Genomic DNA, 57671 nt, shown 5'->3' on the forward strand with positions numbered 1-57671 from the left:
CAATCAGTTGAAGAACTTTCGTAGGATTGCAACGCGTTATGATAAGCTCGCTCATGTTTATCTGGCTACGGTTTACATTGCCTCAATTTGCATCTTACTTAAGTAGTTTTCAGACGGACCCTAAATGACTTGCCTTAAAGCCACTCGAAGGGACTAGACTAGTTACTAGTGAGCGAGTACGCCTCACCAATTCTAGTAACTTCAACGGATAAAAGGAGTCGACAACACACTTGACTACAGAAATTAATCAACAAACTTTAACTGGCGAACGGGCCTTGTTTCAAGGTCACGATCTCCACATTACCAATAGCACCTTCGTCGATGGTGAATCCCCATTAAAGCACGCGCGTAATGTCGCCATTGATCACACTATCTTCAAATGGAAGTACCCATTATGGTACGCCCATCGCGCTAATCTAACGCACACGACGTGGCAGCCAGACGCTCACGCTGGTATTTGGTACACAGACGATCTCACCATGCAGCACAGCTTGATTCGGGCCACTAAAACCTTTCGGCATGCTAGTCATCTCCAGCTGGACGATGTAACTTTTGCGGACGCTGGTGAAACCCTTTGGTGGTGCCAAGACGTTGATTTGCGTAACGTGACGGCAACGGGTGATTACTTCGGCATGAATAGTGAAAATGTCTATGCTGATCACCTAAAAATCACCGGGAACTATGCCTTTGACGGTAGTAAAAATGTCGAGGTTCATCATTCTACGTTAATTACCCATGACGCCTTCTGGAATTGTGACAACGTCACTGTTTATGATTCCACCATTATCGGCGAGTATTTAGCGTGGAACACCAAGAACATTACCTTCGTCAACTGTTGGCTTGAAAGCGATCAAGGCCTGTGTTACGTGGATCATCTCACGCTCAAAAACTGTTCGCTTATCAATACCGACTTGGCCTTCGAGTACTGCACGGATATCGACGCCACCATCAATACGGCAATTGATAGCGTGAAAAATCCGGTTAACGGCCAAATCACCGCACCCGCAATTGGTCAGGTAATCTTCGATGATCCCGCCATTGACGAACACCGTACCACCATTACAACTACCAAGGAGGCATTACCGTAATGCAGTATGATTTTTCAGAAATGATCGACCGGCGCCATACTGACTCAGTTAAGTGGGACGTCCAAGACAACGAGCTCCCCATGTGGGTAGCAGATATGGACTTCCGGACCGCCCCCGGCATCATCAGCGCTATCAAACAAAAGGCGGACGGCGGCATCTTTGGTTACGAAGAGGTTCCCGCAGCTTACTTTGAAGCCGTACAACACTGGTACGCCACGGAACATAACTGGGCCCCTAATACGGATTGGATGCGTTTTGTGACTGGTGTTGTGCCTGCACTCTCTTCAGCTGTCCGCCGTTTGAGTCACGTCGGCGATAACGTCTTGGTGCAAGCGCCCGTCTACAATATCTTCTATAATTCGATCGTCAATAACGGTCGGCACGTCTTATCTAGTGACCTGCAATTTCACGCGGGCGCCTATACTATTGACTGGGACGATCTCGCGGCAAAGATGGCAGAACCCCTCACGACCATGATGATCCTCTGTAACCCCCACAATCCAGTCGGTAAGGTCTGGACATCGGCGGATCTGCAACATATCGCGGAACTGGCGGCCACCCATCACGTCACCGTCTTTAGTGATGAGATTCACGGTGACATCACGGATGACGGTCATGGCTATACGCCATTTGCCGCTGTAAGTGACTTGGCGGCTAATCTTAGTGTGACGGCGGTATCTCCTAGCAAGACCTTTAATGTCGCTGCCTTACACGCTGCGACTCTGATCATTCCCAACGAGAACTTACGCAACCAAGTCGACCGGGGGATCAATACCGACGAACTGGCGGAACCCAACGCTTTTGCCATCCCTGGCTCGATTGCGGCCTATACAACTGGCTCACAGTGGGTTCATGAATTAAACGCAACAATTACGGCTAATAAGCAGACTCTCACGACGTTCGTACGGCAACAACTACCAGAGCTACACGTGATTGCTGGTCACGCCACCTATCTGGTCTGGATTGACTGTCGCGATGTCACCCATGATACTCAGGCCCTGTGCTCGGCAATTCGGCAAACAACCGGCTTGTTCATCTCTGCCGGTGCGGTCTACGGCGGTGACGGTCACGACTTCGTCCGTATCAATGTGGCTTGTCCCCCAGCTCGCTTACAAGACGGCTTGAATCGTCTGGCGGCGGGCATCCATCAGTTTGAACAGGCTTAAATCTTTGAGCTTAAGCTATAGCTTAGGCTCTTTTTATGTATCATTATTTCGTAACCATTATCACTCGATAACTTATTCACCGTCTAACGCTGAGATCATGCTATACTAAAATCGATTATTAGAATTAGGGGGATGTTCTTATGTCAATCAATCCAGCTGACGCGCAAGATGTCTACCGTGACGCCGGCGATAATATCATGTTTACCACGTATCTAATTAACCGTGATGACCTATCAGGCGACCGTGAAGCATTGGCCGAATTTGCCGACCGTTTGGCCGCAATTGAGCGTAGTATGGCAATTCGCTATCCAGATGCTGATTTAAAAGTTGCTTTCGGTATTGGCGCAACGGCTTGGCGGCTTCTTTTTCCTACAGCCAACCGACCGAAAGAACTCGTTGATTTCACCGGCGTAACCGGACCTAAATACAGCGCACCGGCAACTCCGGCTGACCTATTCCTACACGTCCGGGCCAAAACGATGGCCGTCGTCTACGAAGTGCTCGATCAAGCCCGTGAGTTCTTACGTGATTGGACCACCGTTGTCGATGAAACACCGGGGTTCCGGTATTTTGAGGGCCGAGCAATCATCGGCTTCATCGATGGAACCGAAAATCCCGCTGGTCAGGATGCCACGCAGTACGCATTGATCGGCGATGAGGATCCTGAATTTATTAATGGTTCTTACGCCTTTGCTCAGAAGTACACCCACAATATGGACGCGTGGAATGGCCTGCACACCGAGGATCAAGAAAAGGCGATTGGTCGCCACAAATTCAGTGATCGGGAACTAGACGATGACGAAAAGCTACCGAATGCCCATAACATTGCCTCGCAAGACAACGATGGTGATATTGAACACAAGATTGTCCGCATGAATGTGCCCTACGCTGAACCGGGTAAAGGGATCGTTGGAACTTACTTTATTGGCTACGCACGGCACTTTACCGTGACGCAACGCATGTTAACCAACATGTTTAGCCAAAGCGATCGCCTACTGGACTTCAGCACCCCTATTACTGGGGCGGCCTTCTTCATCCCATCGCGGCGACTCTTAGAAAAGATTGCCGATGGTGCGTATTTCCCACAAGACTAGTCTCTAATGAGTGGCATGAACGACCATTAGTTGATCCACATTGAATTAATCACTATTTGGAAACCCGAAACGTCTAGGACTCTGGCCCTAGGCGTTTTTTATTTTCAACCGTAACCTAAACTTAATTTCATTGAGTGGTAGCCCCTTATTTAAACCATTGCGAGCGCATACAAATGAGTCGTTAACGTTGACCTTCCGCGGCTATGGGCGTATCTTAGTAAAGTTACCATTACGGATAAGACACAATTGGTTCGCGTTACCTAGGGTAACCTGATCAATTAATTCAAGTTATAGGAGTTGACATATTTTGGACGAAGCCGAAAGAGAGCGCGGGCCTTGGCGGCGTAATCTGCGGGTTCTCTGGTTCTGTACGTTCGTTGCCGGCATGGCATTTAGTGAGATCATGCCATTTTTATCGTTATATATTAGTAGTCTTGGCGATTACACCAAGTCACAAGTCACCATGTATAGTGGCCTCGTGTACGCTGCTGACTTCTTTGTCAGTGCCATTGCTTCCCCCCTTTGGGGAATGGTTGCCGATCGCAATGGTCGTAAGCTCATGTTAATGCGCGCTTCATTAGGTACGGCCGTAGCCATGGCCTTAATGGGCTTTGCCACCAGCGTTTGGCAGTTAGTGGCCTTACGGGCATTACAGGGTGTCTTTGCCGGATTCATTTCTAATGCCCAGGCGTTAGTCGCCTCGCAAACACCCCGTAAACACAGTGGGGCTTCCCTCAGCACATTAATGACCGGTGTCACGAGTGGCATGCTACTAGGTCCGGTCATCGGTGGGGTTTTGGCCCAGGTCTTCTCCATTCGATTGACCTTTTTTATCACAGCCTTATTGCTCTTCTCAACGTTTATTTTAAGTTGGGTCTTCGTTGAAGAACAGTTCAAGCCCGTCGTCAAGCAACCTGGGGCGGCTAAAAGTCATAATCCACTGGCAGCCTTCCCTAATCCCAAATTAATTCTGGTCTTGTTATCCTCAACGCTCATTGTTCAATTTGGGAATATCTCCATCTCCCCCATTATTAGCTTGTACGTCAAGGAACTCATGCATAACATCGGTCCCATTACGGTAGTTGCTGGGATAATTGCCGCATTACCGGGGATTTCAAACATTTTTGCCTCACCCCGATTAGGTCGTTACGGCGATCAACACGGCTCGGGAAAAGTCTTGATCTTCGGCTACGTCTTTGCCTTTCTCATGTATTTACCGCAGGGCTTTGTCACCAGCGTCTGGATGTTAGGGATTCTGCGCTTCATGATTGGCATCTCTGACGGGGCATTGTTCCCAGAAATCCAAACCCTACTGACCAAAAACTCGCCAGTCGAACTGACGTCGACGGTCTTCAGTTGGAATCAGTCCTTTCAGTCAATCGGTAATATGCTGGGGTCACTGCTGGGTGGTTGGATTGCCGGTGTCTTTAATTACAACGCCGTCTTTATCTCAACCGCTCTGCTCATGCTGATTAACCTGTTACTGGTTTGGTGGCTAGTTCCTGAAATTCGCCGCTCTAAAACCCAAGCCGCATAAAAAAACGCGTTGTCCTGATGGGCAACGCGTTTTCTTTAACTCATCATTTGTTCAATGGGAAAAGACGTTTCGGGGTCAAAAACCGCCGTTGGTGCTGGATTAACCGCCAGCAACGTGCTTACGCCAGCAAGTCCATCAACCAAGTCGAAGTTTAAATGCGCCGTCATTAATCGGCGCCGGGCATCGCGGATTTGTCCCGGCAATTCAACAATGTCATCGGTCCGACTCACAATCACCTGTGACGTTCCGGTAGCCTGAGCGGCCGTAATTAATGTCGTCACAGTATTAGCTAACTTAATGGTTGGGATCAAAGCCACCACGATGTCTTGATCCATCATAGCAGCCGTCAAACCACCTTCGTCGAGTGTTTCCTCAGTTAATGCGGTTACCGTTTGGGGGAGGGTCACTGCACTAGGGGTGTACACCGTCAGCTGAAGCTGATCATTTTCACTTAGTTGTCGGACAAAGGTTTGGCTGGTCGCATCCATTGCGCCAGCAAGCAGGATTCGTTTCAAGATCGTAACTCCCTTTCGGTTTTGTTGATGTTATGGAGTATACAGGGTTCGAGCAGGTCGAAGGCAACCCTTTTTTGGGTAAAAAATCCACTCCTCTTAATAAGAATTTTCTTATCAAAAAACAGATTTTGACTATCGCCACCCAAGCCGATAGGTACAGCGTTTTGACCGGGTTGTTCAGTCATTTACATGACATGATTATCAACACCAGGAATTGTATCCGTTTGGAAATTACTGGTAAATCGTGTACAATAGGTTTAATCGTAAGCCGAAAAATCAAATACGACCGGTCCCCAGGTTGCTCCCGCTCTGACGTGTGCTCCCGGCACACCGATCGTCTTTTTATTTCCGGCACTTTGCCGGTTCAGTAACATCATTACTCAGGAGGTTAATCTATGCTACTTTCAATGGAACATCTACGTAAAGAATATCCCAACGGTAAAGTTGCCGTTGACGACTTCAACCTTGAAGTCGACCGCGGTGAATTTATTGCTTTTATTGGGACCTCTGGTTCCGGGAAGACCACGACCATGCGGATGATTAACCGTATGCTCAACCAAACTTCTGGTACCATTAAGATCAACGACAAGGACATCTCGAAGATGGACCCCGTCAAGCTCCGTCGTTCAATCGGTTATGTCATTCAAAATATCGGGTTAATGCCCCACATGACGATTCAAGAAAATATTGAAATCGTCCCTAAATTGCTGGGCTGGTCTAAAGAAAAACGGGCTAAACAAGCCCATAAAATGATTGAACTGGCTCAACTCCCCGATGAGATGCTGCAACGCTACCCTGGTGAATTATCCGGTGGGCAACAACAACGGATTGGGGTCGTACGTGCCTTGGCCGCTGACCAAGAAATCATTCTAATGGATGAACCCTTTGGTGCCTTGGACCCAATCACGCGGGAATCATTACAGGATTTAGTCAAACATTTACAAGAGGACTTGGGTAAAACCTTTATCTTTGTGACGCATGATATGGATGAAGCCCTCCACCTAGCAACCAAGGTGGTCATTATGAGTCAAGGTAAGCAGGTTCAAGTGGATACGCCCGAAAACATCTTGCGTCACCCGGCCAACGAATTCGTTACGAACTTGATTGGTGAAGAACGCTTGATTCGCGCCCAACCAAATATCCTGTCCGTTAGTCAAATCATGTTAAAGAACCCTGTTGCTATTACGCCGGATAAGACGTTAGACGATGCCATTGACGTCATGCATGATCGTCGAGTGGATACCTTGCTGGTTACAGATGCCAATGGGGTCTTACAAGGCTACATTGACTTAGACGATATTAACCGGACGACTGATCCACATACGCCAATCAGTGAGCTGACGAACGAAAAGGTCTTTTATGTCAAAGCTGACTCGCTAATCGGTGATACCGTTGATCGGATTCTCAAACAGGGGGTTAAAAACGTTCCAGTCGTTGATAAACAAAAACGGCTCGTCGGGATCGTCACACGGACCGCATTGGTTGATATCGTGTATGACGCTTTGCGTGGAGCACCAGAAGCTGATGAAACTCCCGCTTCCCCAATCAATGCTGATATTCACGCAGCAGCCACTCATGAAGGGGGCGACACCGAGAAATGATACATTTTCTAGCGACTTATGGGACACAGCTGATCAGTAAGACCGGCCAACATCTCTACATTTCGGCAGCGGCACTCGCTCTGGGCGTTATCGTAGCCGTTCCGCTGGGAATTTTACTGACGCGAATGAAACACGGCGCGAATTTTGTGATTACGTTAGCTGGTGTCCTTCAAACGATTCCTGCCATGGCATTATTAGCCATGATGATTCCCATCTTTGGGATTGGATCGACACCAGCCATCGTCGCCCTATTCATCTACTCACTACTTCCCATCTTGCGGAACACCTATTTGGGGATGCAAGGGGTCTCACCAACCGTTCGTGATGCCGCTAAAGGCATGGGCATGACTTGGTGGCAAATGATGCTGCGAGCCGAAATTCCCTTAGCAGCTCCCGTGATTATGGCCGGTATTCGGCTCTCAGCAACCTATGTGATTGCTTGGGCAACGTTGGCATCTTATATCGGTGCTGGTGGCCTAGGTGACTTCATTTTCAATGGTTTGAACCTCTACCGTTCCGACTTAATCTTGGGCGGGTCAATTCCGGTTATCCTGTTGGCACTAATCGTCGATTACTTATTGGGTAAACTGGAAACAGCCGTGACACCACGGCAATTACGATAGGAGGCTCGTTATGCGCAAACACTTACGAAAATGGCTCGCTGGACTTTTGGCCGCTGTCATCCTCTTACCACTGGGTGGCTGTTCCTTACCAGGTCTAGCTGGTTCAGGTAATGATACAATACGAATTGCCTCGCAAAATACGACTGAGCAACAAATCATGGCCTATATGATTGCGGGCATGATTGAACATGACACAAACTTAAAAACATCGATCATCAATAACCTCGGGTCCGGAAATGTTAGTTTTAACGCGTTAAAGAATGGCAACGCCGATATTTCCGCCATTCGTTTCTATGGGACCGACCTTACCACGATTCTTAACGAGAAATTCGAACGAGACCCGGCCAAAGTTAAGGCAACGGTGACGAAAGGGTTTCAAGATCGGTATCACATGACCTACTTTAAGACGTATGGCTTCGCGGATACTTACGCGTGGATGGTCACCCAAAAGTATGCCAAGCAGCATCACTTAAAGACCGTCAGTGATATGAAAAAATTAGCGCCTAAGATGAAGGTCGGCATCGACCAAATTTGGCAAAACCGCCAAGGCGACGGGTATCCATCGTTCCAAAAAATGTATGGTTATAGCTTTGGCACCGTTTATCCGATGCAGACTGGACTGCTCTATGATGCCTTATCGGCTAATAAAATGGATGCCATTCTTGGCTACTCCACTGATGGTCGGGTTGCCAGTTATCATCTGAAGTTACTGAAGGATGATAAGCATTTCTTCCCACCATACGATGCCAGTCCAGTGGCCACTAACGCCATTTTGAAAAAGCATCCGGAACTGAAACCCGTCTTAGAAAAACTCGAGGGTAAGATCTCGTTGAAGACCATGCAGGAACTGAACTACAAGGTTGACGACGAACTTGAAGAACCGCAGACAGTTGCCATGAATTATTTGAAACAACACCACTACTTCGAAGGAGGGAACAACTAACATGAAAGACATGGGTCTGTTTAGCCAGTTGGTCTATTACTTTAGCCACAACGGGATGTACGTGCTCAGTCAATTTAACCAAACGTTCCTCGTTTCGATTTATGGGGTGCTGTTGGGTGCAATTGTCGGGATTCCATTAGGCATTTGGATCTCCCAATATCGGCGGTTATCCCCCGTCATTATCGGGATTGCCAATGTGATTCAAACTATCCCCTCGTTAGCCATGCTATCGATCTTGATGCTAGGACTGGGATTGGGCCAAACGACGGTTATCGTCACGGTCTTTCTTTACTCACTCCTCCCGATTATTAAAAATACCTACACCGGGATGTTGAGCGTTGACCGCGACGTCTTAGATGCCGGAAAGGGGATGGGGATGACCGGCTTTCAAATCATGAAAACCATTCGGCTCCCCCTTTCCTTATCCGTCATTATCGCCGGGATTCGTAACGCCTTAGTTATCGGTATCGGGATTACCGTTATCGGTTCCTTCATCGGTTCTGGTGGTCTTGGTGACATCATTGTCCGGGGAACTAACGCAACTGATGGTGGAGCTATTATCTTAGCGGGGGCGTTACCAACCGCCTTGATGGCCATCATTACCGATTTGGTGTTATCCTTTATTGAAAAGCGATTAACGCCTAAGACCTCTTCGGAACGTTAATTCATTCGTTATTACTGGTAAATAAGCCATGTTGTCAAAACTTCAAGTTCTGGCGACATGGCTTATTTAGGTGACCTTATGACCCTACATTAAGCATCCCATCCAGGGAATTTGCTATACTAGGACTAAATAATTTTGAGGAGCTGATGACGGTGGCCCGTTTCCGGCAAACCGGTATTGATTTTTCTATTGGTACACTAAACTTTCTAGCTAACGTGGGGATCATGTTGCCCTACATTTTAATTTTGTTGCGCTATCAGCAAACCCAAAGTACCACGTTTCTGATTGCTCTAGTCGCCTTTTATATTTCACGAGCAGCCAGCATCTTTTACACCAAGCGGTTAAATCTTAATTCGACGACGTATCTACTGGTCACCCTGATTTTAGGTGCACTGGGGAGCTTGCTATTTGCCCTCAGTTCTAGTGTCGGTTGGCTCATCATCGGGAGCCTCTTATGGGGATACAGCGCTGCTACGATCTGGCCCTACTTTTTGACGATCAAGCTTCACCTGACCCATACCACCAGCTTCAAAATGAAACGTCTCTACTGGTTGGTCTTTGCCTTATTAGGCATCATGCTGGCAATCGATTTGTCCTTAGGCCTCAGTTATACCCTGACTTTCAGTGTTCTGGCCTTACTTTATCTCGGCGCCATCCCCGGTGGTGTCTTACTGGGGAACTTCGTCAACGATTTCTACCAACATCGTTCGCACAAGATTCATCGACTACATCACATCTGGCGCTGGTTACTGTCCTTGATTGGCTTTGCCGGCATCGCCGTATTAACCACTTTACGCAAAGCACATTTAAATCTCCCAAGTTGGGTAACGTTAACCATTATTGCCATCGCTTTGATCGTCTTCTCAATAGAGTTGTATAGCGATCGCCATGTACTCCCCGATTACAAGATGCGCCTGTTAAATCGGGGCTTCTTAATTAGTTTTGTTCTACTGTTCAACAGCTTTTTTGCCTATTTTTATTGGGGAAGCATCGGCATGTACCTCGTCTTCGGGTTGTATTTACTGGGTTTTGAAGCCGGCTATGCCGTTTTCCAAGTACTCGCCAAACACCAAACGGCTTTGGCCCAGCGTCTCAGTCAGGGCAGTCTCATCGTGGGACACCTCTTATTGCTCATTCCTTGGCGGCTAAGCTACCTCGTGGCCCTCTTACTGATTACGCTTTATATCGGCTACGATAACCCCACCATCAATACGACCCTTTATGAAGCCACGGATATTGATCACGATCTTGCTATCGTTCATAAATACCGCTTCTCAACTTATGGTGGCTTATTAGGTCAACTGACCATGTTCGGCCTGTTAGTCGCCGTAAGTGCCATTATGGCCCAGCCATTGCTGGCATTCTTTAGCCCCACAAATGCCGACCATTTCTGGTTGTACAATGTCGCCTTGAACTGGCCGCTTATTCTGATATCGCTGGGAATTTCATTGGGAAATATCCGTCATGAACCTCAGCATATTTAACTAAAAATGAGACCATCCTGATGGATGATCTCATTTTTTGATTACCTACTGGCTAATACACATAACCATCAGTCATCCACAGTTTCTTTCAACAACTCCGTTACCAGCTTAGCCGTTGCCTTGGCCCGACCGGCCCGTTGATCCGCTTTAACTAAGTAATAACGATGTAAGGCCGACAGCGTCACCGCTTCTGTAGCGGTTGGCAAGGCGTACAGCCGATGATACTGCGCGACAACTGTCGCAAAGTCTGCTTGTGACGTTATCAATTGCCGAAGTTGGCTGGGCGTCACGTGATTTTTCTTGGCCGGTACCCAACCAGTGGCAGGTTGTTCGGCCAACCGCACTTGAAAAGCTTGTCTCAGCTTTTCGGGCCACGTTGCCGGAATAACTGGAGACTGCTGCCAAGATTCCCGTAACCTCAATAGCGTCGCATAACAGGCATCGGATAATTGCCGGCCCTCCCAGCAATCCCGCAGCTGCGTCAATCGTTGTCGCCGCTGGTCAGCTGTCAGTTCAAACCCTAGTGCTGCATTAAAGACGTCATCATCCCAATCCCGCTGGCGCTGCGCGGCCAACTGCCGGCTGAACCGATTCAGATCAGCGACTAGGTAACGGGGCACAATTTGAAGCCGCGTATCCGTGATTTGGCCCGCCCGTGCAAATTCAGTTGCCATCACGCCGAGTTGATAAGAATTTACCAATTGGCCGAGTGCTGGTGGCATGGTGATTCCACGCAAACGCTGTTTAAATTGAGGCAAGGGTAAATGTTGCACCATTAAGGCGGCTACTGCCTGTAAATAGGTCTGATAGCTAGTTGACGCACGCAACTGTTGTTCTGCCGTGAGCTGCGCTTGATCGGCCGCCTGCCAGGCAGCTGCCGCTTCTTTTTCAGCCAGTTGGGCCTGCTGTTGAACGGCGTGTTGTTGTTGGACTTGTTGCCGTTCAGCCATTTGGCGATCAACCGCCTGCAATTGCGTATATTCTGCCAAATAAGGCGATAATTGGGTTTCTGGCAATGTCTGTTGGCGGTGCTTTAAATAACCGGTGACCGTTGTCTTCGTCCCATTCTTCACCCAATGCTGACGTCGGCGATGCTGTTGTGGTAAGTGGGGCAAGGCCTGTTGATCCCATAGTATTTCAGGAACCTGGGGATACTGTGCCGTCAGGTCATCATACTGGGCCACTGCGTGAAAGTTATCCTCCGTTGTAATGGTCATCAAGTATTGCATCTCATCACTCATGAACTTCTTGACGCACTCCGACCCCACCAAAATCTCATGTCCATCCGTTCGCAACACCACATGGTACTCGTAGCGCACCGGCTTATGGCACAACGCACAATGGTGCCAGTCTGCGCGTCGATCACTCGCATTAATGGCATACGGTAACCGCGCTAACAACTTCCAAACATCACTGCCTTGAACCAACCAGTTCACTCGTTGATCCAGTAAGAGTTGCCGAGTAGACCGCGACAGAAAATCACTACTGTCTTTAATGGTTGGGTGATCACGCAAAAGTGGCATAACCCGCGTCAGCTCCGTTAATTGTAGTGCTGGCTGACTCAGCTGTAAGAAACGATTCTCAGCTGGCGTTAAAATTGTGGTTGCCATTAAGCCATTTCCTCCATCCTCAAAAATCATGTTCTTTCAGTCTACCATAATTCGACAAAAATGGGGAACGTACGTTTAATTAGCAGCAAAAAAAGACGACCAACCGGCCGCCTCTTTTATCATAATTTACCATTCAAAAACTGTGCTTCCCCGTTGCCGAAACTCCAATCGGCCTTAGTATTGGTGACCAGATTAATCATAATATCACTGGGGGCCACATCTGTGTGCGTACTTAGCTCCTGAACCAATCGCGCATAGAACCGTTCTTTATCAGCCTCCGCACGCGGGCTAGAAGTTAAGCTGAACAATAAAAACTTGGTCGATCGTGGGAGTCCCAATCCGACGTCTTCAATCACCATTTCTTCTGGCTCATGTTGTGTGACGACCTGATAACGGTCACGGGGCAACAAATGAAATTCCTCAGAGGCTACCTGATAAGCAATATCCAAAATCTGACGAATCTCCGCTTTACTACGGCCACGAATCATATCAACTCGCATTAATGGCATAACCCATCATCCTTTCGTATCCTGTTGCCACTGTTTCAAAGCAACACCTGTTTTCGAATCAGCAACTGTCACGGACTGTCGTGGCGTTCCACTGTACTGAATGCGACCACCATAACGACCCGCATCAGGACCTACGTCGATTAACCAGTCAGCCTGACTGATCACGGCCAAGTTATGCTCAATAATGATTAATGAGTTGCCAGCTTCTACCAATTCATTAAACAATTTCAATAACCGTGCCGTATCCTGCAAATGCAACCCAGCGGTGGGTTCATCTAAAAGATACACCGTCCCTTGCTTACCCAATTCAACCGCCAGCTTTAAACGTTGTAGCTCACCACCCGATAAAGTAGTCAACGGTTGTGCCAACGTCAAGTACCCCAGACCGACCCGATCCAAGTTGGCTAACTTCTTGGCAATCGCTGGTGTATCCGCAAAAAATGTGGCCGCAGCTGTCACGGACATTTGGAGAACCTCCGCAATGTTTTTATCTTGATAGTGGTACTGTAACGCTGTGTCACTATAACGTTTCCCGTGGCACAGCTCACACGTTTGGACAACCGGGTCCATGAAGGCCATGTTAGTAATGGTGACCCCTTTACCCTTACACCGGGGACAAGCGCCTTTACCATTATAACTAAAGAGGCTCGTACCTACCCGACCGTTAGCTTGGCTAAAGAGCTTACGAATATCATCCAAAATCCCTAGATAAGTTGCTGGCGTCGAACGAATGTTAATCCCTACCGGTGCTTGCGCCAAATCAATATAGTCATCCTGCAGATGCGCCTTAATGGCCGTCACCAGGGAGGACTTACCCGAACCGGCGACACCAGAAATGACCGTCATCACGCCCAGTGGCACATCGATATTCACATCTTGTAAATTATTTTGGGTGATCTTTCTGAGCGCTAATTGTCCCGTGGGTTGCCGTTCGGGTCCCCAGTGATGGGGTTCACGCAGCCACTTCCCCGTTAACGTATCTGACGCCAGTAGGTCTGCGTAACTACCAGTAAACGTTACGGTACCACCACCTTGACCAGCTTGTGGTCCCATTTCAACAACATAATCGGCAAACGCAATCATAGCCGGATTGTGCTCAACCACTAGCACGGTATTCCCCTTATCCTTCAGCTTCGTTAGGGCCTGCTTAATCAGCTGAATATCATGCGGGTGCAACCCCACGCTGGGTTCATCTAAAATATAGACCATATCAACCAAGGAACTGGTCAGATACTTCGCAATTTTTATCCGTTGGGCCTCACCACCAGATAGCGAACTCGTCCCCCGATCCAAGGTTAGATATCCCAGACCAATCGCCACTAATGACTGAATCTTCGTCGTTAATTCACGCACGACGTCGGCCGCCAGTGGGACTGTAATTTGTTGTAAGAACGCTAACACGTGGCGTAAATCCATTGCACTGACCTGCGCAATATTTTGCCCGTTAATTCGGTTTTTCAACACTTCTGGTTTTAGGCGCGTTCCCTGACACGTGGGACAGGGTTTGCGCGTCACAATCGCCGCAATTGCTTCTCTATGATGTGCCGCCTCTTTTTTACCAATAATCGATCGGCGAATCCGCGGAACGACACCTTCATATAATGCTGTCCGCGGAAAACCAGCTCCTGGATGCGCTAATCGCTGCTGGGGCGCATGCATCAAGAGTTCATATTCGGCCGGCGTATAGTCTTTCAACGGCTTATCGTTATCAAATAGCCCGCTCGTCCCATATCGTCGCCAGCGCCAGGTGCCCGGATCAAAGCTGACGAAGGTAATGGCACCTTCATTTAACGACTTCTCCGGGTCAATCAGCTTACTTTCATCAATGTCATCAACGTAGCCCAATCCCTGACACGTGGGACACATCCCCTGTGGTAAGTTAAACGAAAAGCTATCAGAGTAGCCAATAAATGGCTGCCCAATTCGCGAAAATAGTAGCCGTAGCAACGAGTAAATCCCCGTATATGTTGCCAACGTTGACCGCGCATTTTTTCCCAATCGCTGTTGTTCAATCACAATCGCCACGGGTAAATGTGCAATTTGTCCCACGTGGGGTTGACCAAACTTCGGCAGATATTGCTGGGTAAAACTCGGGAAAGTTTCATTCAATTCGCGACGCGAGGCGGCCGCAATGGTATCGAAAACTAATGATGATTTTCCCGAGCCGGATAGGCCCACAAAGACCGTTGTTTGGTACTTAGGTACTCGTAAATTAACGTGCTTCAAATTATTTTGGGTGGCGTCTTGAATCTCAATATAACCTTGCTCAAACATGTTTGCCATGCCGCGCTCCTCTCTCACTCAATTGACAGTAACAATTCCTTCATGACTCTCTTATCAGCTTAACATATCTAAAACCATCCAGATGGCCTCACGCTTCAAGCAAATTTCCCCCTAAATTCTGGTAAGACCGGTATACTCAATAGTGTACTTACTTAAAGGAGGTAGTCATCGTGACCTTATTTGATCATCGTCATTTAAATTTACCCGCAGCGATCATTGCGGGCGGCGCGGCTGGTATCATTTCTGGCTTCGTTAAGCTCGGTTGGGAGAATGTGTTGCCCCCCCGAACCGCAAAACGAGACGCCGTCAATCCACCAGAAACCTTAATGAAACAGGTTGGCATTCCAGATAGCATCTTAAACGCTAGCTATCACTACTCCGGACACGAGATTCCTTGGGCTGGCTTTGTCATCCACTTTGGCTTTTCAACCACTTTCGCGGTGCTATACCAAATTCTCGGTGAAAAGGTACCCGCCATCAAAAAGGATGCCGGTACTTGGTTTGGACTAGCCATCTGGGTAGCCTTCCATCTCGGCATCATGCCCGCCATGGGCACCGTTCCCACCGCTAAAGAACAGCCAAAAGACGAACACATTTCCGAGGCCCTCGGCCATATCGTCTGGATGGTTACCAACGATCTGGTTGGTACCGACGTTTATCGGCGGTTAACGCAACAAAGTCATCGCCATTAGTGGCACGGAGGTAACCCGTTGAACTCTCCTTGGCAAACAAAGTGGCCTGAACGTATTAGCTATGGCCTGAGTGATGCAGCCGATAACTTGGTCTTTCAAATGATGACCACGTATCTCCTGTTCTTTTATACTGATATTTATGGCCTGTCAGCTAGTGCCGCCGCTATTTTATTTATCGTTGCGCGGCTGGCTGATGTGGTTGAAAGCCTGCTCATCGGTGTGATGATTGATCACACGCATTCTAAATGGGGCAAGAGTCGCCCCTTTTTCCTCTGGTACGCCTTGCCGTACGTATTGTTTGCCGTGCTGACCTTCGTCACCCCGCCATTCGGTGCCCAAGGAAAACTTATTTGGGCATACGTGACTTACCTGGGCCTGGGTTTCTTTTACACCGCGGTTAACCTACCCATTACTTCAATCCTACCGACCATGACCCAAAACGAATCTGAACTAACGCTCCTAGGGGTCATCCGTCAATTCGGTGGTAGCTCGGTGCAAATTATCGTGGCCGTCTTCACATTGCCACTGGTTGCTTGGTTCGGCCACGGCAATCAGCAACGTGGATTTTTACTCACAATCATTTTGTTTGGCGCCATCTCACTGGCATTAATCTGGAATACCTTTTTCCACGTTCGTGAGCGCTTTACCAATCCAGAACATGCTCACCAATCGTGGCGAGCTGTCGGTCGGATGCTACGACGTAACCAACCGTGGTTAATCATCTCTGTGGTCATCTTGTTATATTGGCTAACCACAGCCATTAAGAACCAAACGACGATTTACTACTTCAAATATATCCAACATAGTGAGGCACTGGTTCCGTGGGCCAACAGCTTTACTTTTGCCGCACTAATTGGTGTCTTGCTGATTGTTCGTGCGGCTCACGTTTGGGGTAAAAAACAAACAATGTTGGGTGGGATCGCCTTGGCCGCCGGTGGTCAACTGATCTTAACGCTAGGGGTCTTGTTCAATCAATTAGTTCCCTTATTCGCGGGTATTCTAATCAATTCAGTTGGTAACGGTTTGATTATCGGTCTAGTTTCCATTATGATTGCCGATACCATTCGTTATGGGATGGCTTTGGGGATTCAAGCCGAGGGCATCTTGGCGTCAACTGATGACTTTGGGGTTAATGTCGGTTTAGGCCTTGGTGGTTTAGTAACGGCCGGATTGTTTCACTTGTCCGGATACGTGGCTAATCACCCGCAAAATACTGCAACACAACACATGATTATTTTAAATTATGCTTGGTTGCCACTACTGTTATACATCGTCATGTTTGTTACCTTGTTGTTCTACAATGAACGTCGCTTAAAGCTCACCCTTGATCAGCAAAGTGACCGTGATTAAAAGAAGCCGAGTTCTCAGAAGATCTTTCGTCCTGAGAACTCGGCTTCTTTTATTAAACGCGTCTGAATCCGTGTTAATTGCCACGTGTATCATCCATTCGCTTTAACCCAAAAGTAGCCCGAAACCTCCGTTCCGCGCTACTTCCTCGTTAAGATCAATCTTAAGCTATTCAGCCGTACGGCCATGACTGTTCCGGCTACGGTTGGAATTCCGGCGCTTATCATGTAAGCTATCGAATCCAACGAAGCCCGCCGCAATAGCCCGTTCGTTGGCTTTGTGTAAGACCTTGATAAACCGTTCAGCTTCTTCTTTACCACCAAAGAATTCTAGCCAACGGTGGAACCGTTCATCCGTTGCCTGGGATAAGTTCCGTTGAACCCGGCTACCAGCCGCCGTTAACGTAATATATTTGACACGGCGGTCGTTAGGGTCAACCTTTTGCATCACATAATTTTCCTTTAACAGAACGTTTACTTGGCGCGCAATTGCACTCTTCGAAACGCCCTCCAATTTAGCTAATTCCACCAACGTTTGACCATTCTTGCTCCGTGCCACGTTATCCATGACCATGAATGCTTCGAAAGTCAAATTGTACTTTTGCGTCGGAATGGAAACGAAGTCCCCAATGTACTTAAAAATATGCATGTAGAGATCATCGAATTCCTTTTTTAATTGTGCTTCCGTTACTTCTTCACTAGCTGTCTCTGTCATTATTCGTCCATTACTCCTTTGTTCAGCGTATCCGCTGCCTTTTTTCACCCAACTTTGCGTACGGCTACGGGACCGCATGCATACCCTCTAGGTCTATCATCTGACAACAAGCTTATCAGGTGAATAACCCTGCGTACATTTTACCATGAAATTAAGTTATCCGATAATGTTTCGCAAACTGGTTTCAAAAGTCGAACGTTTGTTCTATAATAATGTACGAAGTGCTTACCACAAAGGATGTGCCCATCATGTACCCGAACAGTCCACAAATTAGGCATCTACTCCAAAATGCCTACCAAAATAACCAAGTTACAACGCTCACCCTCAAAGCGGCCACATACACGGGAACCATCGATTTTATCAGCGATTCCACTGTCTATCTTGGCTTAACTGCTGGTCGTTCCTTAAAAATTCCACTGGCAGATATTACGCATGTTCAACTACACCAATTACAATCTTGGTGGCATCTTTACGAACACTCTAGCTAGTTCCCTTTATTAGTATCGCCTCTCTTCCCCAAAAAATAAAGGGTCTTTAGCAGATCGTTAATGCTTCCAAGGTAATTCTCTGCAAGCGTTGTCTAAAACATGCTTAGCGGGATTCTCACGAAACACCTAACAAAAACACGCATTTAAATTAGTCCTAGTCTAGTTAAATTATACCGCGCCTAGCCCTGAAAAAGTGACCCCAATTTGCAACGACTGGTAACAATCGAAAAGTTACATAGAATGATTGGTTAATTGGATAAGAGCCTACTCCCATGCAGGGTTTGATTGCCAGTTAAAATATCCTACCAACCATTCATAGGGGGATATAAACGATTGGTAGCCTATCATAGATGCTGATTTTCCTTTGTTAAGCCAACCAGTTTACCTCGCTTTATCAGTTCTGGGCTAAAAAATAGCACCTCCAGAAATCAGGATCTGGACGTGCTAATAATCTTATTTAAGATAAACCTACGCTATCTAGTTCAAATCAGTAAAGGCGCCAGGCAAAATTGCGGCTACCGTGGTCGCCGTAAAAGCCCCTTTCTGGTTAGTTAAGTAGATTGGCGCGTCGGCATCAAAGAATTCAGCAATGACCTGGCGACAGATGCCACAAGGGGCAATGGGGCCGTCCGTGTTGCCAGTTACCAATAACGCCGTAAAGTGTGTCTCCCCGGCAGCAATTCCCGAGAAGATAGCCGTTCGTTCGGCACAGTTAGTGGCACCAAACGAGGCGTTTTCAATGTTGCATCCACCATAAATCTTACCACTGGCACCCACAGCCGCCGCACCCACGTGAAAATGAGAATACGGGGTATAAGCCTTATCGAGCATTGCCGTTGCAACCGTTAGTAATTCTTGTTGTTCTGCCATGTTACGGCCTCCTTTTAGGTCAATCAGTTTACACCCTTTATTGTGACACAGTTTAACCGAAAGCGCTACCACTAGATCGTTATTTCTAGTCATTTGGTTAATTTTTCACCAAACAGGCAAACGTTAGGATAAGCTATGCTAGAATGACACCAATCAAGTCTAGTAAACAAGGGAGATCGTCTGACTTATGAAAGTCCTCCGTAACATTCTTAGTTGGGTGGTGCCGATCGTGGTCGCGGTCGTCATTGTCCTACTTGTTCGTACTTATCTATTTGAAGTCGTTAAGGTTTCTGGTGGCTCTATGGAACCCAATCTAACCAACAACGAACGCATGGTTGTCATCAAGCCATTAAAGTTAAAACGACTCAGTGTCATTGTCTTTGACGCCTATGGTGAAGACCCGGCTGCCGCCCCCAACACTAACTACGTCAAACGGGTGATTGGTCTGCCCGGTGACAAGGTGGTCAGCAAGAACGGCTATATTTACGTTAACAACCAAAAAATCAATCAGCCTTTCATCAGTCAGGCCGAACGTACGGGTGGGACCGGCAACTGGACCCTCGCCAGTCTTGCTAAGAAGAACCATTGGACTTACCGCGGCAACACCGTTCCTCAGGGACACTACTTCGTCTTAGGTGACCATCGCAGTATTTCCGAGGATAGTCGCGCTTGGGGTTACGTTGATGCTAACAAAGTGATGGGCGTCGTCAAGGTGCCATTTTGGACCGGAACTCGTCAACATCGAACTAACATTAACACCATGGCTAGTTAATTCCTGGGTCAAAAAAATAGGGCTTCCCCAGAATCAGACAGATTCTAGGGAGGTCCTATTTTTTTTGACCGCAACTCGCTAGTCTAGCGTTTAGCTAAACATCCGGCGCGTGGCCTTCAACAACGTCTTCGGATCTTTATCATAACGCGGCGTCTTGACCAAATGATCCATGGAAATACCCGCAAAGTGATAGGCAGCAATTTCACCTGAACGAACCGCACTTTGCTCCGTGAAAATCATCTGATACGGTTGTTCTGCAAACTCACCCGTAAAGGCAAGATTGGTCGAGTGTGCTGGAATCACTTCCGGCCGATCGGTCTTAGCCCGATTATTAAATAAGGCCGAGGCATATGGCATGTGCACTGGAATATTATTAATAATACTGTCTAAAATTTCTGCTTCCTTGTGCTTAATATTATCAGGTCCTGGGTCAACTTTAGACAATTGACCAATCAACTCTTGTGCCATTTCTTTCCCAGTCATCTTAATGTACTGTTTGTGGACAAACTCTCCAGTCCGTCGTGGGTAAAGGAAGTATCCCCAAATAACTGTTTCATTAGGCTTTTGCGTCGTGAAATGTGGTTGATGGTGCACCACAATCGACATATTAACATCCTTTTGCCCCAGCTTAGTGATTGGCGTCGTAGACAGGAAGGAATTCAGGGCATTCCCAGGCATCTGTGTGGTGATCCGTGTAATTTCGTTTAACAACAAGTGATTCTTAGTGGTCAGCGTAAAGCTGGTCCATTCGGAATTCTTCCGGTCGTTAAAGAACTTATCTGGCGTGCCTAGATTATAGAAACGTTCCGTGGCTTTCTTCCACAGTGCGGCACTAATCCCGTATTCCATATTTTCCACAGCCGGAGTGTTGTAATCCCCCATGCTAGTGGAATCCGTAATGGACCCGTTTGTGAAGATAACGGCGGTGTCATCGTCAATTAGTACCAATTCTTCGGTGTCATCCGTGGTATTCTTCACGTGAATCCCGGTAACTGTAATCTCATCTTGCATCGGACTATCGGCAAATTCCCAATCAGTGACAATCCGGTTACCAATAAAGGTGACACCTTGACCTTTCAGGTAATTAATCAGTGGTAGCATCATGCTTTCGAACTGATTGTACCGCGTCCGGTTAACTCCGACTAAATGTTCAATTTGCGTAAATTCATAAATCATTTGGTGCATGTAACGGCGCAGTTCCTGCGCTGAACTTTCTACCCGAAAGGCGAAAGTCGTTTCCCACATATACCAAAAGTTAGTCTGGAACATGTGCGGGTCGTCCTTAAAGTATTCGGCGATCGTGACATTATCCAACTTTGTTTCTTCGTCATCTGGCATCAAAACCAGCTTGGATAACAGCACCCGATCCTTATTGTTCAGACCCAGCTTGCCACCATCAATGATCCCCTTACCCCCTTGGAGTAAACGGGCTTTATCGAACGTCCGGTGATGTGCATCAAAGTCACGCGTATCTTCGGCCGCTGTCATTCCTGGCTCCGTGGTTGACGGGATCCGGTCCAGTAAGTCCATTAAATCAACGTAGGTCCGGTAGTTTAACATCCGACCACCCCGAGCCACATACCCGGTCTGGTTATCTAATGGATGATTCTTATTCCAGTATTCATCCGTGAAGTCGTGTGCTTCCCCACCATCATTGGACCCGTGCATATCGATGCCATAAAAAGTAATCTGATCGCCACGCCAATGGCCTTCTTGAATCAGATAAACTGCTGCGGCCATGTTTGCTAAACCCGCACCAATCATTACTGCTTTTGTCTTTACCATCAAAAAACACCTCCGTAGATTCTTGACTGCATTTTACACACCCATTATGCGTGCTTTGTCAAAGATTGTAAAGCGGTTACTTCGGACACCACAAAACATTAAGAATCCTTAATCTGGCGGGGATTACAACAGGTCATGTTGTAACTATTTGCACTGCTTAATTGCCCCCTCCTCCACGCAAAAAACGGCCACCACTTGGCAGCCGTTTTCAAATAACTCACATTTTAATTTAGTCTGCAGGTACGAACTTGCCGGCCGTTAATTGTGAAGCCACAACCCAACCTTTGCTAGAAACGTACAGGTAGTTCACGTTCTTCTTGTTTTCTTTAACCGTGATCTTCTTAGTTGCGTAGTAAGTCTTGCCACCAGCTAAAGTCCCCTTCTTCGTCAAGGTTACCTTAGCCTTGTCTGCAGCAAACTTGCCGGTAAAGAAAGCCACGCTACCGTTACCCTTGTAGTGGAAAGCTGATTTCTTAAGACTTGTTGCGCTAACCAATGTGTAGGTCTTGCCAGCAACCTTATCTGCAGCTTTCTTGGTAACTTTCTTACCGTCAGCTGCCTTAAAGATTCCCTTGGTCAACTTAGACAAAGCAACCCAGCCCTTGGTCTTGCCATTGGATGTCTTCACGTAAACATACGTTACATTCTTAGCCTTGGCTGTCTTAGCTGCCTTGGTCTTAACCACAATCTTCTTCGTTGCGTAGTACGTCTTTTGCCCAGTCAATGAGCCTTTCTTCGCCATAGTTACTTTAGCTTTATCTGCAGCGAATGCGGCACTATACAGTGCTGGACTGCCACTCTTAACGTGGAAAGCCGCTTTTTTCATACTCTTTGAGCTAACCAACGTTAATGTGGTTTTCTTAGCCGCGGTCTTTGTCGCTGCTAAAGCTGTTGCGCTCCCGTTAGTTGGTGCAATCGCCCCTACACCTAATGGTAATACCATGGCTGCCGCTGCAGCAATCATTGCAACTTTCTTCATCATAACAATTACCCCCCGTAGATTATATGTCCGAACCCATCTCTGAATTCACAGATATCATAGCACATCTCTCCTCGGACAACCGACTTGACTACTCGAAAGTCGTCCTGAATGTGCAAAAACACTGATCCACTAGTAAATTCAGGCAACAAACCTTGACTTCCCCAAATGAGTGCGCCCACTAAAAAAGCGTAGATGCTAAATATCTTAGCACTTACGCTTTTAATCTCACGCTTTCGTTTCCTTAGCAATCGCTTTGGCAATTAGTGATGTAAAGTAACGATTACCCTGATTATTCGGGTGAACATGATCACTCACAAACCAACTACTATGTGTCTTCGCAGTTGTGTACCAATCAATAACGTGGACATTTTTATACTTAGCCGCCGTTTTTGCAATTCGGTTATTTACTGAATCTTGCCATTCACGGGTTGGGACGTGCGCCGTCACCCAGAAGATTTGGTGATCGGTACCAATTGCGTGCACAATATCATCAGCCTGCTGAGGCGTCACATAACCATTAGTCCCAATATTCACTAAGACATTCTTGGCTAGTTCACCCCGCTGAGCAAGGCTGTGAATGACTCCCGGAACCGCATCAGCTTGCCGACCAACGGCCCCATCTACAACCGCCCCCGGAAAGACTTGTTGCAAGTCACCAGAGTCGTCCAGCAACACGGAATCGCCGACCGCCGTTAACGGTGTCTGTTTGCTAATTCGTAGTTCATCAACCGATAAGAAGTACGTTTTCGCAATCTTTTTATCCGCTTTGGATAACTTCGCTAAAGCCGCAGCCTTATCATGCTTTCGTTGCGAGGCCGCTTTTGCCAAAGCACGTTGTTTCTTGGCCGCCGCGGCATTCTTTTTCTTAGCCGCTGCTTGTCTTGCCGTAATCGTCTTTTGTAACGCTGTCGGTTGTGCGCTAGCTGGTTGTTGAACGAAACCCACAGCCGATAAACTAAACAGTAAGGCAGCAACCACCCCTAATCCGCTCGCCCAACGATGGCGACTAGGTTGATGGAAATACTGCACCACATCCTGCGTAAGTTGCCCATAATGGTAATGGCGCATTGGATTCTCAATTAACCGGTAACTCAACTCCGTGACCAACATAATCAAGGCCAGCTCAATCAGCGAATTTAGTAACGGGTGATTACCAATATTAACCCGGGCCTCATAAAAAATCATAACGGGAAATTGATACAAGTAAATGCCGTAGCTTCGCTGCCCAATATAGCTGAAGACCGGATTCGTCAACACGCGATTCAAATCACTGCCGGGATGCGCTACCGTTGCCACTAGAATTCCTGACAATAACGTAAACCAGAACATCCCACCACGATAAGTGCTGGCTGCTTGGCCGCTCATATTGAAGAACATCCAGATCAGCATGAGCAGTGACAAGCCACCGGCAATATCCAAAATTAATCGGTGGGCGGAAGTCACTTGCGGATTGAGCTTGTGAGCCGGCCACAAGAAGGCCATCGCCGTGCCAATCAAAATCGCAAACATCCGCGTATCAGTACCATAATAAACCCGGTTCGTATTGGCCGGATCGTATAGAATGGCCATCAACACGGCCGACAGAATGGCTACGCCCAATAAAATAGCGGCTGCTCGTAGTCGCTTACGTAAGAATAAGAGCAAGCCCAGTACCACAAAGGGCCAAACGAGATAAAATTGTCCTTCAATCGACAGTGACCATAAATGTGTGAATGGCGACTCCCCACTAAACCGATCGAAGTAGGATTGTCCGTGCTTAATCTCAAACCAATTGTACCCATAAATGAGATTTGTCAGCACCGTACCACGAATATTTAACAACAGACTCCGCTGAAATAGCGTAATGTAGGCCGTGGTCCCCAGTAACATGGTGACCAGTGCCGGGTAAAGTCGTTTTAGCCGTCTGCCGTAGAAGCCAAGAATATTGATGCCTTGGGTCTTATCCCACTCTTGAATCAGTAAATATGTAATCAGATAGCCCGAAACCACGAAGAAAATCGGAACACCTAAGTACCCCCCTTGAAGTGTTGACGGCGCTAAATGATAGATAATAACCCCTAAGACTGCCAACGTACGAATGCCGTCAAATCCCGTAATATAACGCCGCTTGCCCGCATGCTGACGCCGGACTGCTTCCCGCGTTAGTCGCGTGTAAGATTGTTCCATATCCATTACTCCTTTTTCCACCAAACCGATTACTAAGCTTTTGGTGACACTCCCCCAAATGGTCGTTCGCCAATTTTTAAGCCGCGTTATTTATTTTAGTGTGTTCATAACCAGACTAACAACCAATCTTGTAGCACCTCATGATTTTTCTATCATAAATCACGGCTACAAATCAAATTTCTATTAAGTACTCCCATCATATAATGTTTAGTCAAGTGAAACAACGATTTTCCACTATCTTTATAAATTGTAAAATTTGCCAGTCGGTTAGGCTCACTTCCAACAATTCGGCGTTATTCACTTGTTCAGTCATAATCGCCCAATTCGGTTAGTTTGGTCAATTGCTTAACTTTAGAATGGGAAACAACGAGGTCAGCCTTAAATCCCGACAAATTATCGATCCTAGCTGGCGGTTAACCGCTTTCATGATATACTAGGGACAAGTGTTTAATCGAAGGAGGAGTTCAGTAATGTCTAACGTTAAGCCCTTTACCCCAGAAAATGTCCGCCATTATCCCAAGGTGGAGTTACACTGCCACCTTGATGGTTCCATCTCACTTTCAGCAATCCGGCAAATGGCGGCCGTAACGAACAGCCCCCTACCAGCCGATGACGCCGACCTCCGCCAATTGGTCACGGCCCCGCTAGAAACGACTAGCCTGATTGATTACTTGCAGCGATTCCAAGTGGTTACTGACCTGATGCAAACGCCTGAACAATTGCGAATTGCTGGTTACGATATGGTTCAGACCGCGGCCGAAGATGGACTTATTTACTTAGAGGCTCGCTTTGCCCCAGCAATTTTTACCGCACAAGGTTTAACCGTTAAAGAAGCCATCGCCGCCACACTCGATGGTTTGCATGCTGGTACTCGAGAATTCGGCATCCCAGTCAACGCAATCGTTTGTGCCATGCGCGATCAACCCCTAGCGGACTGTATCGCGGTCTTTAAGACGGCAGCCGATTTTGCCGACCAAGGCGTTGTTGGCCTAGACTTTGCTGGCGATGAAGCCAACCATCCCGCCATTGACTTGGCACCCGCAGTGAAGGCTGGGTTAGCCACTGGCCTGCCATTTACCCTTCATGCTGGAGAAGCCGGTCCCGTGGACAATGTGGCGGTCTCACTAACGCTCGGTGCGCGACGAATTGGACATGGCGTTCACATGAGCGGTTTCCCGGCAACGATCAACCAAGCCAAACGAGCTGGTGCCACCATTGAAATGTGTCCCACCAGTAATGTCCAAACTAAAGCGGTTGCCGATTATGCCGCCTTTCCGCTAGCTGAATTTCTCAGTGCCGGATTAAAAGTCACCTTAAATACGGATGATCGCACCGTTTCTGATGTCACGCTCACCAGTGAAATCATGCGAATGCACGATGAATTCGGTCTTAACTGGTCTTTACTGGAGCAGTTGACCCTCAATGCTATCGACGGTGCCTTTCTCAACGATCCGGCTAAAGAAAAACTCCGTGAACGCGTGCGGGCCGCTGCAAGTACGGTGAGCCAAGCATAGTAAAAAACAACAGACTGACCGCTGCTCTCATCAGTGAGGGCTAGCGGTCAGTTTTTCATTTTTAACTACTGTCTTAGATTTGCTATAATCAGGCTAAACATGCTTGAAAGTGAGGTAAACCAATGTCTGTCGACTATCCCTATCAGGATGCCTTTGATCGTCTACTCGACCAGCGTGACATGGCTACGGCCACTCATGATGAGTACACGGCAACATTAAAGGACTTTTTCCACTACTTAGAAAACTTCAATCCAACTTATCAACGTACCCATCAAGTCAATCAGCTGCAAACAACCGACGTCCAGCAGTATTTAAGTATGTTGGTAACGGCTCGTCAAATTAAAAATCAAACTTACAATAAGATTCTTTCCCATCTCAACGTCTACTTCAAATTTCTTTTTTCTCATCAATGGACCCCTTATTTGCCCACACTGGACCTTAAAAGCAAACCCAAGCAACCCGCTCAACCAATTAATTATCAATGGGTCGACAACCTTGAAACCTTTTTGCGTGATGAACGCCTCCACGTATACACCCGATTGACCCTCTTATTAATTGCCCAAGGCTATCCGGAACAGGCTTTCTTAAAGCCCGGCATGACCGCTCAACTACAGCCTACTAACTGGTCGCCAGCTGCCCGTCAGTTTCTCAAGCGATTTCAGGCCTTCATTATTCCCTTACAACAACGGTTCCAGTGCCCCGATTGGTTTTTGAAACAACGCGCAGCGGCCGATCCCCATTTAACGCTACCTGGTTTGCATAAGTATTTACGACCAGATGAAGCGATTATTGGCTTTTCTTTGAGTCCCACCGTTTTATACCAAGGTTATTTAATTAACTATCTTCGGCGTAACCCCCAAAAAACTGATCAGGAGGTCATTGCCGCCCTGCATCTGCCACCGGATTCGATCGATTATTATCGTCGATTGGCCCAACGTGCCGATTAATTTTCCTTTTTGAAAGTGATCCCCTTATAATGAAATTATTGGGGGACACTATCATGCAAAAAAAATTCGGGTATTTAGGTGGTTGTTTGGTACTCATCATTGCCATCATCGTGGGGGTTGGACTTCGTCAACGATCTACCCATCAAGTGACACCAGCAACTGCCCATCGTCCGGTTACACAAACCAGTCACGTTAAAACAACTCACGTTGCCACGACTAAACCGTGGATCAAACTTAAACGACCACTTCAGTTACCAATTCTGATGTATCACAGTATCTCTAGCGGCAATAATTTACGCGTGCCCAAGCAACAGTTCGTTCAAGAACTAACGTATTTAAAACAGCATCACTACCGCACCCTCACTGCGACCGAAGCAATTCGGGCTTTAAAGACCAATACCATTCCGCAAAAGAAAGTCGTCTGGCTAACCTTAGATGATGCGTATAAAGACAATACAAAAATTATGGCAACCCTGAAAAAGGATCATTTTCACGCGACCATCAATGTCATCACTAGCTTCACCCACAAAACCAATCATCTGTCATTGGCCCAACTTAAACAGATGAAAGCAACCGGCCTAGTTGATTTTGGTAGCCACACCGTTCATCACCTCGACCTCAATGCCTTAACAACGGCCCAGCAACGAACGGAAATAATTAACTCCAAATCATGGCTGGATCAGCACCTCCACCAAACGACCACCCTCTTATGTTACCCCGCCGGTCGCGCCAACGCGGCTACTCATAAATTAGCTAAACCGGCAGGGTATCAACTGGCGTTAACAACGCAAGAAGGCTTGGCAAGCTTACATGAAGGTCGCTATAATCTATCCCGGCTACGCGTAACACCGGGGATCAGTACGGCCACCTTTGCGACGTTGATTAACGTTCATCATTCATAAGCTTCCTAATGACCCCGACGATTGTTCGGGGTTTTTTGGTAGCCGCTGGTTATTTCAGCATAAAAATGTAAGCGGTACCTATTGTGACATGATGCGGTTCAGCGTACAATAGAGGTAGTTAAACCATACACAAGGAGGTCTTTTCCATGGGGAGCATAGTAACGTTAGTGACTTGGTCAGCAATGATCGTGTTAATTGGTGCGGAAATCATTCGGGGGATCTTTATGTTTCGGGGTTAAGTTCAGTCATAAATAATAATAGATCGTCGCGATCCATTCAGCAGGTATTGAAGCTGAACGGATCGCTTTTTAATTACCCCTGCACTGAAGATAAGTAACCAATCAGCCACCTGGCTTCAGATTTTTATCGTTGACAGATGTAAACGATGGCGATATACTAATTTCGTTGATTAGGATTACATTTGTAAACAAGAAACTTGGTTTAGTCGTTTAGCGATTCGACCGAATTAAGTCATTAGGTGATTACCGCCATTTTTAGTGTCACTTATCGTCTTCCTCATACTTATCTAGACTGAAAGGACTGGTTTATCATGCTCAAACTAACTGTACTCATTGTTGGTCTCTTAATTATTGGTTTTATTCTTTGGTGGTTCTTTGGTCCCCACCACGCCACTACCGTCACTGCCGCCACCCATGGGCAAACCCAAAATATCGATATTGAAGTCAATGGTGGCTACTCGCCCGAAAATATCGTGCTCAAACAAGGTATCCCGGCGACGCTAAGTTTTGTTCGTCAAGACGCGTCCAGTTGTTTGGACCACGTCATCTTCGCCGATTTTGGCATTAACCAAGAACTTCCACGTCATCAAAAGGAAGTCATTCACATTGATACTAGTAAGCCTGGTAACTTTCAATGGGCTTGTGGTATGGATATGTTCCACGGTAACTTAACGATCAAATAAAAAGGAGTTGGCCACGGTTGTCAATCACTAACCGTTTTTGGATTTCACTCATCTTCTCCTTGCCGATGTTGGCTGGTATGATTTTAATGCCATTCGGCTGGATGCTGCCAGGCGGGGCTTGGACCCAACTTGGGTTAACCACTGTCATCATGCTACTATCGGCCGGCCCCTTTATTCAAAGCGCTTGGGCCTCGTTCACCAAGCACCACGCTAACATGGATACACTAGTCGCTATTGGAACGGCAACGGCCTACTTTTACAGTATCTATGCGATGGTGACCCACCAAGCCGTCTTTTTTGAAAGTGCTGCTTTTGTCACAACGTTTGTTCTTCTCGGACAAGTCTTTGAGGAAAAAATGCGGCACAATGCCTCTAATGCCGTTGAAAAACTGGTTAACTTGCAAGCCAAAGACGCTGAGGTACGCCGTGGCGATCACTTTGTCAAGGTGCCCCTCGCTGCTGTCAAATTAGGTGACACCATTCGCGTGAAACCCGGCCAAAAGATCCCGGTTGATGGGACGATCGTTAAGGGCAGCTCCAGCGTTGACGAATCAATGGTGACGGGGGAAAGTATGCCCGTTACCAAAACGGTATCCGATCCTGTCATCGACTCGACACTAAACAACACCGGTACCTTCTGGTTTAAGGCAGATAAAATTGGGGATCAAACCCTACTATCGCAAATTGTCGACCTGGTAAAAAAGGCCCAAAATAGTCACGCCCCCATCCAAAAATTAACGGATAAGGTCTCCGACATCTTTGTGCCGGTTGTCTTGATTCTGGCAATTGCTACGTTCCTCGCCTGGTACGTTCTGTTGAATGCCAGCCTCGCTAATGCACTGATCTTTGCAGTCTCCGTTGTCGTTATTGCCTGCCCATGTGCGCTGGGTTTAGCGACGCCCACGGCCTTAATGGTTGGCACAGGACGCGGCGCTAAAATGGGGATTCTTATCAAAAATGGGGAGGTTCTGGAAGCCGTTAACGACGTTCAGACCGTTGTTTTTGACAAGACAGGCACACTCACTGTCGGCAAGCCCCAAGTCACCGATATCATTGGGGATTCAAAGCAGGTCCTTCGAATTGCTGCTAGTCTAGAGGACTCATCAGAACACCCATTGGCAGCAGCAATTTTAGCTAAGGCTAAAGCTGACAACATCTCCACGCTTCCGGTTGAGAACTTCACTGCGATTGAGGGTAAGGGAGTTGCCGCAACCATTAGTGGTCAACAAGGAGTCGTGGGTAACCAGAAACTCTTAGGCGATCTGACCTTTAACAAGCAGTTACAACAACAGGAAACCCGACTGCAAAACGAGGCCAAAACTGTGGTATTTGTGGGTCTGGATGACCGCATTATCGGGTTGATCGCCATTCAAGATGCCCCTAAACCAACCTCAAAAGAGGCCATTGCAGCCTTACGTGCACGTGGTCTAAGAACCGTCATGCTAACAGGAGATAATCAACGGGTAGCCCAGGCTGTCGCGCAACAAATTGGGATTGATGAAGTGATTGCCGATGTCTTACCAGGCGATAAGGCCGCCCAGATTAAGCAATTCCAACATGATGGCAAAGTGGCCTTTGTCGGTGATGGTATCAACGATGCGCCAGCACTGACGACAGCCGACGTCGGTATTGCAATGGGGTCCGGCACAGATATTGCCATTGATTCTGGTGGCATTGTCTTAGTCAAAAACGACTTACGTGACGTCGATAAGGCCTTGGCGTTGAGCCAAAAAACGTTTAGTCGTATTAAACTAAACCTCTTCTGGGCCTTCATCTATAACGTCCTTGGTATTCCCGTGGCGGCAGGTGTCTTCTTCGCGATTGGCTTATCACTCAGTCCTGAACTGGCTGGTCTAGCAATGGCGTTTAGCTCCTTATCCGTCGTGGCAAGCTCCGTCTTGTTAAATCGATCTAAGCTCACGACCACTATCAGTGGTGCTTAATAAACGAAGACCCCCCGCAGTTACTGGCGATGATGCCCAGTAACTGCGGGGGGTCTTTTTTTATCACTTTATGCGGTTTGCTTAAAATTTAGGCAATCTTAGTTAATCACCGACTGGATGCCAACCGTTATTATCAGTCAGGCGATTTAAGAACGCCATATCCTGTTCATTAATCGTAAAGTCCAACTGCGCATTAGCTTGTACATGAGCCATTGACCGGGCCTTAGGGAGTGGTGCCACCCCATTTTGAATGACAAACCGTAACGCTAATTGTGGAATCGAGACCCCATAGTTACCAGCTACCCGTTCTAGCTCTGGACTATCCACCAAACCACCCGTTGCCAAGGGTGAATAAGCTTGAACGACAATCTCATTTGCCGTTGCTGTATCGACAATTGAGGCCTGAGTGTAACCGACATAGTATTGAATTTGATCAACAGCGGGCTTAACCGTTAAGCCATCCCAGGTCAGCAAATTGTTGAGGTCATGGGAATTAAAGTTAGACACCCCAATTGCTTTAGCTCGACCGCTCTGATAAATCGTCTGCATCGCACGCCAAACCTCACGATTTTCAGCATCATGGTTGGAACCCATTTGGGCCCACGGCCACGGCGCATGAATAATGTAAGAATCAACATAGTCTAAGTCTAACGCAGCTAAGCTACTTTCGAAATCGGCTAACGTTTCATCATAAGTCTTGGATTCAGCGGGTAATTTTGTCTGAATAAAGAGGTCTTCTCGGGCGACATCACTGTCACGAATTGCCTCACCAACGCTCGCTTCATTGCGATAAGCCTTCGCCGTATCAATAAATCGATAGCCAGCTGTTAATGCGCGACTAACCGCTTCATAGGTTTCTTGACCCGGCTTCGTTTGCCACGTCCCAAAACCAACCTTGGGCATCTCTAGACCATTGTTCAACGCAAAGGTTTCTGTAATTGTTGTCATCCAAAAGTCCTCCTTTAATCGTTCATAATGCCATCTTACCCCCTTCGTCCCACACGAAGGCAACTCAAAACATCTACTTATCAAAAAAGGACTGGTTATTTCCAGTCCCTGAGTCCTTGTAGATTAGGTCGTAAAAATCTGAGCCATCGGTTTAACCAAGACCGTTAATAACGGATCGGTCTGATCAGTTTGTTGAAACACGACCCGATCAGCAAATAATGTGGCTGTTTGAGCCGCTTGATACGTGATTTGTTGCTGCACACCGGCTTGCCGGTCGGTGACGGTCGCTTGCGCAACAGGATCACCCGCCGATACCACTCCCCGACGTAGTTGTTGTGCCGTTAATCGGGTTTGCACCGCTGTGGTCAAGCCACCAGCTTGCGTCCGATACCACACCCCTGCCTGCTGGGAAGTTGGTGCCGCAGTGACGGTCGTTGCCAAACCATTGCCTAGCTGAATCTGCCGACTGGTTAGCGCGGTAGTCTCCAGTCGATAGCTCTGTTTGAGTTGTTTAATTAACTTGTTCATTGCTGAGAAAGTTGTGTCACCACCCAGAATGGTGGCAATCATCCGCTGCCCATTCACGGTATAGGTCGCCGTAAAACATAACTTCGCATTCTCAGTATAGCCGGTCTTCAGCCCATCAATGTGACTCGCCTTTTTGTACTGTGATTTACCGGGCAAACAACTATTCTCATTATAAATTTTGGTGCCATTAATAGTGGCCTGCGTCTTGCTAGCAACCGCTGTTATCGTTGGGTCAGCAGCCAGTAAGTGTTGGGCCACCACGGTGATGGCTTTCGCAGAGACCAAGTTCTCTTCCTTTTTTCCAGTTCCAGCTAATACCAAATGATAATCCTTCAAATCCGTATTATCCAGGCCCGATGAACTGATAAAATGGGCATCGATTCCCCAGTCTCGACTCTGTTGATTCATTAACTGAATAAATTTTGCATTACTTCCGGCAACGTACTCGCCTAAAGCCGTAGCCGCGCTATTGGACGATGCAATCATCGCCGCCGCTACTAACTGACGAACCGTAAAGCTTTCACCCTTTTTCATCCGCAATGACGAATACGTATAGCTATGACTGAGCTTTAACAAGTCTTGACTCATGGGCACGTTATCCGTCCATTTAATTTGCCCATCATTAATGGCCTTCACTGTTAAGTAAACGGTCAGCAACTTGGACAGTGAGGCAATCGGATACTTTTTATTGGCATTTTGTTGGTAAAGTACCTGACCGCTCTGCGCATCCATGACGTAGGCCGCCCGCGCAGCCACCTTAGATACCGTCTTGGTTGCCGCAGCACTAGCGGTTGGTCCACCACCAAGTAGGCTACCGATAAGGCCCAGTACGGCCCCCCACCGTAACCAGCGTTTTAACATCTTCACGTGTTAAACGCCCCTTTCCGTAACACAATTTTTTTAATCGTTTATCTTTTTTTGATTGACGTAACTCGTATTATACAAAAATAATCTTTAAAAAGGCATAGTGCTAAACTATTTTTGCCGAAACTTTAATTTATTATTAGCACATTTGTAAAAAAGTCTCCTGCTTGACACATCATGACTACAGATGTAGACTCAAGTCAGTTATTAAAGATTACATTTGTAGTCTAAGGGGGGAGTCACTTATGTCAAATACAACATTAACCGTCTCCATTTCCGACGCCGAATGGCGGGTCATGCGGATTGTGTGGACGTTAAATCAGGCCGATAGTCATACCATCATTGAACTTCTTGAGCGCCAACACGACTGGAAAGCCCCGACGATTAAGACCTTAATTGGACGTCTGGTCAAAAAAGGCGCCTTGGCAACCACCAAACAAGGCCGTCAATATATCTACACACCACTTATCGATGAACAAACGGCCATGGACACGGCCCTACAAACCGAGCTTGATCAGATGTGTGCGATGCACCGCGGCAAAGCTTTGACCCACGTATTAGAACAAACTGAACTGAGTCAAACGGATATTCAACAGTTAATTGGGACACTAACCCAGAAGCTACCACAGGCGCCTCAAATGGTCGACTGTGACTGTTTACCAGCAGATTGTGAAGGGAGCTGTGAATCATGAAAGAACACGAAATGATGACCCACGATCACATGGACCAAATGGATATGGCTCATGGCGATCACATGAATATGAACGATATGGATATGGACATGGGCGATGGCCATATGATGCACATGGGCAACTTAAAGCGTAAGTTCTGGGTTTCCCTGATTCTGACCATCCCCATTATTCTCATGTCACCAATGATGGGTGTCACCCTGCCCTTCCAGTTAACCTTTCCCGGTAGTGATTGGGTCGTCGCCATCTTAGGCACGATTCTCTTCATTTACGGTGGTGCCCCCTTCTTCAGCGGTGCCAAGGCCGAACTCCAAATGAAACAACCGGCAATGATGACGCTCATCACGATGGGCGTTGGTGTGGCTTACATCTACAGTATTTATGCCGTCATCGCTAACGACTTATTCCATGTCACCCCGATGGTCAACAATTTCTTCTGGGAACTTTCCACTTTAATTGTCATCATGCTATTAGGACACTGGATTGAAATGAACACCGTCATGAATGCTGGGTCAGCCGTGGATGCCTTAGGCAAGCTACTCCCACAAACTGCCCACGTCGTTGATGACGCTGGCACCACCCACGACGTTTCCCTAAATGACCTACAAGTTGGCCAGATAGTGGTTGTTCGTGCTGGTGAGCAAATTCCCGCGGATGCGACGATTGTAACTGGGACCTCCGCAGTTAATGAATCCCTAGTCACTGGTGAAGCTGCTGCCGTCAAAAAGGTTACGGGCGACCAAGTCATCGGCGGTTCCGTGAATGGCACCGGAACATTTACGGCTAAAGTCACCGGAACTGGTGATTCCGGTTATCTCGCTCAAGTCATGGACTTGATCCAAAATGCCAAGAATGCAAAATCAACCTCAGAAAATTTGGCTGATCGCGTGGCTGGCTGGTTATTCTACGCCGCTTTATTCGTTGGTATTCTGGCTTTCCTCATTTGGTTAACGGTGGCCAACCTAGCCGTGGCACTTCCCGTAGCGGTGGCCGTCTTCGTCATCGCCTGCCCGCACGCATTGGGCTTGGCTGTCCCACTAGTTGTCGCACGGAGTACAGCACTAGCCGCTCAAAATGGCTTACTCATCCGTAATCGCAATGCCATGGAAGATGTCAAACACTTAAAATTTGCGCTGATGGATAAAACGGGAACTTTGACTATGGGGCATTTTCAAGTGAACCATTTGATTAGCTTAGACCAAGACTACAGTGAAGAAACCATTTTACGCTTACTAGCTAGCCTGGAAAGCGGCTCTAGTCATCCACTAGCAACCGGGATTCTTAGCGCTGCTAAGGCACAACAAATTACCTATACAGCTGCTACTGACACGCATCAAGAAACTGGGATGGGCCAGTTTGGTACCATCGATGACATCACTTATGGTGTCGTTGCCGTTTCCTATTTGGAGCAACACCACTTAACTTACGATCAAGCCCAATTCAAGACCTTAGCCGCTGAAGGCAATTCACTCAGCTATCTCGTCACAGGTGACCGGGTCTTGGGGTTAGTCGCTGAAGGTGATCAGATCAAACCAAACGCCCAGCACCTCGTCAGTGAATTAAAGCGCCAAGGGATTACCCCCGTCATGCTGACGGGTGATAATCAAGAAACGGCGAATAAGGTCGCTCACGCTGTCGGGATTGAGGATGTACAAGCTCGCTTATTGCCAGAAGACAAGGAACGTCTCGTTCAACAGTACCAAGCCTCTGGTAAAGTCCTCTTTATCGGCGATGGGGTCAACGATGCCCCAAGCTTGGCCCGAGCAGATATCGGGATGGCAATTGGCTCTGGTACCGATGTCGCGATTGAATCGGCAGACATTATCTTAGTCGCCAGTGATCCAGCCGACGTCATTCAATTCCTAGACTTAGCGCGCGCGACGACACGGAAGATGACCGAAAACCTCTGGTGGGGAGCTGGCTACAACTTAATCGCGATTCCACTGGCAGCTGGGATCTTAGCCCCCATTGGTTTCATGCTTGATCCCATGGTTGGTGCCGTCATCATGTCACTTAGCACCGTGATTGTGGCAATTAACGCGATGACCTTAAAACTCAAACCTGTCAAATAACACGGTGACTGTCTACCGGATAGCTTACCTGCACTATAAAAAAGATCGGTCCACTCAGCTGTTTAAGTCCTGAGTAGACCGATCTTTTGGGTTTTGCTAAGTTTCTGCGCGTCGACGGCGGAAAAAGTTCATCATCTTACGACCGTTCAAAGATAAGACCATGACGGCTAAAATAATTAAAGCACCACCAACTAAATCGAAAGTTGTCAGTTGCACATTTAAAAAGATGACCGAGAACACCGTCGCCGATAAGGGTTCAAAGGCATCTAATAGACTCGCCGTTGTTGGTAAGATATAACCTAAGGCGTGGGCAAACATTAAGAATGGAATGACCGTCCCAAAGATAATAATCAGTAAAACCAGCCCCCATTCAGCCGCGGTTAGCGTGACATGTACTCGCCACAACGGGCCAAAGACATTTAAACAAATCCCGGCCACGAACAAGCCCCAACCGGTTACCGCCATAGCCCCAAATTTAGGTAACAAGGGGCGTGGGATCAAGGTGTTCGTCGCCACACCGATTGCCGATAAGCCGCCCCAGATGAGCACCACTGGTGAAATCGCTAGGCTAGTCAAGTGTCCATGCGTCACAATCAACAAGGTCCCCACGAAGGCCATCACCATCCCAATGCCTTCGGGACGAGTCGGCGTCATGTGCTTAAACAGGAAATAATAAATACTAATAATAAAGGGCCTAAGAACTGAATGATTGTCGCAATGGGCGCGTTACCAAACTTCACCGCTTCAAAGTAACATAGCTGAACTGGGACCAGTCCCAGTAGACCGTAGCTAATGACACGTAGTCCGGTGGCTCTTTGACGCCAAATTTGAAATGGCTGGGCGTGAATTAGTTGACCCCAAATCAACAGAATGGCCCCAGCGCTAATCATTCGAATCTGGGTCAGCCACAGAGCGGTCACGTGATGATTTAACGTAAACAACGTGCTCGCAGCAACCCCAGAAATCCCCCACAGCATGCAGGCAATGCTCGCCAATAGCACGCCTCGTAAATGGTGTTGGCGGGTCATTGACACCACTTCCCATCAATCCTTAACTTCATTAACATGTCAATCCCTCTTACTCATCAAATTTCACAAAGTACTAACCATTATAGCAGATAATGACCGGCAATCTAGGCCCCTTTGTCCAATTTTTTCCGAATTTAATTGCTAAAGCGGTTTCTTTTTAATGGCTGGTTAATCGCGTCTGGTCGCCGGTTTGAACCATCGGAACTAATCTTGCATCGGCCTTTCCATAAATAAAAAGAGCCCGACTAAAATCGTCGCGCTCAGTGGATTATTCAGTTAACGTTGCGGCCGGACGACCGCTAAGAAGTCCTGTAGGGCTTGTGGATCAGTCAATTGCCGATTACATTGTGCACTATCACGACAAATATAATTGCCGTTGCGCGTATATGTCCCGAGTCCAGAGGTTTTCGTCGTTGAGACAAACAACGACACGTTACCAATCGTCTGACAGATGGCACAAACCCCTTTGATAGTTTGTGGTGCCAGATCACCGCGGATACCGATAACCCGCTCGTGGTCTGGTATAACCAGGTATTTCTTCTGACTGCCCCCATCGTTCCAACCAAGATAGGTTAATTCATGCAGATTCAAACTGGCCCACGCTGGTTGTTTTAGCTTTTTCACCTTGCGGAACAGCTTTCCCAGTTGTTTGGTACTGAACTGCGGAAAGGGAATCACAGCGGGTTCTAGTAACGGTAACAACTTCGCCGCTTCCTTACGACTGAGGCGATCCGGCTGTAACCCAGCCAGAAATGCTTGCGTTAAGGGGGCGCCCTCCGGTAAGAATGGTGTCACATAGGCAATTGTCTCAGCCCGAATAATCGATCGCATATGGCGATCATTGACGGCTAAATAGGCACTTACTAAGGCGTTAACGTGTTGTTTGATGTCACTATACTCATAGGCAGTAATTGTTGGTTCCATGATATTAAATTCCTTTCAGATTGACAATCCTGACACTTCTCTGAAAGGGTCTCGCAGAAAAGTGTCGCTAACTAGCAGCACTTTTCCGTACGAATAACGATGCCATCATCGTTGATCATCTCCTTAATTTTAGCCTAATTTGGCTAAAGCGGCTGTAAGTATACCGAACTTCATCCCAAATAGCAACCGGTCAAAAGTTGACGAACCAATTTTTGATCCCTATATTTATCCGTATAAATATTCTGCAAACTATGCTACAATAAACAAAACAACGCTGGAGGCGGTTTCATTTGAAAACAGAAAAAGAAAAATTTCTTGCGGGCGAACCTTATAACATCATGGATCCCGAGTTAGCTGCTGAGGAGACCAAAGCCCGTCGTTTATGCAAGATTATCAATGAACTGGACGACACCGCCGCTGCTGAAAAGGACCACACCATCCGCCAGCTCTTTGGCTCTGTTGGTAAAAGCCCATGGATTCAACCCAATTTCCGTTGCGATTTTGGCTATAACATTCACGTTGGCGATAACTTTATGTGTAATTATGACAATGTCATCTTAGATATTGCACCAGTGACCATTGGTAATCACTGTATGTTGGCGCCCCACGTACAAATCTATGCGGCCTATCACCCGCTGGACCCCCGCGGTCGCGACAAGTTCATTGGCCTAGGTAAGCCGGTAACCTTAGGCGATTCCGTTTGGGTCGGTGGCGGATCGGTCATTTTGCCCGGCGTGACTTTAGGTAACAATGTGGTGGTTGGTGCCAACTCGACCGTCACCAAATCCTTTGGCGATAACGTCGTCATTGCTGGTAACCCTGCCCGAGTCATCCGCCAAAACATCCCAACCGAGCGTAAATAAAAAACGAACCTGAGTATTCTCAGATTCGTTTTTTATTTACGCTCGGTTGGGACTTCTTTGATGGTAGACGTCCCACAGCTTCCCGTTTTATAACTGAGCCACGCGGCCGCTACCGCGTGGCTCACTGGTAGTGTAGCGCATCCCTTAGCTGATCACTAACCAGATCTTTTAGTTAACTTAGTCAGTAAACGAAGTTAGTTTAGGCGATCCAGCCACCGGTTCCGAGAATCGTTACGGCGCCAGTTGGCGCTACTTTGACGCGATAGGTATACCCATGAATGTCAAAATCTGCACGGGCGGTAAAGCTAAAGATAGGCGCGGTTTGCTTAACCTTCGCAGTCTTAACAACTTTCCCCGTTGCCGACCGCGTGGTGGCGATCACCGCCCGCCCAGTAACAAAGTCAGACGTCACCGTCGTACTATCTTGGCGAAGCAAGACAACCCGTTGTACCATCCCGGCCGCCATCGCCACACCCACCTTGACGTGGGCTGCCGCATCAACTGTCGTGGTCGTGGCAGTGATCCCCGTTAACTGCCGATTCACCTCACGCTGCAATAAGTTGGGGTAAGTGCCCTTAATCACCGCATTGGCTGGTAGCCAACCAATCCCTTTGCCATTTGCCGTGGTGAGATACAGATAATGTTTCTGACGGGTTGTCGTCAACGACTCGGTCGCATACAACGTTCGGTAACCATAAGTCGTACCGTAATGAACGGCAGCCGTCGTCCCGATCGTTCGCGCCGGCATATCCCAATAATCATGGTCGGTCGTTGGCGTCCAGTAGGCCGTTTTCTTAATGGCTTTTAACTGCCGAATCACTGAGTGACTGCGTAATTGTCGCAAGGCCACGTATCCTCCCGCCAACTGATTGCGCTTAGCAGGCAGTGGGGCAACCGTGCCGTGATGCAACGGTTGGGCACTGACTGCCGCCAAACGCACGTAGCGTTTGCCGTTAACCGTCACGACCTTATCAACCGTCCACTGCTTTTTCGTGCTCTTATTAACGCCCAGCACCTTGCTACGGGCATACGCCGCTCGCGGATAGCTGTACACCTTAGTCCGCTGGGTCTTAAACGTAAATAGGCGTTGCCGCGGATACTTGGGTAAGACAGTCCGCTTAGCCGCCTGAGCCGTTGTCGTTCCCCACAGACTTAGACTTAGACCGGCTAAGAATGCTAACTTCATCCATTTCATGTTGGTTCTCCCCCCTTATGTCCCCCGGACTAATTTATAAGTTTTGCCCCTTTTCCCAAGCCGTCTTTGATAATAACAGGCCATGCTTGACAATCGTGTCAAATAACTCCCGCGTGCGTTTAGAAATCTCACCAGCAGTGATCTGATTACTTTGCGTGAGGAAGGCAGATACGTTACCACTAACCGCCTCATCCGTTGCCGCTACGCGCGACCGCGCATATGACTGGCACCCATCACGAAAGGCGTTAACAGCCTCAACATAGTCGTGAAAATGGGGTTCAATCAACACGGATAACGTCTTATTTAACCAATAAACATTGGCCACATCAACTGCTGCTGTCGTGTTTTGATAGTCAGCTGGCGTGTCTGTAATGTTGGTAAAGAATGGCACATATGGCGCGTATGCAAAGAAGCCCATCGCAATCCACTGAATGGCCGCATGATCGGTGGGAACGTCATTTCTAATTTGAAGAATCGACGAACATTGGTTACGATCCATAGCAATCGGCCGGTACTTACGCTGATCGGCTGGCGACCCTGAGGCATAAGTGCCAAAGGGATCATAAGGCGTCCCGTTGTAGTGGGATGATAAGAAGAATTGCACGTCTTCAATCGCCAGTTTCTTGGCTGGCTTTCTGGTAAACGGCATGTCTTGATCCGTTGGTTGTTGATCGGTGATTTCCGGATTGAATAACTTCTGACCGTACCAAGTCCGCGGCGTATTGTAGTAGGCATCGTCTTCACCATGTGTCCCAAAAATTTCCCGGAAATTAAACGTGTCCGGTGTCGGATTCAAGTGGTGTTGCGCAACAAAGTCCACTAGATCACTGGCAACTAAGAAATTATCAGTGTCTTGCAAATCCACCGTTTGCATCAGCGTTTGGTTCGGCGCAATGGCATAAGTATCTTCTGGTAGCCGCATAGCCGCCCAATGGTGCCCACCGGCTGTTTCTAAGTACCACACATCATTTTGATCGTTAAACGCAATGCTGTTGCTTTCGCCTGTCCCGTATTTTTCAATCAGAGCGCCTAATCGTGCGGCGCCTTCCTTGGCACTTTTAATGTAAGGTAGGACTAGCGTAATCATGGCTTCTTCGTTAATGCCATCGTCCACCAAGGGGTCATAGCCCAAGACGCGGGCATTCGTTGCCGTGGTCTCAGTGGCACTCATCCCAACGTTTAGCTCGTTAATCCCGGCCTCTTCGTACTGACCATCACTTTGGTCGGCCTGCGGGGTCCCCGTATAGCGGTACGCGTGATCGGGTAAGGGCACTTCCACCCCCGTTACGGCTGACGTAAATGACGCGCCAGTTTGGTCAACGGCTGGGTGCACCACAAATTTAATGGGGTTAATTGGCCCATAGCCATCCTCGTTACGTGCTACAATCGTGGAACCGTCCATACTGGCGGCTTTACCCACTAAAATCTCGGTACAATCGGAACTTTTTTTCATCATTTGTTGTTCCGCCCCCCTTTGTAAGTCCAGTATAGGAGTCTCATGGGCTAAGAGCTAGCGAAATTTGTGGGAAATGTTAATCCGTGGAAAGACGATTCAGAAATCCATACACATTAATTCCGTTCAAAACTAATTACACCTCAATTGGCCCCTAGCTTTTCTTGATTCGTCAATTCAGGTGGTGGCTCGATATACATAACCTAATCACAATAAAATTGGGTGGTAAGCACTGAAAACTTACCACCCAGATAGTCATTTAAATAAACACACCATAAGCTTTTGGATACTCAACGTTTTTCCTTCAATGTTCCGTCAAAATTCGCATGATTGGGGTTAATACCATTGATAGCATCATAAAAAACCGAAATTAAAACAAGGATTGCTCCGCCACCCAGAAGTAGGTTTAGCATCCAATCAAATTGAAACGGGGTGTTCATAAAGGCATACCGTAAATCGGGCAATAGAAATATTGCTAGCCAAAATTGCCATGTTTTTAGAACTCTTAAAATATACATGCTTATACCCCCCCAGAATAATTTCTTGATTATCCATCCTAAAGGTACCACTCCTTTAGGCTTGTGTTAAACCATAAGTACGTTAACTTTCTCGGCATAATCTAACATCGAACTTTATAACAAATAGACCGTCTTTCTGGAAACAATGACCCTTAAAAACCACCAAAAAAGCAGCTCCCTCAGGAATCAAATTCCAAGGGAGCTGCTGGTTATTATTTGATGACTAACGCCTGACGCTTAATACACGTCACACCCGTCAGTCATTAGAAATTACGCTGTTCTCGAGCCACCATCTTGGCATCGTAGCGGTGACGCAACCATTTGGCAATCTCCGTAACGATTAAAACAACGATTCCCGCCAAGATTGGAATCCCCCAGCCGTAGTGGAAGTTCGCACTCGTGGTGTGGAAGACGCCTTGCATCGCCGGCCAGTAAATAATCACGGCCTGTAACGCAATCAACAGGGCCACAATAGCAAAGCTCATCTTATTTCTGAAGAAATACTTAGAGAATACTGGATGGTCGTTTTGTAAGTTAAACAGGTAGAAAATCTTACCAAAGATGATCACATTTAACGTCATGGTACTCCCGACCACGGTAGATAAGCCCTGCGCTGTCAGGAGGTCATAAGCCAACATCCCTAGTCCAGAGATCAATAAAGACACGTAGGTAACCTCAAACACGTCATACTTTGAGAGAATCCCCTGCGTGACGTCCCGGGGTCCCCGCTTCATAATGCCGCTTTCTGCCGGTTCAAAGATAAACGCAAACTGAATCGTCAGTGCCGATACCATGTTAATCCACAACAGTTGCGTTGGGAATAACGGCAGTGATTGATCCATCAGAATACTCATCACCACAATTAAGCCTTCGGCAAAACTCGTTGGTAACAGGAAGCGAATCGTCTTACGAATATTATCAAAGACGTGTCGACCTTCTCGCACAGCACCGAGCAAGGACGTAAAGTCATCATCGGCTAACACCATATCAGCGGAGTCTTTGGCGACATCGGTTCCCCGAATCCCCATTGCTACACCAATATCCGCTTGTTTGAGGGCCGGCGCATCGTTCACCCCGTCACCAGTCATGGAAACGACGTGCCCGCGACTCTGTTGGGCCTTCACAATTCGGAGCTTATCAGCTGGCGTTGTCCGCGCGAAGACGGTATACTGGTCAATCTTTTTCGCCAGCTCATCATCACTTAGCTGTGCCAGTTCTGGCCCAGTAATCGCCTTAGCCTGTTCTGACAAATTCAACTGTTCGGCAATCGCCGCAGCTGTTTCCGGGTCATCCCCGGTAATCATTTTGACCTTGATACCGGCGTACCGCAGCTGCCGGACAGCATCGGCCACACCAGGACGGGGTGGATCAATAATCCCCGCCATGCCGGCCAAATGAAAATCTTGCCCAATTGTCAAGTCTTCGACATCCGCAATATCACCAGCCACTGGTTGGTAACCCAACGCCACGACCCGCTTACCTTGGCGGGTTAGCTGTGATAGTCGGGCCTGCCAAGCCGCTTCATCAACGATCTCGCCCTGTTCTTTCATCTGGCGGATCAGGGTTTGGGGGGCACCTTTAACCAATAACCACCGCTGATCCTTGAAGTCAACCAGTCGCGCAGAGTAACGGGTGGCTGAGTCAAACGGCTGTGAATCAATCTCTTGTGGGGCTGGATCATGGCCCACCAACTTGTGATAAAGCGCCGTCAACGCCCCATCGGTTGGCTCACCCGTCAATACCCACTGACCGTCTTCCTCATGGAATTCTGCGTCAGAGGTTTGCCCAGCAATCTGCACTAGCCACTCCAAGTCAGGATCTTCTTGCCAAGCGACCCGTTGGTCCTCATCATTTTCGACTTGCCCCGTAGCATCGTAGCCCACGCCAGACACGGTATACGTATCCTGAGTTGTTAATACATCGGTGACGGTCATTTCATTTTTGGTCAAGGTCCCGGTCTTATCGGTATTGACAATATCCACTGCACCCAACGTTTCTACCGCGGGCAACGTCTTGACGATCACATTTTGTTTCGTCATCGCCTGCGTCCCCATCGCTAACACCACTGAGGTGCTAGCTGGCAAACCTTCGGGCATCGACCCAACGACCATCGTAATGACGGCCACCAACAAGACTGGCAGACTGTAAACGTGGGTCATCATTCCCAAGATAAATAACAGCACAGCCGCAATTAAAATGGCGATGGATAACCCTAAACCTAAGCTATTCAGGTTCTTCATCAGTGGAGTGGCCTGCTGTTTCACATCAGCCACATTTTGCTGGATACTTCCGATTTCAGTTGCTGAACCGGTCGTGGTCACGATACCTCGCGCCGATCCACTGGTTACCGCCGTTGAAGCGAATGCCTGATTAGACCGTTCAGCCAATGGTAAGGTCGCCGCTGACAACGGATCTTCTCCTTTTTCCACTGAATCGGTTTCCCCGGTCAACGCGGACTCTTGAATCTTCAAGTTGTCTGCGTTGATCAGCCGCATATCGGCTGGAACCGTATCTCCCGCTTCCAGTTGCACAAGATCACCAGCTACCAGCTCTCGTGCTGGTAAGGTGACTTTTTGACCGTCACGAATGACGACGGCTTCAGAAACCAACAACGCCTTTATCCGGTCCAAGGCATTATCGGCCGAGCGTTCCTGGAAATAGCCAATGAACGCGTTGGCAATAATCACCAGCCCAATCACAATCGAATCGGAATAGTGGTGCATAAGAAAAGTGATCAAGGCCGCCGCAGCCAAAATATAAATAATCGAGTTGTTAAATTGCTTCAAGAAGCGCAACAGGTTCGATTGCTTTTTGGCGGTCAGTTCGTTAGGACCATTCTCTGTAAGTCGTCGCTTGGCCTCAGTAGTTGTTAACCCTTGCGTCTCGTCGGTTTTAAAATCAACAAGTAAGGACTCAGTCGAGCGTTGCCATAAAGGCGGCTGCTGGCTGGGTCCGGGGTCGGTGGTCTCTGTTTCAGTGGTTGTTGCCGTTATCTTTGATTCTTGTGCCATGAATAATGGTCTTCCCTTCGTTTAACAAATTTTAAATTAGCGGTCTGGAATTGGTAATGCAGCGTACAAGCGGTACAAGACGTCCACCTCCAAATCTTTTTAGTCGTTGATTGAATTTTACCAAGTTTTGGTCAGCTTTGCATCTGTTTTGGTCGTCTGCAATCAAAATTTAGCAATGGGGTAAATCGCTAATGGTCATAATTAAGCAATCCTTGCGAAGATTGGCGTATCAACCTCCGCTAGTTGCTCATCATGCTTAGCGGACACCTCATGAATAAATATACGCTGATTTTTACCTTTAAAATTCAACAGTAACCCTCTCAGTACAAGTCATTTACAATATCTGTGATATTTAAAATCGGCCCGTAAAATTGTAATATTACAAATTGCCAAAATCGCCCGCAGCCCTTGATTTCTTTGTTATTATAAAGATGTCGTAAAACAATTGCTTAACAAACTGACGACAAACTAAAGCTTTTTTGGTAACAGTCGGCGGTGTACCCGGAAAATGCACCGTTAGTCACTGTGTCCAATTGAATAATTAACCTTATTGAATCAGACTAAATCCCAGTTCGATTCAATGAGGTTAATTTTTTTTGCCCAAAATGACTGCCGCAATGATGACTGCGGCAGTCATTTTACTGATTATCATCCGGATCGTCAGGTGTGGTTAATGTTTTAGCCAATCGTTGTAAGACTTGCAGTAATTCGATCCGTTCCGAATTGGAATAGTCTGCCAAATGCTGACGTAACCCGGCCTCGCGGGCAACCTTAATTTGTAATAAAGCGCGTTTACCCTGATCGCTTAAGGTTAATTGCCGAATCCGTTGATCCCGTCGCTCGACCTCCACGAGCCATCCCGCTGTGACCAACTTATCGACCTGACGACTGATTGACGAATGATTTCGCCCAATCTGATTAGCCAATTCACCGATGCTAATCTCCGGCTGCCGACCAATTCTAACAATGATGGGCAAGGCTGCCGGTTCTAACGTCAAATTAGCCTGCTTCAGTAACTGACGATCCTGCTGGGGTTGATTAAAAAACGTGACAATTTCAAACAATGCTTCAAAAATATCATTATCCATATTGTGATTATAACAGAAGCGTGCTAAGATGTGTGCATAATGCACGAATTAATGACACATTTAAGGAGCTTTTCATGACTAAAAAAATTGGTATCATTATCGGCTCAACTCGACCCAACCGAATCAGTATGAGCATTGCCACTTGGTTACAAACGGCGATGGACCAATCCGACCTTCAGATCGATCTCATTGACCTCGCTGACATTCAGTTGCCCTTCTTAGACGAAGTCGCTCAACCTTCAGATGGTCATTACGAGCTGGCACACACGAAGGCGTGGAGTCAATTAATTCAAAGCTACGATGGATTCGTCCTTCTCTTTCCCCAATACAATTGGGGGTATCCGGCACCCCTCAAGAATGCCCTGGATTATCTATACACTGAATGGCGCGGCAAGCCAGTCAGCCTGGTCTCTTACGGTGGCCATGGTGGCTTTCAAGCCGCACTGGGCATGCAATTGGTTGTCCGTGGCTTGAAGATGCAGCTCATGAGTACTAACCTCCAACTGACATTAAAGAAGACCGATCTGACTGAAAACGAACAATTTATCGACGCCCAACAAGCCTTGGCGCCTTACCAATTTTACGCACAACAATTAGGCGCCGAATTTGTTCATCGGTTAGCTGACTAGACTAAAATGTGTTCCCGTAGACTTTTAGCGTCCACGGAAACACATTTTTATCGTTGTCAGCTTAAGCCTCCCAAACGTCTGTAGCAATCTGTTTGACTAGCTTGAGTTTTGCCCACTGCTGATCTTCGGTTAACGTGTTGCCTTCTTCCGTCGAGGCAAAGCCACATTGCGTTGACAAGGCCAAGTTGGCTAACGGCACTTGCTGAGCCGCAGCCTGAATCCGCGCCTTAATTACCGCTGGATCTTCCAATTCCGCGAATTTTGATGTGATCAGGCCTAAGACTAAGCACTTATCCGGATCACCATGCCAGATTTTCCGCAGCGGCGTGAAATCACCGGCACGATCACTATCGTACTCAAGAAAAAGGCCGTCATAATGCAATTGACCTAGATAATCCGCCACGTCATCATAACCACCGGAAAAGAGATACGTTGACTTGAAGTTCCCCCGACAGATGTGCGTCGTTACCGTTAAATCATCTGGCAACCCCGCTAATAGTTGATTGATTACCCGCACGGCATCCGTCGCTAGCGTAACGTATTTCTGGTGGGCCGCTGCATCTGTCGCTGTTTCATTGAGCTTGCTAATCAGAAATGCCCATGTGGTGTCGTCAAGCTGGATATAACGACAGCCGAGGTCATAAAAATGCTGGATTGTGTCGTGATAAGCCTGGGCTAAATCATCCAGATAATCTGACCAAGTGTCATAGTACGTGGCCCAGTTGTCACTACGGTTATCTCGAAATAGCATGGTCGGCGAGGGAATCGTCTGCTTTACCGTCACTCCGGCTGGCACCAAACTCTGTAAATACTGGAAACTGGTGAAAAAGGGATGATCCGGGTTACAGGCTACTTTCCCAATCAGCTCAGCATTATCCGTTCGTGTTTGGCTTCCGTGGAATTTATAGCTTTGATGATAATCATAGTGTCCCACGCCAGTTAGGCCCCACAGAAAGTCCAAATGCCACCAGCTTCGATTAAACTCACCATCAGTGACTGCCTTGAGACCCAATGCCACCTGCTGGTCGACGACGCGCTTCGTTTCAGCTCGCTGGACAGTTTGTAGCTGCTCTGCATCAATCTTTCCGGCCGCAAACTGGGCCCGAGCGTCCTTTAAAACTGCCGGTCGTAATAAGCTCCCGACGACATCATACCGGTATGGAAACTTCGTTGCCGTTACTGTCATTTGAATAACCTCCTAAAAGTCTGACGGCCTGCCTGTCAATCACCAAAAAACGCGTTCGTCCCCCGAACTCATGTCTAAGCTCAAGGGACGAACGCGTCGTTTTACCACCCTAAATTCACAAGATCCTCACAGACCTTGCCTCAACGGTACCAGTTGATACCCGGAAAGTTAACGGTTCCTACCGACTGAGCAACGTGAATCGCTCAATAGCTATTAGGAGTTCATCTTCATGATACCGTGGTTGACCCGTTCTCACTGTTCGGGCTCACTGCACAACACGGAATCCACTACTCTTCTCCGAGCTTTATTTATGACAGGCCAATTAGAAATTAATGATAATCCTAGGCGTGTTTCTCATTATTGTCAAGCCCAGTGGCTAATCCAGTAAGCCATGACTTCTGAGGTAATCCCGCGCAACGACCGCCGCCTTTTGGTGCTTCACGGATACTTGATAGTTCATTTTTTGCATATCCGTGGTCGTCACCTTCCCAGCTAACTTATTCAGCGTCGTTCGTAATTCAGGATGATCCGTCAATAGCTTCTCGGACATCAACGGTGCGCCTTGGTATGGGGGGAAGAAGTTGCGATCATCTTTTAAGACCACTAAATGATACGCTTGAACCTCCGGATCGGTGGTATAGCCATCCACCAAGTTCACCTTGCCGTTGGCAATTGCTTTATAGCGAATCGAGGGTTCCATCGTCTTAATACTGGCAAATTTCAACCCGTAAGCCTGCCGCAATCCGGGATAGCCATCCTTTTGTTGATTAAAGTCCGGGTCAAACCCCGCGTGAACCCGATTCTCAACCTGAATTAAGTCCGAAATCGTCTTAACGTGATACTTCTTCGCAAACTGGCGCGTGACGGCCAAATCATAACCATTTTGGTAGGCCATGGGTTTCAAATAAGCCATCTGGTATTGTGACTTCAAGGCTGACTTGGCCAGTTGATAGGTTTTAGCCGGACTATGACTGGCCGATTGCTTGGTTTTCACCAGCGATTCTAATACCGTTCCGGTAAATTCGGGATAAATATCAATAGAACCCGATTGCAATGCCTTAAACAAAAATGATGTCGCTCCAAAATTAGCCTTCGTATTCACCTTAATATTCGGGTGATCATGTTCGATCAGGTCCTTATACATATTAATCAGAATCTCGGGCTCACTGCCCAACTTACCGGCAACGGTGAGTGTCGTTTGTGAGTTTGTTACTTGGCGATAACCCGCAAAGCCGCCAATCAACACAACCAGTGTTGCTAACACAATCCCCGCCTTTTTAAAGGTCAACCGACCTAACCAATCGATTCCTGCCCCAAAAACCAGTGCCAGTATCGCCGACAAGACGGCCCCAATAATTAGGAGCGCATTGTTATTGGTTTCAATCCCCAACAGAATATAGGTTCCCAGTCCGCCAGCCCCAATCAAAGCGGCCAAAGTGGCCGTTCCAATGATCATGACCATGGCAATCCGAATCCCTGAAATAATCATCGGCAAAGCTAACGGCAACTCAATCCGCAGTAGCTTCATCCGCCGTGACAACCCAAACGCTGTCGCTGCTTCCTCCAAACTGGGGTCAATGGTCGTTAACCCCGAATACGTATTCTGGAAAATGGGCATGACCGCGTAAATCACCAACGCAATAATCGATGGCACCGTTCCAATCCCCACCAGTGGAATTAAAATTCCTAACAATGCCAGACTTGGAATCGTCTGTAAGATGCTAGTGATCTGGAGCATCACCTTAGCCAGCCGTTGGTGATTCATCAAAATAATCGCGAGTGGAATCGCAATGACTGCCGCAATGAGTAACGATATCAACGATAAGCCGATATGTTGGCCGATGGACTGGACGATTTCACCGCCCTGCGTGTGTAAGATATGCCAAATTTGTTGCACGCTACTCCACCTCCGTTTGTGCCAAATAGTCTAATAAATCAGCGGTCGTCAATGTCCGATTCCCTGACGCGGTGCCAACGATAACTGGCCCTTTCTTTAAGGCCGCCGCTAGTTCATTGACCGTAGCCGTTACCGGTAACGTAGCGGCCGTTGTGGTGGTTGCACCATACCCCTGATTCACCAATACCTGGACTGTCGCCGGCCGGGGTGTATGTTCATTTTCAAAAAAGCCGCGTACGAACTCGTTAGCTGGATGGTGCATAATCTCTTCACCCGTGCCAACCTGCTGAATGTGACCTAACCGCATGACCGCAATGTGTTGACCCAGGCGTAATGCTTCATGCATATCATGGGTGACAAAGACAAAAGTCATCTTGAGTTCGCGATGTAGTTGCAACACCAAGTCCTGTAATTGCTTGCGTGACAAGGGATCTAGGGCACTGAAGGGTTCGTCCATCAAAACAACCTTGGGCTTAATCGCTAATGCCCGAATAATTCCCACCCGCTGCTGTTCGCCACCGGAGAGTTCACTCGGCATTCGCGTGGCATATTGATCCGGGTCCAAATCGACTTGTTCTAGCAACGCTCGGGCCCGGGCCACCCGTTCTTTTCGGGGCCACCCCAAAGATTCCGCTTGAATCGCAATATTTTCTTGAATGGTTAGATTCGGGAATAATGCAATGTTTTGTAAGACATACCCCATTTGTAACCGCAAATCACGTAGCTTATAGTCGATTAACCGTTGATTATCAAAATAAATATCCCCATCGGTTGGTTCAATCAACCGATTAAGCATCTTCAGTGTGGTGGTTTTACCACTCCCACTAGGTCCCACCAATACGAAAAAATCCCCGGTTGGAATCGTCAAATTCAGATCATCCAATGCCAATTGTTCCGTGTATTGTTTGCTAACCTGTTTAAACTCTATCATTGGGAACCTCCAAACCTCTATCGTTTTGCCCGATTACCATCATGGGCCTGTACGATTTCATTATACTAATATTTCGTTATTTACCTAAGAAAAGGACTCGCCCTATTGAACGGCAATAGCCCCTACTTTACATTTATTTCGCCTAACTGTTAATATTAAAAAGAAAGTCTTTACCCGAAAAAATTTGATAAAAAAAGGTGTTTACCGTGAGTGATCCCACAGACTTACAGATTATTAAGGAACTGAATCACAATTGCCGGATTAAGGTGACCCAACTAGCCCAACTCGTTCACCTAACACCCCCAGCCGTTGCGGCACGCATTCAACGCTTGGAAGATGCTGGCATCATTAAGCGTTACACCATCGAAGTCGACCTGGAAAAGATGGGCTTCATGCGACAAGTCTTCATTCAGGTTGCCGTTGCAGCCCAGCAACAATCAGCCTATCGTGAACTGATTCAAGCCTATCGTCAAGACATTCGCCATCATTACCAAACGACCGGCGACTTTACCCATCTCATTGAGGGGGCCTTCCCCGATCAGCATCGACTGAGTCAATTCCTCCAAGCGCTAAGTATGGTAGCGACTTATCGCGTCATCGACGCCATTGACGAGTTATTTTGAGTATCAACACTGCTCATGAGCCAAAAAAGGCGGTGGCTTTAGCCATCGTCTTTTTGAATTGCTATTTGATATTTCTACAATACTATACTGTTCGATGTGGGCGGTTCTCTCCCAATTGGGAGAAACCCTTAGAACTTGACGACCATCCGGCCTTCAATCTTCCCCGCTTTCATTTCATCAATAATATCGTTAACTTCCTCAAGCTTCCGAGTAGCTACGATTGGGGTGACATCCCCTTCTGCGCATAACTGGAAGGCTTCAGCTAAGTCTTGTCGCGTGCCCACTAAAGAACCCGCAATTTCAATGCCGTCTAAGACGACCTTCACAATGGAGACTTCCATGGCACCCTTTGGTAACCCGACAGCAACGACGCGAGCACCAGCCCGCACAGAGCCAATGGCCTGATCGAAGGCAATTTGTGATACGGCCGTGACAACTGCGGCGTGGGCACCACCGATTTTATCTTGCACCCAAGCGCCAGAATCTTCTGTCTTAGAATTGAAGGTTAAATCAGCGCCGACCTTTTTAGCACTGGCTAGTTTATCATCATTGATATCGATCGCAATAACGTGGGCCTTAAAGACATTCTTCGCCCATTGAATGGCTAGATTTCCGAGACCACCACAACCATAAATGGTGACCCATTCGCCAGGATGTAAGTTGGCAACTTTTAATGCTTTATATGTGGTGACTCCAGCACACGTGATCGAACTGGCTTGCACGGGATCAAGATTTTCTGGTACCTTGACCGCATAATCAGCTTTCACGATAACCTGTTCAGCCATCGCACCATCCACGTTGAACCCGGCATTTTCAACGTTCCGGCACAGTGTTTCACGGCCGGTCAAACAGTATTCACAGTGACCACACCCGGCAAAGAACCAGGCGATTGATACTCGGTCCCCCACCTTTAAGCTGGTGACGTCACTCCCAATTTCTTTAACCCGGCCAACCCCTTCGTGGCCGATCACTCGACCAGCAGTGTTACCAAAGTCACCTTGAGCGACGTGTAAATCAGTGTGACATAAACCACAATATTCCACATCAACTAAGGCTTCATTGGCCTTAATTTCCCGTACTGGTACCTCTTTAATATCTACATACCCATCTAAACTATCACGAACAACTGCAGCTTTCATCACGAAAACTTCCTTCCTCAAGATATTGGTTTAATGGTGTGTCTAATGGTTTACTAGTAGGCAATTCTCATTATGCGTAAGCGCTTACATGATGTCAACACCTTTATTTATCAGGACCTTATGCCTAATTTTCTTTCCTATAAGTCACTTACTTTGTAAAGCTCTTCACGGATTTACAAATGGTACCCCATTATCTAAAAATAGCCCTAATCATTCATGCTTTCATGAATCAAATTTTCATTACTAATCAGATCCAACGCCTACCTTGACCAGTCCCCTAAAAAGTGCTGTAATCAAGTTGGGAGCTTGGTTATTTTCATTAACCAATTACAGTATCGCGTTTCAACTTAAATGAATGAGGTGGAAAAAATGGATGAAGTTGTGCAAGCACTCAGTGACGTCATCAAGCTCAACACAGTTAATGGTAACGAAAAGATTGTTGCCGACTACTTAGCTGACTTATTGGCCAAGCATGGTATCGATAGTAAGGCGGTCGCTTACGAACCTGATCGGGTCAGCCTAGTGGCCGAGATCGGCGACGGTAACGGCCCTGTCGTGGGATTTGACGGCCATGAAGATATCGTTGCCTTGGGGGATGCCGCCAAGTGGGATGCAGATGCCTTGTCTGCCAAAATCGCTGACGGCAAGATGTTTGGTCGTGGCACCACAGATATGAAGTCCGGCTTAATGGCTGGCGTCTTTGCGATGATTCACTTAAAAGAAAATAATGTTCCCCTACACGGCACATTACGCTTAATGGCAACCGTTGGTGAAGAATATGGTCAATTCGGCGCCCGGCAGTTAGCTGAGGCCGGTTATGCTAAGAACCTAGACACCCTCATTGTTGGTGAACCCAGCGGTGTCGTTAAACAAGCCGTGGCCACCCCACAAATCCAACAGATGTTGCAAATTAACCAGGACAGCGCCAATAAGTTAATGGCCGCCAATCAAACGACTGAACAACACTTCATTGAGTTAGCGCACAAGGGCTCTTTGACGTATACGGTGAGTGCTCAAGGCGTGGCGGCACATAGTTCAATGCCAGAAATTGGTAAAAATGCCATTGATTCACTGCTAACCTTCTACCAAAAACAACAGGCCTACTTCGCGACTATCACCGATAAGAAGAATCCGGTCTTAGGGGCCACGGTTCCCGTTGTCACTCTGATTCAGGGTGGCGAGCAGATTAACACGGTTCCAGCCAGTGCCTCGATTTCGGTTAAAATCAGAACCATTCCGGAAGTGCCGAACACCAAGTTAGCCGCTGATATCCAGCAGCTCATCGACGAGCTAAATGCTAACGGGGAACAACTTTCCTTAGATATTCACAGTAACCTGTATCCCGTGCACACTGCCGATGATGCACCAGTGGTTAAAGCAGCTAAAGAATGCGGTGAGGCTGACTTACAACAAGCCTTACCACTTATCGGCGTTCCCGGTGGAACTGACGCATCGTCCTTCGTTGCAGTTAATCCAGATATCGACGTTGTGGTCTTTGGCCCGGGAAACATCACAGCTCACCAAGTGAACGAATACGTTGACCTAGACATGTATCACCGTTTCATCACCATCTATGAAAAGATGATTACACGTTTGTTGGCTTAAACACATTCCATATCCATCACAAAAAGCTTCCCTCAATCTGATTGGGGAAAGCTTTTTTACTGCCTTAACTGGGAACATCTCCCAACGTCCAAGTGATTGTACTCGTGTAGTTGCCGCTTACAGCACCACCATTGACGGCTAGTAAGAGGCCTTGGTCGGCAGACCAATTCCCCATGACATCATAAACGCCATCGTGATCACGGTCATCTGTGGTGTGCCAAACAATCGCGGTGGGCGTGTCGTCAATAGTCAGCGAACCATACGCATCAACATACACTGGGCCACCAGCTAAGGTCGTCCCATCCGCTGCCACAAATGGGGTAGCCTGAACGTCTAGCACCCATTGACGCCCGGTTCCACGGGTGTCACTCACAGCTAGGCGCCAGTCATCTCCTCGTTTAGCCAACTGATCTTGACCAGTTAGGGTGGCCGTCTGAAAATGACTGGCAGCTGCAACATCGCTAAATTTCAAGTCACCGGCAACGGTGATGGGCACGGTCACCGTGTTCGAGGTATCACCCGTATCAGCCGTTGCCACCAACGTTAAGGTATTGGTTCCCGCCTGCAAATCGCTAGCTTTCAGCGGCAATGAAAAGGTCCCATCAGTCGCTGGGGTAATGACAGTAAGACGCGTCCCATTTAACACGGGTTGAATGGTTACTCGGGGAGGTGTTGTGGCACTCGTGGCCAAATGCACGTTACCCGTCACTACCGTATCGGTTTCTGGTTTGAGCGCCAACGGGTTGTCACTCGTGACACTCAGATTCAAATCAACATTCGGATTAAGCTGGAAGCTCGGTGTATCGGCGGTGCCCACGTAGGCATTCGAGACAAAGGTGCTCGTAGTTGCCGGTACTGTCGTACTTTTAGCGACCTCATCAGCCTCTCCAATCAGACTGACAGTCGCCGCATCATTATCTCGATTCAATGACTGATGGAGCGCTGCCGTTAGCTTTTGTTGACTAATTTGACTTGCATCAAGTGTTTCCGCTGGTTGATTTGCGTAGGTAATCTTGGCCGTCTCGTAACTGATGTTAGCGGGTAATTTCAAATGACCCTCAATGCTCGACCATGACTGCCGGCCGCCATTATACGCAAGATGATAATCTACTTGTAGTTTGTCGTGACTCACCACACCATGCGCACTATCCACCGGTTGCTTCTGGGTCAAATCCGTCATCGTGGCCGTAGTACTGGCCGCTACCAGTCCGGGAACACTTTCAAAGACCACTAAGTTATTCTCATATCGTGATCCAGTCGCTCCTGTAAAGCCCCACCGTATTTTTCCGGTATTGTTCGGGTCAATCTTAGCCGGATCAAGCGTGACCGTTCGGCTTACCCCCGGCTGCATAGCACCGGTTTGCGGGTCCTTATCATTAAACGTATACGTCATCTGCTTAGTAGCAGCTTTCCAAGATAAAGTCACATGGTGCCATTGACCGTTTGATAAGAAATTCGGTTGGGACTCGTCCGCAATGACCCCGAGATGGTTGAGTCCGTAATAATAGTTATCTGGCTGAATAATACCTAGCACGGGAAGGCCGTGGTCGACATGGCGAATATACGACGACCCGGCGCCGGGATAGTTGGACCCGATATGGACGGGTGGCATGCCAATATCAAACGAGTTGGCATAGCCAGCAGCTTTCCCTCCGGTACTGGCATTCCGATTGGTATCAAACTCGAGAGCCCAGCTATCTTGAATAGCAGTCTGCGCCAACTTATCAACTGAGCCTTGACGTCTAGCCATGTCAACGCCCCAGACACCTAGGGTTTCGCCAATGGCCTTCCCCGGCGTTGGGTAGTCCGGTATGGCCGCCACACCTCTGGGATCATTTTGCAAAACAAAGGCCATTCCGTCGGCGGCCTGGGTCCCCTGATTGCCAAAATATAACCACATGGAGGCTGTCTCATCCTGTGTTAAATCAAAGTAGTTCTCATCTGTCGACCAAATCGACCCAAATTGGTAGGTGTTGTTATTCACCATGGCGATCTGGGTTCCCGGTGTCGCCGGATTAGTCGCGTTCACAATGGCTGATGAGCTATAACCAGACGTATCAACCGTTAAAATCGCATTATCTTTATTCAACGAAATTCCCTGCGGAGCCGTTGCCAATGCTTGATTGTAATCACTATCGGTCCAAGCGACACTGCTAGCACCAAAAGCTAGCAATAGCGCAATCAACCCCGCACGCCATCGCCATTTTAGCACTATTAACGCCCCCTTTTTCCCTGATTCTTATTGCCCAATTATTGCGGTGTATCGTCCAATTGCCACGTTAAGGTTGCGGTATACCGTCCAGCCAATTGTCCAGCCGGCACGACCAGTTGAACAGTATTGGCCGCATAAGTTGCAGACCACTGACCTAAGCCGCCATTCTGCGGTGCCGACCAAATCACTTGATCGCTACCCGATCCATCCACGTTGACTTGATTGGCCGTTGGCGGTGTTGATGAATTGCTAGTGTTGAGTGACATAATCGCCGGCGCACCAAGTGACAACACCGCCCCACGTAAAGTGTCTCCCAACTGATCCGTAAAACCAGCGCTTTTAAGCTGAACCGCCCAACCACTCATTAGCCCGGGATTGGTCACTTGTAATGGCTGATCCACCGTGGTGGCCGAATAACGGCCGGATTGGGTGTTCGGCGTACTATTTTCGCCAAAATCAAGATTAGGTACCGTATCTAAGGTCGGCACCGCATCAGTAGCTGCGGCTACGGTTGCCGAGGTTGCCGTTTTCTGGCCAACATCTGCCGCCGAAACAGTCGGTAATGCCAGCAAGCTAACTATGCAGGTACTAGCGACAATCCTCAATGCCCATTTGGGAGTGGGCGTATACTGTCTCACCCGGTCCACCTCCCCTGACTGTACTCATAAATCGTTTAACCATCTGTTAGCAGCTTTGAAAGATATCAATATCCGCTCCGTGTCATCCCGAATAGTAATCGGTCATAGCAAAAAAGACCAGCTATTAGCCGGTCTTTCGTATTTAGTGCTTTAGTGATGAAAGTCGCTCACCGTTAAGGCTAGTAACTCAGTTAGCCACTGATGCGCTGACTCGTCAGCGGATGCTTGAATGGTGAATCCCAACGGCGCAAAGAGCGCAGCAACCGCCGACCACTGAACGTGACCATCTGCTAAGAAGCTTTTAGTCAGCTGCTCGCGTTGCTCAGCGGTAATCGGTGTCGCCATAATCGTTAGTAAGTTCACCGCCAATTGATCGGCAACTAACGCGGCCCAAGCCGTCGCTGTCAGCGGTTTGATAATCTGCCGCGGTATTACTAGCGGCACCACCGGACCCTCACGTAACAAGAAC

48 protein-coding genes and 2 pseudogenes (1 of these 50 running past the window's edge) are annotated in these 57671 nt (G+C 47.7%); 25 read left to right on the forward strand and 25 right to left on the reverse strand.

Annotated elements, in window-relative coordinates; translation table 11 throughout:
* The 5 genes and pseudogenes from ACP4IT_RS01320 to ACP4IT_RS01340 all read left to right on the forward strand — a co-directional run.
* Positions 1 to 106: pseudogene (locus ACP4IT_RS01320) on the forward strand (IS5-like element ISLpl3 family transposase); the annotation flags it as partial.
* A gap of 124 nt (positions 107 to 230) precedes the next feature.
* A complete protein-coding gene (locus tag ACP4IT_RS01325; protein ID WP_128491714.1) occupies positions 231 to 1088 on the forward strand; it encodes a DUF3737 family protein in 858 nt (285 codons plus the stop codon).
* Positions 1088 to 2254, forward strand: a complete 1167-nt coding sequence (locus ACP4IT_RS01330) for a MalY/PatB family protein (protein WP_024855210.1) — start codon at positions 1088 to 1090, stop codon at positions 2252 to 2254. Before ACP4IT_RS01325 ends, ACP4IT_RS01330 begins: the two co-directional genes overlap by 1 nt.
* A gap of 140 nt (positions 2255 to 2394) precedes the next feature.
* On the forward strand, positions 2395 to 3348 hold the full coding sequence (locus ACP4IT_RS01335; RefSeq protein ID WP_011667093.1) for a Dyp-type peroxidase: 954 nt from the start codon (positions 2395 to 2397) through the stop codon (positions 3346 to 3348).
* 307 nt (positions 3349 to 3655) lie between these two features.
* Positions 3656 to 4885, forward strand: coding sequence for an MFS transporter (locus ACP4IT_RS01340; RefSeq protein WP_024855211.1), 1230 nt, complete (start codon positions 3656 to 3658; stop codon positions 4883 to 4885).
* A 35-nt stretch (positions 4886 to 4920) separates the two neighbouring features.
* On the opposite strand, the gene ACP4IT_RS01345 is transcribed toward ACP4IT_RS01340, so the two are convergent.
* On the reverse strand, positions 4921 to 5400 hold the full coding sequence (locus ACP4IT_RS01345) for a hypothetical protein (protein ID WP_015473186.1): 480 nt from the start codon (positions 5398 to 5400) through the stop codon (positions 4921 to 4923).
* A gap of 395 nt (positions 5401 to 5795) precedes the next feature.
* Here ACP4IT_RS01345 and ACP4IT_RS01350 point away from each other — a divergent pair, with 395 nt between their 5' ends.
* From ACP4IT_RS01350 to ACP4IT_RS01370, 5 genes are all read left to right on the forward strand, one after another.
* A complete protein-coding gene (locus ACP4IT_RS01350; RefSeq protein WP_011667089.1) occupies positions 5796 to 7001 on the forward strand; it encodes a betaine/proline/choline family ABC transporter ATP-binding protein in 1206 nt (401 codons plus the stop codon).
* Positions 6998 to 7624 carry an ABC transporter permease gene (locus ACP4IT_RS01355; RefSeq protein ID WP_011667088.1) on the forward strand — a complete coding sequence of 209 codons (627 nt, stop codon included), beginning with the start codon at positions 6998 to 7000 and terminating at the stop codon, positions 7622 to 7624. Before ACP4IT_RS01350 ends, ACP4IT_RS01355 begins: the two co-directional genes overlap by 4 nt.
* Positions 7625 to 7634: 10 nt before the next feature.
* Positions 7635 to 8567 (forward strand): osmoprotectant ABC transporter substrate-binding protein, encoded by a 933-nt coding sequence (locus ACP4IT_RS01360; protein WP_011667087.1) that lies wholly within the window; start codon positions 7635 to 7637, stop codon positions 8565 to 8567.
* A 1-nt stretch (position 8568) separates the two neighbouring features.
* Positions 8569 to 9231 carry an ABC transporter permease gene (locus ACP4IT_RS01365; RefSeq protein ID WP_011667086.1) on the forward strand — a complete coding sequence of 221 codons (663 nt, stop codon included), beginning with the start codon at positions 8569 to 8571 and terminating at the stop codon, positions 9229 to 9231.
* Between the two features lie 152 nt (positions 9232 to 9383).
* Positions 9384 to 10715 (forward strand): hypothetical protein, encoded by a 1332-nt coding sequence (locus ACP4IT_RS01370; protein ID WP_011667085.1) that lies wholly within the window; start codon positions 9384 to 9386, stop codon positions 10713 to 10715.
* A gap of 68 nt (positions 10716 to 10783) precedes the next feature.
* Here the strand turns inward: ACP4IT_RS01370 and ACP4IT_RS01375 are convergent, their stop codons facing one another.
* The 3 genes from ACP4IT_RS01375 to ACP4IT_RS01385 form a co-directional block, all read right to left on the reverse strand.
* A complete protein-coding gene (locus ACP4IT_RS01375) occupies positions 10784 to 12325 on the reverse strand; it encodes a hypothetical protein (RefSeq protein ID WP_426855153.1) in 1542 nt (513 codons plus the stop codon).
* 119 nt (positions 12326 to 12444) lie between these two features.
* Positions 12445 to 12834: a tautomerase family protein gene (locus ACP4IT_RS01380; RefSeq protein WP_011667083.1), complete on the reverse strand. Its 390-nt coding sequence runs from the start codon at positions 12832 to 12834 to the stop codon at positions 12445 to 12447.
* Positions 12835 to 12840: 6 nt separating this feature from the next.
* Positions 12841 to 15108 carry an ATP-binding cassette domain-containing protein gene (locus ACP4IT_RS01385; RefSeq protein WP_035465504.1) on the reverse strand — a complete coding sequence of 756 codons (2268 nt, stop codon included), beginning with the start codon at positions 15106 to 15108 and terminating at the stop codon, positions 12841 to 12843.
* Positions 15109 to 15287: 179 nt separating this feature from the next.
* Here ACP4IT_RS01385 and ACP4IT_RS01390 point away from each other — a divergent pair, with 179 nt between their 5' ends.
* Together ACP4IT_RS01390 and ACP4IT_RS01395 are read left to right on the forward strand one after the other, a co-directional pair.
* Positions 15288 to 15809 (forward strand): DUF1440 domain-containing protein, encoded by a 522-nt coding sequence (locus ACP4IT_RS01390; RefSeq protein WP_011667081.1) that lies wholly within the window; start codon positions 15288 to 15290, stop codon positions 15807 to 15809.
* An 18-nt stretch (positions 15810 to 15827) separates the two neighbouring features.
* The gene (locus tag ACP4IT_RS01395) at positions 15828 to 17159 is read left to right on the forward strand and encodes an MFS transporter (protein WP_128491712.1); all 1332 of its coding nucleotides are present in this window, start codon (positions 15828 to 15830) and stop codon (positions 17157 to 17159) included.
* A 165-nt stretch (positions 17160 to 17324) separates the two neighbouring features.
* Here the strand turns inward: ACP4IT_RS01395 and ACP4IT_RS01400 are convergent, their stop codons facing one another.
* Positions 17325 to 17870 (reverse strand): MarR family winged helix-turn-helix transcriptional regulator, encoded by a 546-nt coding sequence (locus tag ACP4IT_RS01400; RefSeq protein WP_024525833.1) that lies wholly within the window; start codon positions 17868 to 17870, stop codon positions 17325 to 17327.
* A 248-nt stretch (positions 17871 to 18118) separates the two neighbouring features.
* Between ACP4IT_RS01400 and ACP4IT_RS01405 the strand changes: the two genes are divergently transcribed.
* On the forward strand, positions 18119 to 18358 hold the full coding sequence (locus ACP4IT_RS01405; protein ID WP_011667078.1) for a hypothetical protein: 240 nt from the start codon (positions 18119 to 18121) through the stop codon (positions 18356 to 18358).
* A 477-nt stretch (positions 18359 to 18835) separates the two neighbouring features.
* Here the strand turns inward: ACP4IT_RS01405 and ACP4IT_RS01410 are convergent, their stop codons facing one another.
* Entirely contained in the window at positions 18836 to 19321 is a 486-nt protein-coding gene (locus ACP4IT_RS01410) for a cytidine deaminase (protein ID WP_015473176.1), read from the reverse strand.
* 94 nt (positions 19322 to 19415) lie between these two features.
* Here ACP4IT_RS01410 and lepB point away from each other — a divergent pair, with 94 nt between their 5' ends.
* Positions 19416 to 20000, forward strand: a complete 585-nt coding sequence (gene lepB, locus ACP4IT_RS01415; RefSeq protein WP_011667076.1) for a signal peptidase I — start codon at positions 19416 to 19418, stop codon at positions 19998 to 20000.
* Positions 20001 to 20090: 90 nt separating this feature from the next.
* Here lepB and ACP4IT_RS01420 read toward each other — a convergent pair whose 3' ends face one another.
* From ACP4IT_RS01420 to ACP4IT_RS01430, 3 genes are all read right to left on the reverse strand, one after another.
* Complete coding sequence (locus tag ACP4IT_RS01420) at positions 20091 to 21785, reverse strand: oleate hydratase (RefSeq protein WP_011667075.1); 1695 nt, start codon at positions 21783 to 21785, stop codon at positions 20091 to 20093.
* A 229-nt stretch (positions 21786 to 22014) separates the two neighbouring features.
* Complete coding sequence (locus ACP4IT_RS01425; RefSeq protein ID WP_011667074.1) at positions 22015 to 22767, reverse strand: hypothetical protein; 753 nt, start codon at positions 22765 to 22767, stop codon at positions 22015 to 22017.
* Positions 22768 to 22992: 225 nt separating this feature from the next.
* A complete protein-coding gene (locus ACP4IT_RS01430) occupies positions 22993 to 24933 on the reverse strand; it encodes an acyltransferase family protein (protein ID WP_011667073.1) in 1941 nt (646 codons plus the stop codon).
* 470 nt (positions 24934 to 25403) lie between these two features.
* Between ACP4IT_RS01430 and add the strand changes: the two genes are divergently transcribed.
* The 5 genes from add (at position 25404) to ACP4IT_RS01455 (ending at position 31161) form a co-directional block, all read left to right on the forward strand.
* Positions 25404 to 26447 carry an adenosine deaminase gene (gene add / locus ACP4IT_RS01435; RefSeq protein WP_082265122.1) on the forward strand — a complete coding sequence of 348 codons (1044 nt, stop codon included), beginning with the start codon at positions 25404 to 25406 and terminating at the stop codon, positions 26445 to 26447.
* 122 nt (positions 26448 to 26569) lie between these two features.
* The gene (locus ACP4IT_RS01440) at positions 26570 to 27394 is read left to right on the forward strand and encodes a phage integrase N-terminal SAM-like domain-containing protein (RefSeq protein WP_011667071.1); all 825 of its coding nucleotides are present in this window, start codon (positions 26570 to 26572) and stop codon (positions 27392 to 27394) included.
* A gap of 53 nt (positions 27395 to 27447) precedes the next feature.
* Complete coding sequence (locus ACP4IT_RS01445) at positions 27448 to 28296, forward strand: polysaccharide deacetylase family protein (protein WP_011667070.1); 849 nt, start codon at positions 27448 to 27450, stop codon at positions 28294 to 28296.
* Positions 28297 to 28846: 550 nt separating this feature from the next.
* Entirely contained in the window at positions 28847 to 29218 is a 372-nt protein-coding gene (locus tag ACP4IT_RS01450; protein WP_047021510.1) for a cupredoxin domain-containing protein, read from the forward strand.
* A gap of 17 nt (positions 29219 to 29235) precedes the next feature.
* Complete coding sequence (locus tag ACP4IT_RS01455) at positions 29236 to 31161, forward strand: copper-translocating P-type ATPase (RefSeq protein ID WP_139560000.1); 1926 nt, start codon at positions 29236 to 29238, stop codon at positions 31159 to 31161.
* Between the two features lie 102 nt (positions 31162 to 31263).
* Here the strand turns inward: ACP4IT_RS01455 and ACP4IT_RS01460 are convergent, their stop codons facing one another.
* Both ACP4IT_RS01460 and ACP4IT_RS01465 read right to left on the reverse strand, forming a co-directional pair.
* A complete protein-coding gene (locus tag ACP4IT_RS01460; RefSeq protein WP_011667066.1) occupies positions 31264 to 32109 on the reverse strand; it encodes an aldo/keto reductase in 846 nt (281 codons plus the stop codon).
* Between the two features lie 123 nt (positions 32110 to 32232).
* The gene (locus ACP4IT_RS01465; RefSeq protein ID WP_156646537.1) at positions 32233 to 33498 is read right to left on the reverse strand and encodes a D-alanyl-D-alanine carboxypeptidase family protein; all 1266 of its coding nucleotides are present in this window, start codon (positions 33496 to 33498) and stop codon (positions 32233 to 32235) included.
* Positions 33499 to 33746: 248 nt separating this feature from the next.
* Here ACP4IT_RS01465 and ACP4IT_RS01470 point away from each other — a divergent pair, with 248 nt between their 5' ends.
* Together ACP4IT_RS01470 and ACP4IT_RS01475 are read left to right on the forward strand one after the other, a co-directional pair.
* Positions 33747 to 34193, forward strand: coding sequence for a CopY/TcrY family copper transport repressor (locus ACP4IT_RS01470; protein ID WP_011667064.1), 447 nt, complete (start codon positions 33747 to 33749; stop codon positions 34191 to 34193).
* A gap of 29 nt (positions 34194 to 34222) precedes the next feature.
* The gene (locus ACP4IT_RS01475; protein ID WP_041815806.1) at positions 34223 to 36262 is read left to right on the forward strand and encodes a heavy metal translocating P-type ATPase; all 2040 of its coding nucleotides are present in this window, start codon (positions 34223 to 34225) and stop codon (positions 36260 to 36262) included.
* 96 nt (positions 36263 to 36358) lie between these two features.
* On the opposite strand, the pseudogene ACP4IT_RS01480 reads toward ACP4IT_RS01475, so the two are convergent.
* Together ACP4IT_RS01480 and ACP4IT_RS01485 are read right to left on the reverse strand one after the other, a co-directional pair.
* Positions 36359 to 37290 (reverse strand): annotated as a pseudogene (locus tag ACP4IT_RS01480) (DMT family transporter).
* 276 nt (positions 37291 to 37566) lie between these two features.
* On the reverse strand, positions 37567 to 38214 hold the full coding sequence (locus tag ACP4IT_RS01485; RefSeq protein WP_011667061.1) for a FusB/FusC family EF-G-binding protein: 648 nt from the start codon (positions 38212 to 38214) through the stop codon (positions 37567 to 37569).
* A 290-nt stretch (positions 38215 to 38504) separates the two neighbouring features.
* Between ACP4IT_RS01485 and ACP4IT_RS01490 the strand changes: the two genes are divergently transcribed.
* Positions 38505 to 39077, forward strand: coding sequence for a sugar O-acetyltransferase (locus ACP4IT_RS01490; RefSeq protein WP_082265121.1), 573 nt, complete (start codon positions 38505 to 38507; stop codon positions 39075 to 39077).
* Positions 39078 to 39276: 199 nt separating this feature from the next.
* Here the strand turns inward: ACP4IT_RS01490 and ACP4IT_RS01495 are convergent, their stop codons facing one another.
* The 5 genes from ACP4IT_RS01495 to ACP4IT_RS01515 all read right to left on the reverse strand — a co-directional run bounded on the left by ACP4IT_RS01495 (position 39277) and on the right by ACP4IT_RS01515 (position 46387).
* Positions 39277 to 40272 carry a hypothetical protein gene (locus ACP4IT_RS01495; RefSeq protein WP_047021039.1) on the reverse strand — a complete coding sequence of 332 codons (996 nt, stop codon included), beginning with the start codon at positions 40270 to 40272 and terminating at the stop codon, positions 39277 to 39279.
* Positions 40273 to 40306: 34 nt separating this feature from the next.
* A complete protein-coding gene (locus tag ACP4IT_RS01500) occupies positions 40307 to 41725 on the reverse strand; it encodes a C69 family dipeptidase (protein WP_139560194.1) in 1419 nt (472 codons plus the stop codon).
* 290 nt (positions 41726 to 42015) lie between these two features.
* On the reverse strand, positions 42016 to 42243 hold the full coding sequence (locus tag ACP4IT_RS01505; RefSeq protein ID WP_139559999.1) for a hypothetical protein: 228 nt from the start codon (positions 42241 to 42243) through the stop codon (positions 42016 to 42018).
* A 263-nt stretch (positions 42244 to 42506) separates the two neighbouring features.
* Entirely contained in the window at positions 42507 to 45254 is a 2748-nt protein-coding gene (locus ACP4IT_RS01510; RefSeq protein ID WP_087609629.1) for an HAD-IC family P-type ATPase, read from the reverse strand.
* A gap of 638 nt (positions 45255 to 45892) precedes the next feature.
* Complete coding sequence (locus ACP4IT_RS01515; protein ID WP_082265119.1) at positions 45893 to 46387, reverse strand: MarR family winged helix-turn-helix transcriptional regulator; 495 nt, start codon at positions 46385 to 46387, stop codon at positions 45893 to 45895.
* A 29-nt stretch (positions 46388 to 46416) separates the two neighbouring features.
* Between ACP4IT_RS01515 and ACP4IT_RS01520 the strand changes: the two genes are divergently transcribed.
* Entirely contained in the window at positions 46417 to 46971 is a 555-nt protein-coding gene (locus ACP4IT_RS01520) for an NADPH-dependent FMN reductase (protein ID WP_011667053.1), read from the forward strand.
* A 61-nt stretch (positions 46972 to 47032) separates the two neighbouring features.
* On the opposite strand, the gene ACP4IT_RS01525 is transcribed toward ACP4IT_RS01520, so the two are convergent.
* The 3 genes from ACP4IT_RS01525 to ACP4IT_RS01535 all read right to left on the reverse strand — a co-directional run bounded on the left by ACP4IT_RS01525 (position 47033) and on the right by ACP4IT_RS01535 (position 50985).
* On the reverse strand, positions 47033 to 48157 hold the full coding sequence (locus tag ACP4IT_RS01525) for a vitamin B12 independent methionine synthase (RefSeq protein ID WP_011667052.1): 1125 nt from the start codon (positions 48155 to 48157) through the stop codon (positions 47033 to 47035).
* Between the two features lie 376 nt (positions 48158 to 48533).
* Complete coding sequence (locus ACP4IT_RS01530) at positions 48534 to 50054, reverse strand: ABC transporter permease/substrate-binding protein (protein WP_015473157.1); 1521 nt, start codon at positions 50052 to 50054, stop codon at positions 48534 to 48536.
* A gap of 1 nt (position 50055) precedes the next feature.
* A complete protein-coding gene (locus ACP4IT_RS01535; RefSeq protein ID WP_015473156.1) occupies positions 50056 to 50985 on the reverse strand; it encodes an ABC transporter ATP-binding protein in 930 nt (309 codons plus the stop codon).
* Positions 50986 to 51191: 206 nt separating this feature from the next.
* On the opposite strand from ACP4IT_RS01535, the gene ACP4IT_RS01540 reads away from it, so the two are divergent.
* Positions 51192 to 51608 carry an Lrp/AsnC family transcriptional regulator gene (locus ACP4IT_RS01540; RefSeq protein ID WP_024855227.1) on the forward strand — a complete coding sequence of 139 codons (417 nt, stop codon included), beginning with the start codon at positions 51192 to 51194 and terminating at the stop codon, positions 51606 to 51608.
* A gap of 128 nt (positions 51609 to 51736) precedes the next feature.
* On the opposite strand, the gene adhP is transcribed toward ACP4IT_RS01540, so the two are convergent.
* Positions 51737 to 52747 (reverse strand): alcohol dehydrogenase AdhP, encoded by a 1011-nt coding sequence (gene adhP / locus ACP4IT_RS01545; RefSeq protein WP_024855228.1) that lies wholly within the window; start codon positions 52745 to 52747, stop codon positions 51737 to 51739.
* Positions 52748 to 53116: 369 nt separating this feature from the next.
* Between adhP and ACP4IT_RS01550 the strand changes: the two genes are divergently transcribed.
* Complete coding sequence (locus tag ACP4IT_RS01550) at positions 53117 to 54352, forward strand: ArgE/DapE family deacylase (RefSeq protein WP_251933028.1); 1236 nt, start codon at positions 53117 to 53119, stop codon at positions 54350 to 54352.
* A gap of 64 nt (positions 54353 to 54416) precedes the next feature.
* Here ACP4IT_RS01550 and ACP4IT_RS01555 read toward each other — a convergent pair whose 3' ends face one another.
* The 3 genes from ACP4IT_RS01555 to ACP4IT_RS01565 form a co-directional block, all read right to left on the reverse strand.
* A complete protein-coding gene (locus ACP4IT_RS01555; protein ID WP_172757493.1) occupies positions 54417 to 56564 on the reverse strand; it encodes a lectin-like domain-containing protein in 2148 nt (715 codons plus the stop codon).
* A gap of 38 nt (positions 56565 to 56602) precedes the next feature.
* Positions 56603 to 57202 carry a WxL domain-containing protein gene (locus ACP4IT_RS01560; protein ID WP_226769640.1) on the reverse strand — a complete coding sequence of 200 codons (600 nt, stop codon included), beginning with the start codon at positions 57200 to 57202 and terminating at the stop codon, positions 56603 to 56605.
* 150 nt (positions 57203 to 57352) lie between these two features.
* Positions 57353 to 57671, reverse strand: the 3' end of a protein-coding gene (locus ACP4IT_RS01565) for a hypothetical protein (protein WP_011667044.1). Its footprint extends 344 nt past the window's final position; 319 of the gene's 663 nt are visible here — the last part of the coding sequence; its start codon lies beyond the right edge, outside the window — the gene reads right to left on this strand; the stop codon is at positions 57353 to 57355.

This window comes from Levilactobacillus sp. LN180102, from assembly GCF_050106635.1.
GTDB lineage: Bacteria > Bacillota > Bacilli > Lactobacillales > Lactobacillaceae > Levilactobacillus > Levilactobacillus brevis.

What these genes read in the sequence shown, in the direction of transcription:
- ACP4IT_RS01330 (WP_024855210.1), top strand. Translation starts at nt 1,088, where the DNA reads ATGCAGTATGATTTTTCAGAAATGATCGACCGGCGCCATACTGACTCA.
- ACP4IT_RS01335 (WP_011667093.1), top strand. Translation starts at nt 2,395, where the DNA reads ATGTCAATCAATCCAGCTGACGCGCAAGATGTCTACCGTGACGCCGGC.
- ACP4IT_RS01350 (WP_011667089.1), top strand. Translation starts at nt 5,796, where the DNA reads ATGCTACTTTCAATGGAACATCTACGTAAAGAATATCCCAACGGTAAA.
- ACP4IT_RS01355 (WP_011667088.1), top strand. Translation starts at nt 6,998, where the DNA reads ATGATACATTTTCTAGCGACTTATGGGACACAGCTGATCAGTAAGACC.
- ACP4IT_RS01360 (WP_011667087.1), top strand. Translation starts at nt 7,635, where the DNA reads ATGCGCAAACACTTACGAAAATGGCTCGCTGGACTTTTGGCCGCTGTC.
- ACP4IT_RS01365 (WP_011667086.1), top strand. Translation starts at nt 8,569, where the DNA reads ATGAAAGACATGGGTCTGTTTAGCCAGTTGGTCTATTACTTTAGCCAC.
- ACP4IT_RS01375 (WP_426855153.1), bottom strand. Translation starts at nt 12,325, where the DNA reads ATGGCAACCACAATTTTAACGCCAGCTGAGAATCGTTTCTTACAGCTG.
- ACP4IT_RS01380 (WP_011667083.1), bottom strand. Translation starts at nt 12,834, where the DNA reads ATGCCATTAATGCGAGTTGATATGATTCGTGGCCGTAGTAAAGCGGAG.
- ACP4IT_RS01385 (WP_035465504.1), bottom strand. Translation starts at nt 15,108, where the DNA reads ATGTTTGAGCAAGGTTATATTGAGATTCAAGACGCCACCCAAAATAAT.
- ACP4IT_RS01400 (WP_024525833.1), bottom strand. Translation starts at nt 17,870, where the DNA reads ATGACAGAGACAGCTAGTGAAGAAGTAACGGAAGCACAATTAAAAAAG.
- ACP4IT_RS01405 (WP_011667078.1), top strand. Translation starts at nt 18,119, where the DNA reads ATGTACCCGAACAGTCCACAAATTAGGCATCTACTCCAAAATGCCTAC.
- ACP4IT_RS01410 (WP_015473176.1), bottom strand. Translation starts at nt 19,321, where the DNA reads ATGACTAGAAATAACGATCTAGTGGTAGCGCTTTCGGTTAAACTGTGT.
- lepB (WP_011667076.1), top strand. Translation starts at nt 19,416, where the DNA reads ATGAAAGTCCTCCGTAACATTCTTAGTTGGGTGGTGCCGATCGTGGTC.
- ACP4IT_RS01420 (WP_011667075.1), bottom strand. Translation starts at nt 21,785, where the DNA reads ATGGTAAAGACAAAAGCAGTAATGATTGGTGCGGGTTTAGCAAACATG.
- ACP4IT_RS01425 (WP_011667074.1), bottom strand. Translation starts at nt 22,767, where the DNA reads ATGATGAAGAAAGTTGCAATGATTGCTGCAGCGGCAGCCATGGTATTA.
- ACP4IT_RS01430 (WP_011667073.1), bottom strand. Translation starts at nt 24,933, where the DNA reads ATGGAACAATCTTACACGCGACTAACGCGGGAAGCAGTCCGGCGTCAG.
- add (WP_082265122.1), top strand. Translation starts at nt 25,404, where the DNA reads ATGTCTAACGTTAAGCCCTTTACCCCAGAAAATGTCCGCCATTATCCC.
- ACP4IT_RS01440 (WP_011667071.1), top strand. Translation starts at nt 26,570, where the DNA reads ATGTCTGTCGACTATCCCTATCAGGATGCCTTTGATCGTCTACTCGAC.
- ACP4IT_RS01445 (WP_011667070.1), top strand. Translation starts at nt 27,448, where the DNA reads ATGCAAAAAAAATTCGGGTATTTAGGTGGTTGTTTGGTACTCATCATT.
- ACP4IT_RS01450 (WP_047021510.1), top strand. Translation starts at nt 28,847, where the DNA reads ATGCTCAAACTAACTGTACTCATTGTTGGTCTCTTAATTATTGGTTTT.
- ACP4IT_RS01460 (WP_011667066.1), bottom strand. Translation starts at nt 32,109, where the DNA reads ATGACAACAATTACAGAAACCTTTGCGTTGAACAATGGTCTAGAGATG.
- ACP4IT_RS01465 (WP_156646537.1), bottom strand. Translation starts at nt 33,498, where the DNA reads ATGTTAAAACGCTGGTTACGGTGGGGGGCCGTACTGGGCCTTATCGGT.
- ACP4IT_RS01470 (WP_011667064.1), top strand. Translation starts at nt 33,747, where the DNA reads ATGTCAAATACAACATTAACCGTCTCCATTTCCGACGCCGAATGGCGG.
- ACP4IT_RS01475 (WP_041815806.1), top strand. Translation starts at nt 34,223, where the DNA reads ATGGACCAAATGGATATGGCTCATGGCGATCACATGAATATGAACGAT.
- ACP4IT_RS01485 (WP_011667061.1), bottom strand. Translation starts at nt 38,214, where the DNA reads ATGGAACCAACAATTACTGCCTATGAGTATAGTGACATCAAACAACAC.
- ACP4IT_RS01495 (WP_047021039.1), bottom strand. Translation starts at nt 40,272, where the DNA reads ATGAAATGGATGAAGTTAGCATTCTTAGCCGGTCTAAGTCTAAGTCTG.
- ACP4IT_RS01500 (WP_139560194.1), bottom strand. Translation starts at nt 41,725, where the DNA reads ATGAAAAAAAGTTCCGATTGTACCGAGATTTTAGTGGGTAAAGCCGCC.
- ACP4IT_RS01505 (WP_139559999.1), bottom strand. Translation starts at nt 42,243, where the DNA reads ATGTATATTTTAAGAGTTCTAAAAACATGGCAATTTTGGCTAGCAATA.
- ACP4IT_RS01510 (WP_087609629.1), bottom strand. Translation starts at nt 45,254, where the DNA reads ATGGCACAAGAATCAAAGATAACGGCAACAACCACTGAAACAGAGACC.
- ACP4IT_RS01520 (WP_011667053.1), top strand. Translation starts at nt 46,417, where the DNA reads ATGACTAAAAAAATTGGTATCATTATCGGCTCAACTCGACCCAACCGA.
- ACP4IT_RS01525 (WP_011667052.1), bottom strand. Translation starts at nt 48,157, where the DNA reads ATGACAGTAACGGCAACGAAGTTTCCATACCGGTATGATGTCGTCGGG.
- ACP4IT_RS01535 (WP_015473156.1), bottom strand. Translation starts at nt 50,985, where the DNA reads ATGATAGAGTTTAAACAGGTTAGCAAACAATACACGGAACAATTGGCA.
- adhP (WP_024855228.1), bottom strand. Translation starts at nt 52,747, where the DNA reads ATGAAAGCTGCAGTTGTTCGTGATAGTTTAGATGGGTATGTAGATATT.
- ACP4IT_RS01550 (WP_251933028.1), top strand. Translation starts at nt 53,117, where the DNA reads ATGGATGAAGTTGTGCAAGCACTCAGTGACGTCATCAAGCTCAACACA.